Origin of the sequence: Klebsiella sp. P1954 (assembly GCF_018199955.1) — a bacterium.
Classification (GTDB): Bacteria; Pseudomonadota; Gammaproteobacteria; order Enterobacterales; family Enterobacteriaceae; genus Klebsiella; species Klebsiella pneumoniae.
Map to the genome: position 1 here is coordinate 4,452,865 of NZ_CP073373.1, position 55,583 is coordinate 4,508,447.

General features: G+C 56.5%; 55 protein-coding genes and 7 tRNA genes (2 of these 62 only partly in view). 31 read left to right on the forward strand and 31 right to left on the reverse strand.

The features are described 5' to 3' along the window. The 4 genes from cysT to cysM form a co-directional block, all read left to right on the forward strand. Positions 1–809: the 3' portion of a sulfate/thiosulfate ABC transporter permease CysT gene (gene cysT, locus KB890_RS21505; RefSeq protein WP_002913626.1), read on the forward strand. Its footprint begins 25 nt before the window's first position; 809 of the gene's 834 nt are visible here — the last part of the coding sequence; the start codon falls outside the window, past its left edge; it ends in the stop codon at positions 807–809. Then, complete coding sequence (cysW, locus tag KB890_RS21510) at positions 809–1,684, forward strand: sulfate/thiosulfate ABC transporter permease CysW (RefSeq protein ID WP_020325285.1); 876 nt, start codon at positions 809–811, stop codon at positions 1,682–1,684. The genes cysT and cysW overlap by 1 nt, the downstream gene beginning before the upstream one ends. After that, entirely contained in the window at positions 1,674–2,768 is a 1,095-nt protein-coding gene (gene cysA / locus KB890_RS21515) for a sulfate/thiosulfate ABC transporter ATP-binding protein CysA (RefSeq protein WP_002913623.1), read from the forward strand. Before cysW ends, cysA begins: the two co-directional genes overlap by 11 nt. 118 nt (positions 2,769–2,886) lie before the next feature. Then, on the forward strand, positions 2,887–3,798 hold the full coding sequence (gene cysM, locus KB890_RS21520; protein WP_004145610.1) for a cysteine synthase CysM: 912 nt from the start codon (positions 2,887–2,889) through the stop codon (positions 3,796–3,798). Here the strand turns inward: cysM and KB890_RS21525 are convergent. Then, positions 3,795–4,190, reverse strand: a complete 396-nt coding sequence (locus tag KB890_RS21525) for a YybH family protein (RefSeq protein ID WP_004145609.1) — start codon at positions 4,188–4,190, stop codon at positions 3,795–3,797. The two genes, cysM and KB890_RS21525, sit on opposite strands and share 4 nt — an antisense overlap. A gap of 140 nt (positions 4,191–4,330) precedes the next feature. Further along, positions 4,331–5,629 carry a MocR-like B6 salvage transcription factor PtsJ gene (ptsJ, locus tag KB890_RS21530; RefSeq protein ID WP_004174915.1) on the reverse strand — a complete coding sequence of 433 codons (1,299 nt, stop codon included), beginning with the start codon at positions 5,627–5,629 and terminating at the stop codon, positions 4,331–4,333. Positions 5,630–5,711: 82 nt separating this feature from the next. On the opposite strand from ptsJ, the gene pdxK reads away from it, so the two are divergent. After that, positions 5,712–6,578 (forward strand): pyridoxine/pyridoxal/pyridoxamine kinase, encoded by an 867-nt coding sequence (pdxK, locus tag KB890_RS21535; RefSeq protein WP_004174917.1) that lies wholly within the window; start codon positions 5,712–5,714, stop codon positions 6,576–6,578. After that, positions 6,575–6,814, forward strand: a complete 240-nt coding sequence (locus tag KB890_RS21540) for a hypothetical protein (RefSeq protein ID WP_002913605.1) — start codon at positions 6,575–6,577, stop codon at positions 6,812–6,814. Before pdxK ends, KB890_RS21540 begins: the two co-directional genes overlap by 4 nt. Before the next feature lie 41 nt (positions 6,815–6,855). Here the strand turns inward: KB890_RS21540 and crr are convergent, their stop codons facing one another. The 5 genes from crr to cysZ all read right to left on the reverse strand — a co-directional run bounded on the left by crr (position 6,856) and on the right by cysZ (position 11,727). Continuing rightward, on the reverse strand, positions 6,856–7,365 hold the full coding sequence (crr, locus tag KB890_RS21545; RefSeq protein ID WP_000522253.1) for a PTS glucose transporter subunit IIA: 510 nt from the start codon (positions 7,363–7,365) through the stop codon (positions 6,856–6,858). Between the two features lie 42 nt (positions 7,366–7,407). Next, on the reverse strand, positions 7,408–9,135 hold the full coding sequence (ptsI, locus tag KB890_RS21550; RefSeq protein ID WP_002913506.1) for a phosphoenolpyruvate-protein phosphotransferase PtsI: 1,728 nt from the start codon (positions 9,133–9,135) through the stop codon (positions 7,408–7,410). Positions 9,136–9,179: 44 nt separating this feature from the next. Then, positions 9,180–9,437 (reverse strand): phosphocarrier protein Hpr, encoded by a 258-nt coding sequence (gene ptsH / locus KB890_RS21555; protein ID WP_002913505.1) that lies wholly within the window; start codon positions 9,435–9,437, stop codon positions 9,180–9,182. A 380-nt stretch (positions 9,438–9,817) separates the two neighbouring features. Continuing rightward, complete coding sequence (cysK, locus tag KB890_RS21560) at positions 9,818–10,789, reverse strand: cysteine synthase A (RefSeq protein WP_002913498.1); 972 nt, start codon at positions 10,787–10,789, stop codon at positions 9,818–9,820. 176 nt (positions 10,790–10,965) lie between these two features. Continuing rightward, positions 10,966–11,727, reverse strand: coding sequence for a sulfate transporter CysZ (gene cysZ, locus KB890_RS21565; protein WP_004174922.1), 762 nt, complete (start codon positions 11,725–11,727; stop codon positions 10,966–10,968). Between the two features lie 230 nt (positions 11,728–11,957). On the opposite strand from cysZ, the gene zipA reads away from it, so the two are divergent. The 3 genes from zipA to KB890_RS21580 all read left to right on the forward strand — a co-directional run bounded on the left by zipA (position 11,958) and on the right by KB890_RS21580 (position 15,324). Then, positions 11,958–13,019 (forward strand): cell division protein ZipA, encoded by a 1,062-nt coding sequence (gene zipA / locus KB890_RS21570; protein WP_004180822.1) that lies wholly within the window; start codon positions 11,958–11,960, stop codon positions 13,017–13,019. 69 nt (positions 13,020–13,088) lie between these two features. Then, positions 13,089–15,104, forward strand: coding sequence for an NAD-dependent DNA ligase LigA (ligA, locus tag KB890_RS21575; RefSeq protein WP_004180820.1), 2,016 nt, complete (start codon positions 13,089–13,091; stop codon positions 15,102–15,104). A gap of 1 nt (position 15,105) precedes the next feature. Then, complete coding sequence (locus KB890_RS21580) at positions 15,106–15,324, forward strand: DUF3820 family protein (protein ID WP_002913440.1); 219 nt, start codon at positions 15,106–15,108, stop codon at positions 15,322–15,324. Here the strand turns inward: KB890_RS21580 and KB890_RS21585 are convergent. Continuing rightward, entirely contained in the window at positions 15,321–16,319 is a 999-nt protein-coding gene (locus tag KB890_RS21585; protein ID WP_002913439.1) for a bile acid:sodium symporter family protein, read from the reverse strand. The genes KB890_RS21580 and KB890_RS21585 overlap by 4 nt on opposite strands. A gap of 88 nt (positions 16,320–16,407) precedes the next feature. On the opposite strand from KB890_RS21585, the gene KB890_RS21590 reads away from it, so the two are divergent. Then, positions 16,408–17,334 (forward strand): LysR family transcriptional regulator, encoded by a 927-nt coding sequence (locus KB890_RS21590; protein WP_002913438.1) that lies wholly within the window; start codon positions 16,408–16,410, stop codon positions 17,332–17,334. 84 nt (positions 17,335–17,418) lie between these two features. On the opposite strand, the gene KB890_RS21595 is transcribed toward KB890_RS21590, so the two are convergent. The 4 genes from KB890_RS21595 to KB890_RS21610 all read right to left on the reverse strand — a co-directional run bounded on the left by KB890_RS21595 (position 17,419) and on the right by KB890_RS21610 (position 17,817). Next, positions 17,419–17,494: transfer RNA gene (locus KB890_RS21595), tRNA-Lys, on the reverse strand. Positions 17,495–17,498: 4 nt separating this feature from the next. Then, a tRNA-Val gene (locus tag KB890_RS21600) sits at positions 17,499–17,574 on the reverse strand. Between the two features lie 46 nt (positions 17,575–17,620). Next, a tRNA-Val gene (locus KB890_RS21605) sits at positions 17,621–17,696 on the reverse strand. Positions 17,697–17,741: 45 nt separating this feature from the next. Beyond that, positions 17,742–17,817 (reverse strand) — tRNA-Val (locus KB890_RS21610). A 259-nt stretch (positions 17,818–18,076) separates the two neighbouring features. Here KB890_RS21610 and gltX point away from each other — a divergent pair. After that, positions 18,077–19,495: a glutamate--tRNA ligase gene (gltX, locus tag KB890_RS21615; RefSeq protein ID WP_004145598.1), complete on the forward strand. Its 1,419-nt coding sequence runs from the start codon at positions 18,077–18,079 to the stop codon at positions 19,493–19,495. Positions 19,496–19,546: 51 nt separating this feature from the next. On the opposite strand, the gene KB890_RS21620 is transcribed toward gltX, so the two are convergent. After that, positions 19,547–19,939, reverse strand: a complete 393-nt coding sequence (locus KB890_RS21620) for a MerR family transcriptional regulator (protein ID WP_002913435.1) — start codon at positions 19,937–19,939, stop codon at positions 19,547–19,549. A 3-nt stretch (positions 19,940–19,942) separates the two neighbouring features. Continuing rightward, positions 19,943–20,296: a MerR family transcriptional regulator gene (locus KB890_RS21625; RefSeq protein WP_002913434.1), complete on the reverse strand. Its 354-nt coding sequence runs from the start codon at positions 20,294–20,296 to the stop codon at positions 19,943–19,945. A gap of 219 nt (positions 20,297–20,515) precedes the next feature. On the opposite strand from KB890_RS21625, the gene KB890_RS21630 reads away from it, so the two are divergent. From KB890_RS21630 to KB890_RS21640, 3 genes are all read left to right on the forward strand, one after another. Then, a tRNA-Ala gene (locus tag KB890_RS21630) sits at positions 20,516–20,591 on the forward strand. 41 nt (positions 20,592–20,632) lie between these two features. After that, positions 20,633–20,708: transfer RNA gene (locus KB890_RS21635), tRNA-Ala, on the forward strand. Positions 20,709–20,917: 209 nt separating this feature from the next. Then, the gene (locus KB890_RS21640; RefSeq protein WP_020324251.1) at positions 20,918–23,089 is read left to right on the forward strand and encodes an EAL domain-containing protein; all 2,172 of its coding nucleotides are present in this window, start codon (positions 20,918–20,920) and stop codon (positions 23,087–23,089) included. A gap of 48 nt (positions 23,090–23,137) precedes the next feature. On the opposite strand, the gene nupC is transcribed toward KB890_RS21640, so the two are convergent. Then, the gene (gene nupC, locus KB890_RS21645) at positions 23,138–24,340 is read right to left on the reverse strand and encodes a nucleoside permease NupC (protein WP_002913423.1); all 1,203 of its coding nucleotides are present in this window, start codon (positions 24,338–24,340) and stop codon (positions 23,138–23,140) included. A gap of 346 nt (positions 24,341–24,686) precedes the next feature. Here nupC and KB890_RS21650 point away from each other — a divergent pair, with 346 nt between their 5' ends. Continuing rightward, a complete protein-coding gene (locus KB890_RS21650; protein ID WP_002913421.1) occupies positions 24,687–25,928 on the forward strand; it encodes an Nramp family divalent metal transporter in 1,242 nt (413 codons plus the stop codon). A 57-nt stretch (positions 25,929–25,985) separates the two neighbouring features. Here the strand turns inward: KB890_RS21650 and KB890_RS21655 are convergent, their stop codons facing one another. Both KB890_RS21655 and KB890_RS21660 read right to left on the reverse strand, forming a co-directional pair. Next, positions 25,986–26,345, reverse strand: coding sequence for a DUF2502 domain-containing protein (locus tag KB890_RS21655; protein ID WP_002913419.1), 360 nt, complete (start codon positions 26,343–26,345; stop codon positions 25,986–25,988). 130 nt (positions 26,346–26,475) lie between these two features. Beyond that, entirely contained in the window at positions 26,476–27,468 is a 993-nt protein-coding gene (locus KB890_RS21660) for an aldo/keto reductase (RefSeq protein ID WP_004180796.1), read from the reverse strand. Positions 27,469–27,648: 180 nt separating this feature from the next. Between KB890_RS21660 and KB890_RS21665 the strand changes: the two genes are divergently transcribed. Beyond that, positions 27,649–29,310, forward strand: coding sequence for an alpha-keto acid decarboxylase family protein (locus tag KB890_RS21665; protein WP_004174935.1), 1,662 nt, complete (start codon positions 27,649–27,651; stop codon positions 29,308–29,310). Here KB890_RS21665 and KB890_RS21670 read toward each other — a convergent pair. Continuing rightward, positions 29,307–30,542, reverse strand: coding sequence for an ion channel protein (locus KB890_RS21670; RefSeq protein WP_004180794.1), 1,236 nt, complete (start codon positions 30,540–30,542; stop codon positions 29,307–29,309). The two genes, KB890_RS21665 and KB890_RS21670, sit on opposite strands and share 4 nt — an antisense overlap. Before the next feature lie 263 nt (positions 30,543–30,805). Here KB890_RS21670 and glk point away from each other — a divergent pair, with 263 nt between their 5' ends. Beyond that, positions 30,806–31,771 carry a glucokinase gene (glk, locus tag KB890_RS21675; protein ID WP_002913377.1) on the forward strand — a complete coding sequence of 322 codons (966 nt, stop codon included), beginning with the start codon at positions 30,806–30,808 and terminating at the stop codon, positions 31,769–31,771. Positions 31,772–31,824: 53 nt separating this feature from the next. On the opposite strand, the gene KB890_RS21680 is transcribed toward glk, so the two are convergent. Next, positions 31,825–32,562: a LytR/AlgR family response regulator transcription factor gene (locus KB890_RS21680; RefSeq protein ID WP_002913374.1), complete on the reverse strand. Its 738-nt coding sequence runs from the start codon at positions 32,560–32,562 to the stop codon at positions 31,825–31,827. Between the two features lie 11 nt (positions 32,563–32,573). Next, positions 32,574–34,271, reverse strand: a complete 1,698-nt coding sequence (locus tag KB890_RS21685; RefSeq protein WP_020324238.1) for a sensor histidine kinase — start codon at positions 34,269–34,271, stop codon at positions 32,574–32,576. On the opposite strand from KB890_RS21685, the gene KB890_RS21690 reads away from it, so the two are divergent. After that, entirely contained in the window at positions 34,270–34,383 is a 114-nt protein-coding gene (locus KB890_RS21690; protein WP_020324249.1) for a hypothetical protein, read from the forward strand. The genes KB890_RS21685 and KB890_RS21690 overlap by 2 nt on opposite strands. On the opposite strand, the gene KB890_RS21695 is transcribed toward KB890_RS21690, so the two are convergent. Next, the gene (locus tag KB890_RS21695) at positions 34,380–34,565 is read right to left on the reverse strand and encodes a phytanoyl-CoA dioxygenase (protein ID WP_004188912.1); all 186 of its coding nucleotides are present in this window, start codon (positions 34,563–34,565) and stop codon (positions 34,380–34,382) included. The genes KB890_RS21690 and KB890_RS21695 overlap by 4 nt on opposite strands. A gap of 88 nt (positions 34,566–34,653) precedes the next feature. Here KB890_RS21695 and alaC point away from each other — a divergent pair, with 88 nt between their 5' ends. Continuing rightward, positions 34,654–35,868 (forward strand): alanine transaminase, encoded by a 1,215-nt coding sequence (gene alaC / locus KB890_RS21700; RefSeq protein ID WP_002913372.1) that lies wholly within the window; start codon positions 34,654–34,656, stop codon positions 35,866–35,868. Between the two features lie 70 nt (positions 35,869–35,938). Here the strand turns inward: alaC and ypdK are convergent, their stop codons facing one another. The 3 genes from ypdK to KB890_RS21715 form a co-directional block, all read right to left on the reverse strand. Continuing rightward, the gene (gene ypdK / locus KB890_RS21705) at positions 35,939–36,010 is read right to left on the reverse strand and encodes a membrane protein YpdK (RefSeq protein WP_099119320.1); all 72 of its coding nucleotides are present in this window, start codon (positions 36,008–36,010) and stop codon (positions 35,939–35,941) included. Positions 36,011–36,348: 338 nt separating this feature from the next. Then, positions 36,349–37,545, reverse strand: a complete 1,197-nt coding sequence (locus tag KB890_RS21710) for a CynX/NimT family MFS transporter (RefSeq protein ID WP_004180792.1) — start codon at positions 37,543–37,545, stop codon at positions 36,349–36,351. Next, on the reverse strand, positions 37,542–38,000 hold the full coding sequence (locus tag KB890_RS21715) for a nucleoside deaminase (protein ID WP_004180790.1): 459 nt from the start codon (positions 37,998–38,000) through the stop codon (positions 37,542–37,544). Before KB890_RS21715 ends, KB890_RS21710 begins: the two co-directional genes overlap by 4 nt. Positions 38,001–38,132: 132 nt before the next feature. On the opposite strand from KB890_RS21715, the gene cynR reads away from it, so the two are divergent. Beyond that, entirely contained in the window at positions 38,133–39,041 is a 909-nt protein-coding gene (cynR, locus tag KB890_RS21720) for a transcriptional regulator CynR (protein WP_004180788.1), read from the forward strand. Between the two features lie 9 nt (positions 39,042–39,050). Here cynR and KB890_RS21725 read toward each other — a convergent pair whose 3' ends face one another. The 4 genes from KB890_RS21725 to KB890_RS21740 form a co-directional block, all read right to left on the reverse strand. Next, positions 39,051–39,932, reverse strand: a complete 882-nt coding sequence (locus KB890_RS21725) for a hypothetical protein (RefSeq protein WP_004180785.1) — start codon at positions 39,930–39,932, stop codon at positions 39,051–39,053. Between the two features lie 368 nt (positions 39,933–40,300). Further along, the gene (locus KB890_RS21730) at positions 40,301–40,783 is read right to left on the reverse strand and encodes a WbuC family cupin fold metalloprotein (RefSeq protein WP_004174945.1); all 483 of its coding nucleotides are present in this window, start codon (positions 40,781–40,783) and stop codon (positions 40,301–40,303) included. Between the two features lie 248 nt (positions 40,784–41,031). After that, positions 41,032–41,106: transfer RNA gene (locus KB890_RS21735), tRNA-Arg, on the reverse strand. An 89-nt stretch (positions 41,107–41,195) separates the two neighbouring features. After that, entirely contained in the window at positions 41,196–42,125 is a 930-nt protein-coding gene (locus tag KB890_RS21740) for a formate/nitrite transporter family protein (RefSeq protein ID WP_004149224.1), read from the reverse strand. 289 nt (positions 42,126–42,414) lie between these two features. Between KB890_RS21740 and mlaA the strand changes: the two genes are divergently transcribed. Then, entirely contained in the window at positions 42,415–43,176 is a 762-nt protein-coding gene (mlaA, locus tag KB890_RS21745; protein WP_002913362.1) for a phospholipid-binding lipoprotein MlaA, read from the forward strand. 61 nt (positions 43,177–43,237) lie between these two features. Here mlaA and fadL read toward each other — a convergent pair whose 3' ends face one another. After that, positions 43,238–44,560, reverse strand: a complete 1,323-nt coding sequence (gene fadL / locus KB890_RS21750) for a long-chain fatty acid transporter FadL (protein WP_002913360.1) — start codon at positions 44,558–44,560, stop codon at positions 43,238–43,240. 373 nt (positions 44,561–44,933) lie between these two features. Here fadL and KB890_RS21755 point away from each other — a divergent pair, with 373 nt between their 5' ends. The 4 genes from KB890_RS21755 (at position 44,934) to sixA (ending at position 49,527) form a co-directional block, all read left to right on the forward strand. Beyond that, complete coding sequence (locus tag KB890_RS21755; protein WP_004180782.1) at positions 44,934–45,218, forward strand: YfcZ/YiiS family protein; 285 nt, start codon at positions 44,934–44,936, stop codon at positions 45,216–45,218. Positions 45,219–45,377: 159 nt separating this feature from the next. Then, positions 45,378–46,688, forward strand: coding sequence for an acetyl-CoA C-acyltransferase FadI (fadI, locus tag KB890_RS21760; protein WP_002913358.1), 1,311 nt, complete (start codon positions 45,378–45,380; stop codon positions 46,686–46,688). Beyond that, positions 46,688–48,832: a fatty acid oxidation complex subunit alpha FadJ gene (gene fadJ, locus KB890_RS21765; RefSeq protein ID WP_004180780.1), complete on the forward strand. Its 2,145-nt coding sequence runs from the start codon at positions 46,688–46,690 to the stop codon at positions 48,830–48,832. The genes fadI and fadJ overlap by 1 nt, the downstream gene beginning before the upstream one ends. A 209-nt stretch (positions 48,833–49,041) precedes the next feature. Beyond that, a complete protein-coding gene (gene sixA, locus KB890_RS21770; RefSeq protein ID WP_002913355.1) occupies positions 49,042–49,527 on the forward strand; it encodes a phosphohistidine phosphatase SixA in 486 nt (161 codons plus the stop codon). Positions 49,528–49,547: 20 nt separating this feature from the next. Here sixA and smrB read toward each other — a convergent pair whose 3' ends face one another. Further along, positions 49,548–50,099 (reverse strand): endonuclease SmrB, encoded by a 552-nt coding sequence (gene smrB / locus KB890_RS21775; protein WP_002913348.1) that lies wholly within the window; start codon positions 50,097–50,099, stop codon positions 49,548–49,550. Positions 50,100–50,266: 167 nt separating this feature from the next. Here smrB and prmB point away from each other — a divergent pair, with 167 nt between their 5' ends. The 6 genes from prmB to KB890_RS21805 are packed head-to-tail and all read left to right on the forward strand — an operon-like array spanning position 50,267 to position 54,823. Further along, entirely contained in the window at positions 50,267–51,199 is a 933-nt protein-coding gene (prmB, locus tag KB890_RS21780; protein ID WP_002913346.1) for a 50S ribosomal protein L3 N(5)-glutamine methyltransferase, read from the forward strand. 41 nt (positions 51,200–51,240) lie between these two features. After that, positions 51,241–52,326 carry a chorismate synthase gene (gene aroC / locus KB890_RS21785; protein WP_004180777.1) on the forward strand — a complete coding sequence of 362 codons (1,086 nt, stop codon included), beginning with the start codon at positions 51,241–51,243 and terminating at the stop codon, positions 52,324–52,326. Positions 52,327–52,328: 2 nt separating this feature from the next. Beyond that, positions 52,329–53,153, forward strand: a complete 825-nt coding sequence (gene mepA, locus KB890_RS21790) for a penicillin-insensitive murein endopeptidase (RefSeq protein ID WP_004174960.1) — start codon at positions 52,329–52,331, stop codon at positions 53,151–53,153. Further along, positions 53,153–53,962, forward strand: coding sequence for a sulfite exporter TauE/SafE family protein (locus KB890_RS21795; protein ID WP_002913340.1), 810 nt, complete (start codon positions 53,153–53,155; stop codon positions 53,960–53,962). Before mepA ends, KB890_RS21795 begins: the two co-directional genes overlap by 1 nt. Beyond that, positions 53,962–54,510: an elongation factor P hydroxylase gene (locus KB890_RS21800; RefSeq protein ID WP_002913339.1), complete on the forward strand. Its 549-nt coding sequence runs from the start codon at positions 53,962–53,964 to the stop codon at positions 54,508–54,510. The genes KB890_RS21795 and KB890_RS21800 overlap by 1 nt, the downstream gene beginning before the upstream one ends. Before the next feature lie 31 nt (positions 54,511–54,541). Then, the gene (locus tag KB890_RS21805; RefSeq protein WP_002913338.1) at positions 54,542–54,823 is read left to right on the forward strand and encodes a YfcL family protein; all 282 of its coding nucleotides are present in this window, start codon (positions 54,542–54,544) and stop codon (positions 54,821–54,823) included. 61 nt (positions 54,824–54,884) lie between these two features. On the opposite strand, the gene mnmC is transcribed toward KB890_RS21805, so the two are convergent. After that, positions 54,885–55,583, reverse strand: partial view of a bifunctional tRNA (5-methylaminomethyl-2-thiouridine)(34)-methyltransferase MnmC2/FAD-dependent 5-carboxymethylaminomethyl-2-thiouridine(34) oxidoreductase MnmC1 gene (mnmC, locus tag KB890_RS21810; RefSeq protein WP_004180775.1) — the end only. It continues 1,290 nt past the right edge of the window; 699 of the gene's 1,989 nt are visible here — the last part of the coding sequence; the start codon falls outside the window, past its right edge; its stop codon occupies positions 54,885–54,887.

The following is a 55,583-nucleotide window of genomic DNA, read 5'->3' on the forward strand; positions in this document are numbered from 1 at the left end:
TGCTGCCGGGTTTTACCCTGAGCCTTGGCACCAGCCTGCTGTTTGTCTGTCTGATTTTGTTATTACCGCTCAGCGCGCTGGTGATGCAGCTGGCGCAGATGAGTTGGGCGCAGTACTGGGATGTGATCACCAACCCGCAGGTGGTGGCTGCCTATAAGGTGACGCTGCTGTCGGCGTTTGTGGCCTCGATTTTTAACGGCGTCTTTGGTCTGCTGATGGCCTGGATCCTGACCCGCTATCGTTTTCCGGGCCGCACGCTGCTGGATGCCTTAATGGACCTGCCGTTTGCGCTGCCGACGGCGGTAGCCGGTCTGACCCTGGCCTCGCTGTTTTCGGTGAACGGTATTTACGGGGAATGGCTGGCGAAGTTCGATATTAAAGTCACCTATACCTGGCTCGGCATCGCCGTGGCGATGGCCTTCACCAGCATCCCGTTTGTGGTACGCACCGTGCAGCCGGTGCTGGAAGAGTTGGGGCCCGAGTATGAGGAAGCGGCGGAAACGCTGGGCGCCACGCGCTGGCAGAGTTTCCGCAAGGTGGTGCTGCCGGAGCTGTCGCCGGCGCTGCTGGCGGGCATTGCTCTGTCGTTTACCCGCAGCCTCGGCGAATTCGGCGCGGTGATTTTTATCGCCGGCAACATCGCGTGGAAGACGGAAGTGACGTCGCTGATGATCTTTATTCGTCTGCAGGAGTTTGACTATCCGGCGGCGAGCGCCATCGCCTCGGTGATCCTGGCCGCCTCACTGCTGCTGCTGTTTTCCATCAATACCCTGCAGAGTCGCTTTGGTCGACGCGTGGTAGGTCACTAATGGCGGAAGTTACTCAATTGAAACGCTACGACGCGCCCCGTATCAACTGGGGAAAATGGTTTCTGATTGGCGTCGGGATGCTGGTCTCCGCCTTCATCCTTGTGGTGCCGATGCTCTACATCTTTATCCAGGCCTTCAGCAAAGGATTGATGCCGGTGCTGGAAAACCTGGCGAACCCGGACATGCTGCATGCCATCTGGCTGACGGTGATGATTGCGTTGATTACCGTACCGGTGAACCTGGTGTTCGGTACCTTGCTGGCCTGGCTGGTGACACGTTTTACCTTTCCGGGGCGCCAGCTGCTGCTGACGTTGCTGGATATCCCGTTCGCCGTCTCGCCGGTGGTGGCCGGTCTGGTGTATCTGCTGTTTTACGGCTCTAACGGTCCGCTGGGCGGCTGGCTTGACGCGCATAATCTGCAAATCATGTTCGCCTGGCCGGGCATGGTGCTGGCGACCATCTTTGTTACCTGTCCGTTTGTGGTGCGTGAGCTGGTGCCGGTGATGATGAGTCAGGGCAGTCATGAAGATGAGGCCGCGGTGCTGCTGGGCGCGTCCGGTTGGCAGATGTTCCGCCGGGTGACGTTGCCCAATATTCGCTGGGCGCTGCTGTACGGCGTGGTGCTGACCAACGCCCGCGCCATCGGCGAATTTGGCGCGGTGTCGGTGGTTTCCGGCTCGATCCGCGGCGAAACGCTGTCGCTGCCGCTGCAAATTGAACTACTGGAGCAGGATTACAACACCGTCGGCTCGTTTACCGCCGCTGCCATGCTGACGTTAATGGCTATTCTGACCCTGTTTTTAAAGAGTATGTTGCAATGGCGTCTGGCCAATCAGAAAGAACGCGCGCAACAGGAGGGAAATCATGAGCATTGAGATTGCCAATATTAAGAAATCGTTTGGTCGCACCCAGGTGCTGAATGATATCTCGTTGGATATCCCTTCCGGACAAATGGTTGCGCTGCTGGGGCCCTCGGGCTCCGGAAAAACCACCCTGCTGCGAATTATCGCCGGTCTGGAGCATCAGACCAGCGGTCATATCCGCTTCCACGGTACCGACGTCAGCCGGATGCACGCCCGCGACCGTAAAGTGGGCTTCGTTTTCCAGCACTATGCGCTGTTCCGCCATATGACGGTGTTCGATAACATCGCCTTTGGCCTGACCGTGCTGCCGCGCCGCGAACGCCCCAATGCGGCGGCGATTAAAGCCAAGGTGACCAAACTGCTGGAGATGGTGCAGCTGGCCCATCTGGCGGATCGCTATCCGGCGCAGCTGTCCGGAGGCCAGAAGCAGCGCGTGGCGCTGGCGCGCGCCCTGGCGGTGGAGCCGCAAATTTTGCTGCTGGATGAACCTTTCGGTGCGCTGGATGCGCAGGTGCGTAAAGAGCTGCGCCGCTGGCTGCGTCAGCTGCATGAAGAGCTGAAATTCACCAGCGTGTTCGTCACCCACGATCAGGAAGAGGCGATGGAAGTTGCCGACCGGGTGGTGGTCATGAGCCAGGGCAACATCGAACAGGCCGATGCCCCGGAGCGCGTATGGCGTGAGCCGTCTACCCGTTTCGTGCTGGAGTTTATGGGGGAAGTGAACCGCCTGCAGGGGGTCATCCGCGGTGGACAGTTCCACGTCGGCGCCCACCGCTGGCCGTTAGGCTATACCCCGGCATACCAGGGGCCAGTGGACCTGTTCCTGCGCCCGTGGGAAGTGGACATCAGCCGGCGGACCAGCCTGGATTCGCCGCTGCCGGTGCAGGTCCTGGAGGCCAGTCCGAAAGGGCACTACACCCAATTAGTCGTCCAGCCTCTGGGGTGGTATGACGAACCGCTGAGCGTGGTGTTAACGGGCGACGAGGCGCCGTCCCGCGGCGAACGGCTGTTCGTCGGGCTGCAAAACGCGCGTTTGTACAACGGTACCGAGCGTATCGAGCCGCGCGGCGAGCTTGCTCTGGCAGAGTCGGCCTGATAGCTTAAATCCATGTGCTTTTGCCGGGTGAGGCTCTGCTTACCCGGTCTGGAATTATCACGCGTCTGCCAGGCCGGGTAAGCGAAGCGCCGCCCGGCTTTTTTATTGAGTAAAAATCGTGAATACACTCGAACAAACCATCGGCAATACCCCTCTGGTCAAACTTCAGCGTCTGGGACCGGACAACGGCAGCGAAGTCTGGGTCAAACTCGAAGGCAATAATCCGGCCGGCTCGGTGAAAGATCGCGCCGCGCTGTCGATGATCGTCGAAGCGGAAAAGCGCGGCGAAATTCAGCCCGGCGACGTGCTGATCGAAGCGACCAGCGGCAACACCGGTATTGCGCTGGCGATGATCGCCGCGCTGAAAGGCTACCGGATGAAGCTGCTGATGCCCGACAACATGAGCCAGGAGCGTCGGGCCGCGATGCGCGCTTACGGCGCCGAGCTGATCCTGGTCAGCAAAGAGCAAGGGATGGAGGGGGCCCGCGACCTGGCTCTGGAAATGGCCCAGCGCGGAGAAGGCAAACTGCTCGATCAGTTTAACAACCCGGATAACCCCTACGCCCACTACACCACCACCGGCCCGGAAATCTGGCAGCAGACCGCGGGGCGTATCACCCACTTTGTCTCCAGTATGGGGACCACCGGCACCATTACCGGCGTGTCACGTTTTCTGCGTGAACAGAGTAAACCGGTGACCATTGTTGGCCTGCAGCCGGAGGAGGGGAGCAGTATTCCCGGGATCCGCCGCTGGCCGGCAGAGTATATGCCGGGGATCTTTAACGCTTCGCTGGTGGATACGGTGCTGGATATTCATCAGCAGGATGCCGAGAATACCATGCGTCAGCTGGCGGTGCGGGAAGGCATTTTCTGCGGCGTCAGTTCGGGCGGTGCGGTAGCGGGCGCGTTACGCATAGCCCGCGAAAATCCTGGCGCGGTGGTGGTGGCGATTGTCTGCGATCGCGGCGATCGTTACCTTTCCACCGGCGTGTTCGGCGAAGAACACTTTAGCCAGGGGGCGGGCATTTAATCATCAAGCAGGTCGGTGCCGTAGGAGTTATCGACGGTGCACAGCCAGCGTTCGCCCTGCTTCTGAAAGACATAGGTGGCGCGTCGCGTGACCTGGGATATCCCGTCCGCCGTCGGGATATCCAGCCTGGTCTCCATAATCACCAGCGCATTGCCGCCGCCTTCAATAACCTCCATTTTCCCCTGAGTCACCACCAGTCGGTGCTGGAAATAGTCGGCAATGGCGATAAAGGCTTTGCGGATATTCTCTTTTCCTCTGACCACCATGCCCGGTTTGACGACCAGCGCGGCGTCTTCTGCGTAATAACTCATCAGGGTATCGTAATCTTCCTGCGAGATAGCGCGATCGCAGGCTTCAATGACCGCTTTCAGTGCCAGGTCAGGGTGATGCATCTCTGGTGCTCCTTGTTGTGAGCGATTTGTCCGCCTCGGCGATCAGGGCATGCAGGTAAGACTAGCCTGCTGTCGTTTATTTTTCATTAATTTGTCGGCATCTGCCATCACTCCCCGATACGTTCGGTGGACTGCCTGCGTCAGGGGGCGTCTAAGGCCTGCGCAATATCGGCCGCCAGGCGGGAAATCTCAGCGTCACTCAGACGGCCCAGCGACAGGCGTAGCCCGTGGGAGGGCGTACGGATGCCAAACACCTCTCCCTCCCGGACCAGCCAGCCGGCGCGGGCCAGGCGTAAGGCGTAGGGCTGGCTCGCCGCTGGCAGCGGCAGCCAGAAATTGAGGCCATCCCCTGGCGTAGCATGGCTGTAGCCGTACCGGGCCAGCGCCGCCGCCAGTTTCTCATTCTGCTGGCGATAGTGACGACGGGTCTCCGTCATCGAGGCGATAAACGCCTCGTCGGTCAGGCAGGCCAGCGTCAGGTCCTGCAGCAGATGGCTGACCCACTGGCTGCCGGCGTTAAGCCGCAGGCGCAGCGCCGCTGAAGTAGCGGCATCGCTGGCGATAAAGGCCAGCCGTAGATCTGGTCCGAGGGTTTTTGACATCGAGCGCACCAGCGCCCAGCGTTGGGTGCTTGCAGGAAGAGGGGAGTGCCATGGCGTGGCCGACAGCAGGGCAAAATGGTCATCAACAATCGCCAGTACCTGCGGATAGCGGGCTAGCACCTCCCGCAGGGCATGCGCCCGGGTTTCCGTCAGGCTACAGCCGGTAGGATTATGCGCGCGCGGGGTTAAGATCACCGCCCGTGCGCCGTTGCGTAACGCCTCCTCCAGGCCGTCAGGATCCATCCCTTCGGCATCCACCGCCACCGGGCAGGGGGTAAAACCGGCGTAACGCACCATATTGATGCTGCTGAGAAAACAGGGATCTTCCACCACAACGCCGTCGCCGGGGAGCAGCAGAGCGCACAGCAGGCGCTCCAGGGCGTCTATCGCCCCGCTGGCGAGATTCACCGCAAAGGGAACGGCTATCTCTCTGGCAAACCACGCCTCGGCCCATTGGCCAAGCCGCGGCTCGATGGGCGCATCGCCATACAGGCGGGGCGTGCGGGCAATCTGGCCCAGATAGCGGGGTAAATCAGGCAGTCTGGCCGGATCCGGATTGCCGCTGGAGATATCGTTCAGCGGGGTCGTTGGGTCACCTCCCTCCAGCGCCGGCAGTGTGTCCCGCGCTTTAATGGCTGTACCGTTGCGTCCCTGACTGACGGCCAGCCCGGAGGTCACCAGCCGTTTATAGGCGGCGGCGACAGTGTTGCGATTCACTGCAAGCTGGCTGGCGAGTTCACGTACCGGCGGCAGAACCTCTCCGGGCTGCAACCCGCCGCTCTGCACCAGATGGCGGATGTTATCGAAGATTTCGCTGGCGGTTTTTCCGGCTAACATTATTGACCTATGACAAAATGGAATTTAGCATAGGACGAATCATAATCAGTGCGTGACCCGCTGTCCAGCGGGGGGAGAAAAGATGGGCCAGCAGGATGATATACAATCAGTGCTCTTTCACGACAAAAGCCGGGCGTCGGAAGTGGATATCGTCGCCGTGCAGTCGCAGGTAGTCTATGGCAGCGTCGGCAACAGCATCGCGGTTCCGGCGATTAAACAGCATGGTCTGCGCGTGCTGGCGGTGCCGACGGTGCTGTTCAGCAATACGCCCCATTATGAGACGTTCTATGGCGGCATTATTCCGGAAGAGTGGTTTGTCGGGTATCTGCAGGCGCTGGAGGAGCGCGACGCGCTGCGCGAACTGCGTGCGGTCACCACCGGCTATATGGGCAGCGCTGTGCAAATCGAACGCCTGGCGCAGTGGCTGACGCGCGTACGGGCCCGCCATCCCGGGTTGTGCATTCTGGTGGATCCGGTCATCGGCGATGTCGACAGCGGCATCTATGTCAAGGCTGAGATCCCGGACGCCTATCGTCAGCACCTGCTGCCGCTGGCGCAAGGGATCACCCCCAATCTGTTCGAACTGGAGACGCTGAGCGGCCAGCGCTGTCGCGATCGGCAGGAGGCGGTCGCCGCGGCGCGAAGCCTGCTGTCGGACACCCTCAAATGGGTGGTGATCACCAGCGCGCCGGGAGAGGCCGATTCGACGATCAATGTGCTGGTGGTGACGGCCGATGCAGTGGAAGTGGTGGTTCACCCGCGGGTGGAGACAGACTTAAAAGGAACCGGCGATCTGTTCTGCGCGGAGCTGGTGAGCGGGTTGCTTTCCGGCCTGGCGCTGGGGGCAGCGACGCAGGCTGCTGCCCAGCGCGTGCTGGAGGTGATGAACTGGACTGCCGCCCAGGGTTGTGACGAATTGATCCTACCGCCGCTGGAGCAAAGCAGATGAAAAGCTATCGGTTAGTGATCCGCCAGCAGGGACGCATTGTTGGTCATTTTGATACGACAGGTGAGGCGGCGCTGGAGGATGCCTGCGTGGCGCGGTCGCTGTTCGGCCTGGCCGGTGGATATCAGTGCGAACTGCTGGTCGCTGACAGCGAGCGGCGAATTCTGGAGAGCACCCCGGAGGGATTGCGCGTCTTGTCTCGCGAGAAGTGCTATCGACCGGTAACCTGCGCGGTATAAAAAAAATGGCGCCTTTCGGCGCCATTTTTATGCAGCAAGCATTACTTCTTGATGCGGATTACCGGGGTTTCACCCACGGTCACGCTACCGGACAGTTTGATCAGCTCTTTGATCTCGTCCATGTTGGAGATAACCACCGGCGTCAGAGTCGACTTGGCTTTCTCTTCCAGCAGCGGCAGATCAAATTCGATAACCGGATCGCCGACTTTCACGCGCTGACCTTCTTCAGCGATGCGCTTGAAGCCTTCGCCTTTCAGTTCAACGGTATCAATACCGAAGTGAACGAACAGCTCGATGCCGCTATCAGATTCAATAGAGAACGCGTGGTTGGTTTCGAAAATTTTACCAATGGTACCGTCTACCGGCGCGACCATTTTGTTGCCAGTCGGTTTGATGGCAATCCCATCGCCCACAATTTTTTCCGCAAAAACCACATCCGGCACGTCTTCAATGTTGACGATCTCACCGGAGAGGGGAGCAACAATCTCAATAGTTCCGGTGTCTTTCTTGTCATCAGAAACCAGAGATTTCAATTTATCAAACAAACCCATGATCTTCTCCTAAGCAGTAATTTGGGCCGCGCATCTCGTGGATTAGCAGATTGTTTTTTCTTCAATGAACTTGTTAACCAGCGTCATTAACTCGTCCGTTGTCGGTTGAGCAAGAGCCTGCTCTGCTAATACTTTCGCATCTTCGAAGTTCGTATTACGAATAATCTTCTTGATGCGCGGGATGGAAATGGCGCTCATAGAGAATTCGTCCAGCCCCATACCCAGCAACAGAAGTGTAGCACGTTCATCGCCCGCAAGCTCACCGCACATGCCAGTCCATTTACCTTCAGCGTGAGAAGCATCAATAACTTGCTTAATCAGATTCAGTACAGACGGTGACATCGGCTGGTAAAGATGTGAAATCATATCATTACCACGGTCAACTGCCAGAGTATATTGCGTTAAATCATTGGTGCCGATACTAAAGAAATCAACTTCTTTGGCCAGATGACGAGCAATAGTCGCCGCAGCCGGTGTTTCCACCATCACGCCGATCTCAATGGATTCGTCAAATGCTTTACCTTCGTCACGCAGTTCCTGTTTGTAGATTTCGATCTCTTTCTTCAGCGCACGCACTTCTTCAACAGAGATGATCATCGGGAACATAATGCGCAGCTTACCGAAAGCGGAGGCACGCAGGATGGCGCGAACCTGGTCGCGCAGGATCTCTTTACGATCCATCGCAATACGCACGGCACGCCAGCCGAGGAACGGGTTCTCTTCTTTCGGGAAGTTCATGTACGGCAGCTCTTTGTCGCCGCCGATATCCATGGTACGGACGATAACGGCCTGAGAGCCACAGGCCTCAGCCACCGCTTTATAAGCCGCAAACTGTTCTTCTTCAGTTGGCAGCGCGTCACGGTCCATGAACAGGAATTCGGTACGATACAGGCCTACGCCTTCGGCGCCGTTGCGCTCAGCACCTTCGACATCGCGAACGGTACCAATGTTGGCGCAGACTTCAACCTGATGGCCGTCGAGGGTAATCGCCGGCAGATCTTTCAGTTTCGCCAGTTCGGCTTTTTCTTCCGCAACCTGAGCCTGCAGACTACGCAGCGCTTCAATTTGCTCGTTAGACGGGTTGATCAGAACCTGGTTGTTCACCGCGTCGAGAATCAGATAGTCGCCGTTTTTCACCTGCGCCGTGATGCTGCCGGTGCCCACGATGGCCGGCAATTCCAGGGAACGCGCCATGATAGAGGTGTGGGAGGTACGACCGCCCGCATCGGTGATGAAACCCAGCACTTTTTTCAGATTCAGCTGTGCGGTTTCAGACGGGGTCAGATCGGCGGCGACGAGGATGACTTCATCCTGAATCGCACTCAGATCGATGATTGCCAGACCAAGGATGTTGCGCAGCAGGCGCTTACCGATATCACGTACGTCAGCCGCACGTTCTTTCAGGTATTCATCATCCAGCTCTTCCAGGGCAGTGGCCTGACCGTCGATAACTTCATTGGCTGCCGCGTCGGCAGTCATGTGCTTATCTTTAATCAGGGCTATGATTTCCTGCTCAAGCTCCTCATCTTCCAGCAGCATAATATGCCCTTCGAAGATGGCTTCTTTTTCTTCACCGAAAGTTTCACCAGCTTTGGTTTTGATGACCTCCAGCTGGGCGGAGGCCTTGGCGCGGCCGCTCAGGAAACGTTCGACTTCCTGATCAACCTTATCGGCAGAAATTTTCTTCCGGTCGATGACAATTTCATCTTCCTTCAGCAGCAATGCTTTGCCGAAGGCGATACCCGGGGATGCTAAAATGCCTGAAATCATAACCCTACCTTACTTGTGACTGATATGAAAAAGAACCCGTGAACTTACTCGAGTTCAGCCATCAGTTTAACCAGATGCTCAACAGCTTTCTGCTCATCTTCGCCTTCAGCGGAGAGGGTCACTACGGTGCCCTGGGTCAGGCCCAGAGTCTGCAGTTTGAACAGGCTTTTGGCGCTGGCGCTTTTGCCGTTGGAGGTTACAGTGATCTCAGAAGTGAAGCCTTTAGCTTCTTTAACAAACTGAGCAGCAGGGCGGGTGTGCAGACCGTTCGGAGCGGTAATGGTAACTTCTTGCTGGAACATTATATTTCCCCAACTTATAGGTTTAGTGTTGTGGACCTAAAGTCTAGTCTAACGACTCGACTTTAGCCTGTATTGTTAGCGCCGGCGTTACGTTTCCGGCCTTGGCGTCGGCAGCGCCTGGCGCTGCGAAGACCTGCGGGCCATTGACGTCTAGCACGTCATTAAACATTATGCCGCGAAAGGAAGACTTGAACCAAATCATAAAATCGATTCAGCTGGCGGAAATCCTCTTCTGAATAATTTCGCGCATCAAAATAAATGTGCTGGTTAAATACCAGACCCTACGAGGTGAATCAATGCCAGGAGGGGTAAAACTTTGACGTGTGCCACAAAAAAGCACCCGAAAAGGTGCTTTTTTACACATTATTTACAAGCTGGCACTACTGTTGCAGCTCTTTCTCAGTGAAGAGATCGGCGAACAGCGCGGTGCTTAAATAACGCTCACCTGAGGAAGGCAGGATAACCACAATATTCTTATTGGTAAAGGCCTCATCTTCCTGCAGCTTCAGCGCGGCGGCAACGGCGGCCCCGGAAGAGATACCCGCCAGGATGCCTTCTTCTTCCATCAGGCGGCGCGCCGTGGAGATAGCTTCCTCGTTGGTAATGCCGATCACTTTGTCGACCAGCTTCAGATCCAGGTTGCCAGGAATGAAGCCGGCGCCGATACCCTGAATTTTGTGCGGACCCGGCTTGAGCTCTTCCCCCGCCAGCGCCTGGGCGATCACCGGGGAATCGGTCGGTTCAACGGCGACGGTGATCAGATCTTTTTTACCTTTGGTGTTTTTGATATAGCGGCTGACGCCGGTCAGCGTTCCGCCGGTACCTACGCCGGAGATAAACACATCCACCTGACCATCGGTATCTTCCCAGATTTCCGGGCCGGTAGTCTTCTCGTGGATTTCCGGGTTAGCCGGGTTGCTGAACTGCTGCAGCAGCAGGAATTGTTCCGGGTTGCTGGCGACAATCTCTTCCGCTTTCTGGATAGCGCCTTTCATGCCTTTGGCGCCTTCGGTCAGCACCAGGTTGGCGCCCAGGGCTTTCAGCAGCTTACGACGCTCGATGCTCATGGTTTCCGGCATGGTTAGCGTCAGTTTGTAGCCGCGGGCCGCCGCCACGTAGGCGAGGGCGATACCGGTGTTGCCGCTGGTCGGCTCGACCAGTTCCACGCCAGGTTTCAGAACGCCGCGCTTTTCAGCATCCCAGATCATATTGGCGCCGATACGGCATTTTACGCTAAAGCTCGGGTTACGAGATTCTACCTTTGCCAGGATACGGCCATTACCGATGCGGTTCAGTCGTACCAGCGGCGTATGACCGATAGTCAGGGAGTTGTCTTCAAAAATCTTACTCATGGCCCGTCCTTAACTGTATGAAATTTGGGGGTACGGCATCAGCATACCCGCTTAAAGAATATGCGGAAGTAAGGATTTAGCATATCTATATGCGGAAGGGAAATAATGATAAGCAAGAAGGAATAAGCGCGATATAAGGGAGCGGCCTTTGCCGCCCCCAAGTGAAGGTGTTACCGCTATTTCCAGCTGGCGTGTCTATCGCGATAGCAATCGACCCACATGGCGGTGGCGCCGCAGATAGCCACCGGGAGGATCACCAGGTTTAACACCGGGATCATTGTGAACAGGCTGGTGAGCGCCCCAAACTGCATATTCATCACTTTGCGACTGCGCAGCGCTTCGCGCATGGTTTTGAAGGGAACCTTGTGATTATCAAAGGGATAATCACAGTATTGAATCGCCAGCATCCATGCGCTGAACAGGAACCAGAGTACCGGGGCTACCGTCTGGCCAACGCCGGGAATAAAGTAGAGCAGCAACAGCACGATGGCGCGCGGCAGATACCAGGCCAGCTTCTGCCACTCACGCTTCATAATCCGCGGAATATCTTTCATGATGCCAAAGACGCCGACGTCCGGCGGGGTAGCGCCGGTCAGGCGCGCTTCCAGCTGTTCCGCCAGCAGGCCGCTGAACGGCGCGGCTATCCAGTTGGCGATCGTCGAAAAGAAGTAGCCAAACACCAGCAGGATTGAGAGCACTACCACCGGCCACAGCAGGTAGTTTAGCCACTGCAGCCAGTCCGGCACATGGCTCATCAGCGAGGGGATCCAGCTGCCGAGACGGGTAAACAGCCACCAGAAGGCAGCGCCCATCAGTAGCACGTTAACCAGTAAAGGCAGGAAGACATAACGCCGTATGCCCGGCAGCCCGATGAGTTTCCAGCCCTGCGAAAAATAATAAACGCCGCTGCGCGGGGTCGGTGCGGATGATGAAACCATAGCCAGGCATTGCTCCTTTTTTAACATCCGGTGTGAATGCTCGCTTATTTTATCGGGTCGTCAGACAATAACCAGTTAGGAAATGTTCGAAAAAACAGCAAAAAGCACGATTTAGTTCATCTTTATGTGGTGAAAGCGACCGACGCACTTGCACTTGAGGTAATCGGCAAATACTCTTAGTGAGTAAATGTTTGCCGTGGTGGCAAGGTGTTAGAACAACAGAGAATATAATGATGCAGGATTTGCGTCTGATATTAATCATTGTTGGCGCGATCGCCATAATCGCTTTACTGGTACATGGTTTCTGGACCAGCCGTAAAGAACGTTCTTCGATGTTTCGCGATCGCCCACTGAAACGTATGAAGTCGCGCGACGATGAGTCGGAAAACGACGACTTTGATGATAATGTTGAAGGCGTAGGAGAAGTCCGCGTTCATCCGGTGACTCACGCCCCGCACGGCGCGCATGGGGAGCATGAAGCCCCTCGTCAGGCGCCGCAGCACCAGTACCAGCCGCCTTACGAGCGCCAGATGCAGCAGCCTGCGCGTCCTGAAGAACCGGTTCGCCAGCCGCCGCAGCCGCCGCGCCAGGCCCCGGTTCCACCGCAGCAACAGCCTGCGCCGCATGCGGCTCCGCAGACTGGCTGGCAACAGCCGCAACCTGCGCAGCCGCCCGTACAACCGCAACACCAGCCGCAGCCTGTTGTGCAGCAGCCTGTCGCGCCGCAACCGGTGACGCCGACCGTCGCTCAGCCGCAGCCAGCCGCCCCGCAGCAGCCTGCGCCACAGCCTGTTGCCGCGTCGCAGCCCGCCGTCGCGGAACCGCAGCCGGTAGAGCCGCAGCAGCCCGCCGCGCCGCAGCCGAAAGAGCGCAAAGAGACGGTCATTGTGATGAACGTCGCCGCGCATCATGGCGCCCAGCTTAACGGTGAAGTGCTGATCAACAGTATCCAGCAGGCCGGCTTTAAGTTTGGTGAAATGAATATTTTCCACCGCCACCTAAGTCCGGACGGCAGCGGTCCGGTGTTGTTCAGTCTGGCCAACATGGTGAAACCGGGAACCTTCAATCCGGACAGCATGGCGGATATGATGACCCCTGGGGTGACTATCTTTATGCAGGTCCCTTCCTACGGCGATGAACTGCAGAACTTCAAGCTGATGCTGCAGTCTGCGCAGTATATCGCTGACGAAGTGGGCGGCGTGGTGCTTGACGATCAGCGTCGCATGATGACGCCGCAAAAACTGCGTGAATACCAGGATCGTATTCGCGAAGTGAAAGACGCGAACGCCTGACGTTCCGCGTTAACTCAATCCTTTCTCAACCCCCGCCTGTCGGGGGTTTTTTATCATTGATGGTGTGATATGGAACCAATCGAACAACAACTGACTGAACTGCGAACCACGCTTCGCCATCATGAATATCTGTACCACGTTATGGACGCGCCGGAAGTGCCGGATGCGGAATATGACCGCCTGATGCGCAAGCTGCGCGAGCTGGAGAGCCAGCACCCGGAGCTGATTACCCCGGATTCGCCAACACAGAGGGTGGGGGCGGCGCCACTCACCGCCTTTAGCCAGATCCGCCATGAAGTGCCGATGCTGTCGCTGGATAACGTGTTTGACGAAGAGAGCTTTCTCGCCTTCAACAAGCGGGTACAGGATCGCCTGAAAAGCACAGATCATCTTACCTACTGCTGCGAGCTTAAGCTCGACGGCCTCGCGGTGAGCATTCTCTATGAAAACGGCGTGTTGGTGCAGGCGGCAACCCGCGGCGACGGCACCACCGGCGAAGATATTACCTCTAACGTGCGAACTATTCGCGCCATCCCCCTCAAGCTGCATGGCGAGAATATTCCTGCACGCCTTGAGGTACGTGGGGAAGTGTTCCTCCCGCAGGCCGGGTTTGAAAAAATCAATGAGGAAGCTCGCCGCACCGGCGGGAAAGTGTTTGCTAACCCGCGTAATGCGGCTGCGGGTTCGTTGCGCCAGCTCGATCCGCGCATCACTGCGAAGCGACCGCTTACTTTCTTCTGCTACGGCGTGGGCGTGCTGGAGGGCGGCGAGCTGCCGGCCAGCCACTCGGCTCGGTTGCTGCAGTTCAAAGCATGGGGGCTGCCGGTGAGCGATCGCGTCACCCTGTGCCATACCCCCGAGGAAGTGCTTACTTACTATCGTAAAGTCGAGGAAGAGCGTCCCCACCTGGGCTTTGACATTGATGGCGTGGTGATCAAAGTCGATTCGCTGGCGCTGCAGGAACAGCTGGGTTTCGTCGCCCGCGCGCCGCGCTGGGCCGTGGCCTTTAAGTTCCCGGCACAGGAGCAGATGACCTTCGTCCGGGACGTGGAGTTCCAGGTGGGCCGCACCGGGGCGATTACGCCGGTGGCGCGTCTGGAGCCGGTCCATGTTGCCGGCGTGTTGGTGAGCAATGCCACCCTGCATAATGCCGATGAAATTGAACGCTTAGGCTTGAAAATCGGCGACAAGGTGGTGATTCGCCGGGCAGGCGATGTGATCCCGCAGGTGGTTAACGTGGTGCTTTCCGAGCGTCCGGCGGATGCCCGGGATGTCGTCTTCCCGACCCACTGTCCTGTATGTCAGTCAGACGTTGAACGGGTGGAAGGCGAGGCGGTAGCCCGCTGTACGGGCGGCCTGATCTGCGGCGCGCAGCGCAAAGAGTCGCTCAAGCACTTCGTCTCCCGTCGCGCGCTCGACGTTGACGGCATGGGCGACAAGATCATCGACCAGCTGGTGGAGAAAGAGTACGTCCATACCCCGGCGGATCTGTTCCGGCTGACGGCGGGGAAACTGACCGGGCTGGATCGGATGGGGCCGAAGTCCGCGCAAAACGTAGTCAACGCCCTCGAGAAAGCCAAAGAGACGACCTTCGCACGCTTCCTCTACGCCTTAGGTATTCGCGAGGTAGGAGAAGCGACGGCGGCGGGCCTGGCGGCGCATTTCGGCACTCTCGAAGCCCTGGAGCAGGCTTCCATTGAGGAGCTACAGAAAGTCCCTGATGTCGGCATCGTCGTCGCTACCCATACCTTCAACTTCTTTGCCGAAGAGAGCAACCGCGATGTCATTGCGCAACTGCTGGCGGAGGGGGTTCGCTGGCCAGCGCCGGTGGTGGTGAAGGCGGAAGAGATTGATAGCCCGTTTGCAGGCAAAACCGTGGTCCTGACCGGCAGCCTCAGCCAGCTGTCGCGCGATGACGCCAAAGCGCGTCTGGTGGCGCTGGGGGCGAAGGTGGCAGGCAGCGTGTCGAAGAAAACCGACCTGGTGATTGCCGGCGAAGCGGCGGGGTCTAAGCTGGCGAAAGCGCAGGAGCTGGGCATCGAGGTGATTGACGAAGCCGAAATGATGCGTCTGCTGGGAGAATAACGTGGATAAAGCGCAGCTGGTCGAGATAGCCAATACCGAAATGCCGTTCGGTAAATACAAGGGACGTCGCTTAATCGATGTCCCGGAAGAGTATTTATTGTGGTTCGCGCGTAAGGATCAATTCCCTGCCGGGCATCTTGGCGAGCTGATGGCGTTGACCCTGCTGATTAAAACTGAGGGGCTGAGCGATCTGGTCCAGCCCCTGAAGAAAGCACGTTAGGCTTTGGCCGCGTTGGCCTTTTCCTCAGCGAGACGCGCATCGGTTTGCTGCTTGTAGCGCCGCGCCAGCACCGCGCAGACCATCAGCTGGATTTGGTGGAAGATCATCAACGGCAGCACCATGATGCCGAGGATGGAGGTCGGGAAGAGAATATTGGCCATCGGAATGCCGTTGGCCAGGCTCTTTTTCGAACCGCAGAAGACGATGGTAATCTCATCGGCTTTGTTAAAGCCGCAGCGGCGGGCGACAAAGACGTTGACCGCGATGACGATGGCCAGCAGCACCAGGCTGACCACCACGATAAACAGCAGCGATCCCAGACCGACTTTATGCCAGATGCCATTCACCACCGCCTCGCTAAAGGCGGAGTAAACCACCAGCAGAATCGAGGTCTGGTCGGTCTTACCAATCCACTTCTTATGCTTCGCCACCCAGTCGCCAATCCACGGCCGCGATAAGTGACCGAGCACGAAAGGCAGCAGCAGCTGCAGCATAATTTTACCGACCTGCTCCAGACTGCCGCCTGCGCCGTGAAGGTTCATCAGGACCCCCACCAGTAGCGGGGAAACAAAGATCCCCAGCAGGCTGGAGGCCGAGGCTGAGCAAACCGCAGCCGCGACGTTGCCCCCGGCCAACGAAGTAAAGGCGATAGCGGATTGCACGGTGGCCGGCAGAATGCACAGATAGATAAAGCCGCTGTAGAGCATCGGATCGACATTCACCGGCGCCCACCAGGCAAACAGAACCCCGAGTAGCGGGAAGAGAATAAAGGTGCTGCACATCACCCATAGATGCAAACGCCAGTGGCTGCCGCCGGCGATAATCGCCTCCCGGGAGAGTTTAGCGCCATGCATAAAGAACAGCAGCGCGATGGCGGCGGTGGTCAGATGTTCAAAGAAGGGGACGAAAGCGCCACGGGCCGGGAAGAATGAGGCCAGCAGGACAACGGTGATTAGCGTTGCCGTAAACGGATCGAGAATACGGAAAAGTTTCATAAACGCTCCTGAAAAGAGATGCGCTATTGTGCTTTTTTTCATTTGAGAAATAAAATTGATTTATTGCATCTATTCATGAATAAAAAAGATGAATTACTCTCTGCGTCAGTTAAAAGTATTTGTCACCGTCGCCCGGGCCAGAAGCTTCAGCCGGGCAGGGGAGATGATTGGCTTAAGTCAGTCGGCCGTCAGCCATAGCGTCAAGGAGCTGGAGCATCAGACCGGCGTCCGTCTGCTCGACCGTACTACTCGCGAAGTGGTGCTCACCGAGGCGGGTCAGCAGTTGGCGGGCAGGCTGGAACGTTTGCTCGATGAGTTGACGATTACCCTGCGCGACGCCGGGCGGGTAGGCCAGCAGCTGAGCGGCACCGTCAAGGTCGCCGCCAGTCAGACGATTTCCGCCCACCTTATTCCGCAGTGTATTGCTCACAGCAATCGTCGTTATCCCGATATCGATTTTGTGCTGCACGATCGGCCCCAGCAGTGGGTGCTGGAAAGTATCCGCCAGGGGGAAGTGGATTTTGGCATCGTGATTGATCCGGGCCCGGCGGCAGACCTTCAGTGTGAAGTGGTTCTGGCGGAACCATTTTTGCTGCTCTGCCGGGAGGATCATCCTTTTGCCAGCCTGACAGAAGTGCCGTGGCAGGCGCTGCAGGATGAAAGGCTAATCCTGCAGGATTATGCGTCCGGCAGCCGCCCGCTGATCGATGCGGCCCTCAGCAGGCTGGCTATCCGGGCGAACATCGTCCAGGAGATTGGCCACCCGGCAACGCTGTTTCCGATGGTAGAATCGGGAATTGGCATCAGCGTTCTGCCGGCGCTGGCGCTACCGTTACCGCAGGGGAGCCATCTGACGGTGAAACGGCTGACTCCGGTGATGGAGCGGCAGCTGATGCTGGCATGCAGGAAAAATCGCTCGCTGTCGACCGCCGCTCAGGCGTTATGGGAAATTGTGCGTGAAGAAGGGGAGAATTTAACCGCCGCCAGGGTTGAAGATCCGCTATATCAGCGCTGACAGGGGAGATTGCTGCGGAGGGACTCGTGGCAGGGCCATGTTCCGCGCATAGCAAAAAGGCGCCTTTAGGGCGCCTTTTTACATTGGTGGGTCGTGCAGGATTCGAACCTGCGACCAATTGATTAAAAGTCAACTGCTCTACCAACTGAGCTAACGACCCGAAGTGGTGGGTGATGACGGGATCGAACCGCCGACCCCCTCCTTGTAAGGGAGGTGCTCTCCCAGCTGAGCTAATCACCCACTTCGGTACTTCACATTTTGACAGAAAATCCAGCTGGCGAGAAAGTGGTGGGTGATGACGGGATCGAACCGCCGACCCCCTCCTTGTAAGGGAGGTGCTCTCCCAGCTGAGCTAATCACCCACTTCTCAATTTTCTGTTCTACACGGCGGAGACTACGTTAAGTAGTGGTGGGTGATGACGGGATCGAACCGCCGACCCCCTCCTTGTAAGGGAGGTGCTCTCCCAGCTGAGCTAATCACCCCCGCTGTGTGGAGTCGCATTATAGGGAGAGTTGAAAATGAGTCAACGCCTTTTCTAAAGAATTCGTTCGTTCGTCGTAAAATTAAACAAAGCGATCGCGAAACCGGCGCCATAGCATGATTTATAAACAAAAATGGCAAACCGTGACGTTCCGATGGGAACAACATTGAGGAATCAGCCCACGGTGTTAGAATATTGACCCATAATTTCCACCGGACATTGCCGGCTATCGGCATCTTTATTAAACGTAAGGCCAATTCATGAAAATCAAAACTCGCTTCGCGCCAAGCCCAACCGGCTATCTGCACGTTGGCGGTGCGCGTACTGCTCTCTATTCCTGGCTTTTTGCCCGTAACCACGGCGGTGAGTTTGTGCTGCGTATTGAAGACACCGATCTCGAACGCTCCACCCCGGAAGCAATTGAAGCCATCATGGATGGCATGAACTGGCTGAATCTGCAATGGGACGAAGGCCCCTATTTCCAGACCAAACGTTTCGATCGTTATAACAACGTAATCGATGAGATGCTGGAAGCCGGTACCGCTTACAAATGCTATTGCTCGAAAGAACGTCTGGAAGCGCTGCGCGAAGAGCAGATGGCGAAGGGTGAGAAGCCGCGTTACGATGGCCGCTGCCGCCATAGCCACGAGCACCATGCTGACGATGAGCCGTGCGTCGTGCGTTTCGCCAACCCGCAGGAAGGTTCGGTTATTTTTGACGATCAGATCCGCGGACCTATCGAGTTCAGCAACCAGGAACTGGACGATCTGATCATTCGCCGTACCGATGGTTCCCCGACCTATAACTTCTGCGTGGTGGTAGATGACTGGGATATGGCGATCACTCACGTGATCCGCGGCGAAGATCATATCAACAACACGCCGCGCCAGATCAACATCCTCAAAGCGCTGAATGCGCCGGTGCCGGTTTATGCGCACGTGTCGATGATCAACGGCGATGACGGTAAAAAACTTTCCAAGCGCCACGGCGCAGTGAGCGTGATGCAGTATCGCGACGACGGCTACCTGCCGGAAGCGCTACTCAACTATCTGGTGCGCCTGGGCTGGTCTCATGGCGATCAGGAGATTTTCACTCGCGAAGAGATGATTGAGTTCTTCTCACTGGGCGCGGTGAGCAAATCCGCCAGTGCCTTTAACACCGATAAACTGCTGTGGTTAAACCATCACTATATCAATACCCTGCCGGCGGAATATGTGGCAACGCATCTGCAGTGGCATATCGAGCAGGAAAATATCGACACTCGCAACGGCCCGCAGCTGGCTGAGCTGGTGAAACTGCTGGGCGAGCGTTGCAAGACGCTGAAAGAGATGGCCCAGAGCTGCCGCTACTTCTATGAAGAGTTCGCTGAATTCGATGCCGACGCCGCGAAAAAACATCTGCGTCCAGTGGCGCGTCAGCCGCTGGAAGTGGTTCGCGATAAGCTGGCGGCGATTAGCGACTGGACGGCGGAAAACGTCCATCACGCGATTCAGGCAACTGCTGATGAGCTGGAGGTGGGGATGGGTAAAGTCGGTATGCCGCTGCGCGTGGCGGTTACCGGGGCAGGGCAATCTCCTGCGCTAGACGTTACTGTCCATGCTATCGGTAAATCCCGTAGCGTAGATCGTATCAATAAAGCGCTGGCTTTTATCGCTGAACGCGAAGGCCAGGCGTCCTGACGGCGACGCAGCTGAAACAACGGCAGGTTACCCTGCCGTTTTTTTTGCCTGTTATTCCGGACTGGCGATGCCGAGGCGGGCAAGAAAACCGCTAATCCCTTCCCGGGCCAGCAGATCGCGGAGCTGCAGCTGTTCTGCCGGAGTCATCAGCTGTAGGGTTTCCGTGATTTGCCGCCAGATCGCGTCTGCCTCATTGACCAGGTATGCACCTGGCGATTCCGCGAGATGATTGTCGGTAAGCAGATGGCGTCTGGCAGGGATGTTGGTCAGAAACTCGCGTACCGGTTGGTCGATAACCACCAGTCGCGCTCGCCCCCCTTTAACGCCGGGTATTGCTTCGGTGCGCCATTGTTTCTCGCGAACCCAGCGATTGATCGTTTGTCTGGCCAGCCCCAGGCAGTCGGCAAGCTCTGCGGGCGTCATTTTATCTTTCAGTTTCATCATGGTTTACCGATCGCGGATCCCTAACCGAAGCAGTAACCCGGTGATCCCCTCGCGCAGCAACAAAGACATAAGCTGCTTCTGCTCGCTGGGGGTGAGTTCTTTACTGAGGGTCAGCAGCAGCGATTCCAGATCGCTATCATGGGGAGAATAGATGCCGGGCGTCTCCGCCACGCGCTGGGCGCTGCGGATAAACTCCCTGACTTGCTCATTGACATGGACCAGGCGCGCTTTGCCGCCCTGGACGCCAGGTCGCGGAGAGGTTTGCCAGCCTTCTTTCCGCACCCACTTATTGATAGTTTGCCGACTGTAGCCGGTTAGATGGGCAATTTCTTCAGGTGTCATTCGTTCCTTGAGCATACTATTTCCTGAGTAAATGTATGGGAATTAGCTGCCCATGTTATAGCATCCTTTTACGTGAAAAGGTGACCTGTTTAACTTCTGACTGCGATAAGGCTCGCAATGTCAGCAAGTTGCCTGCTTTTTCAGCGATTGAATCGGGAAGGATAATTTTGCCGTTGACACCTGAGCGAGGAATTCATATTATGCCGCCCGTCAACACGACACGCTTTACGTTACGGGGCTATAGCTCAGCTGGGAGAGCGCTTGCATGGCATGCAAGAGGTCAGCGGTTCGATCCCGCTTAGCTCCACCAAATTCTGCACCCAGCGGATTTGGTTCGTAAAGAAGTCCTGTGGGGCTATAGCTCAGCTGGGAGAGCGCTTGCATGGCATGCAAGAGGTCAGCGGTTCGATCCCGCTTAGCTCCACCAAAATTCAGAACCCTCGCTTCGGCGGGGGTTTTTGTTTTTAGCGGGTTTCATGTAAAGCACTTTCTGGTTACGTCAGTTAATCTCCAGCAATTAAAATCGAAAGTAATTTCAGACTTTTTCCTGATAATTCGCCTTGCCTGCCCTAAATAAGCAACATAACATTTCCCCCATTAAACGTGATGAGGTTTCTGGAGTTTTAATTAACAATAATGCTTGATAAAATTAACATTAATATCAAAAAAACTCTATTGGCCTTTATCATTTGTTTAGTCGCTATTCCGCTGGCTCGTTTTATTTCACCGCAAACGATAATTGACGGCAACCTTATTTATATTGCCTGGCTGCCAATCAGCGTGATGTTTTCTGTTATTTTTATCTTTGGCCGCTATGCAATTGCGCCATTAATTCTCGCGTTTGCCATCACCAATAGTTTTCTCATTAAATTAACGCTGCCGCAGGCGTTTATCTTACTTTTTTGTCAACTGTTCGCCGTGTTTGTCTCCTGCGCTATTCTGCGACTGTTGGTGGGGAAGCGCTGGCGCTGCGGTCCAACGGCAAAACATATGGGGGCGCGGATCTTCTGGGGCGGCTTCTTCGCGCCGGTGCTCCTGAAAATCACCATGTATCTCGCCGGACAATATTTTGCGTTTCCATTAGCTATTACCAGTTACTTTGGTAGTATGCCGTTGATTTATACTGTAATAGATATCCAAAGTTTAATCAGTGCGGCATTAATTTTTACGACGTTTCTTTATTATCCAATGCGGATGATTATCAGTCCGCGCTACGCCCGACGTTTCTGGCAGCAGGAATGTTTACCGTGGCTGGCACCGCAATATCGCTCCTTTACCCTATATTGGTTTATCGCGTTGGCGGTGATATTAACGCTATTGTGTGCGCCGTATCAGTCTGAATTTATTGCCGGTTATTTAGTTCCGGTTATTTTTATTGTCTACTTTATCGGTATCAGTCGAATAGGCCATGCGCTATTGCGTATTTCATGGTCTGTCTCGGCCTTTTTGCTGGTGGTATATAACAAAAACTTTCTCCAGGGGGTGCAAAGCGAGTATTCACTCTCCTTTGTGCTGTCGGTTCTGATCTCCTTTACTATCTGTTTGTTTTATATGGCCGACATCTATGCCCGCAGCGACCGCAACAAACGCCGCTGGCGTAGCCAGGCGGAAGAGGATCCGCTGACCGGCTTGCCTAACCTGCGCGCGCTGGAGAGCCATTTACAGAGCTGTCCTCAGCAGGCTATCTGCAGCCTGCGTATTGATAATCTCGACTTTCTCAGTCGGCATTATGGTCTGATGATGGGGGTGGACTGTAAACGGCAGATTATTCGGGCGCTGCAACCGCTGCTGGGAGCGGCGGATAAAGTCTTCCAGGTACCGGGCAGCGAACTGATCCTCGTGCTTGATGGACCGGAGCCGTCGTCCCGCTTGAACCATATGGTCGCGGTCCTCAACCACAAAAAGTTCAGCTGGCACAATCAGCCGCTGGATTTGGAGTTTGGCGCGGCCTGGGGCCGCGATGACGGCCAGGGTGAGGGACTTTACCAGATGCTGGGCCAGCTAAGCTGGCTTTCCGAACAGGCGGGCAGTGAACGTCGGGTGCTGGCGCTGGACGAGGAGCAGGATCTGGTGGTGGATCAAACTACCGAGCAGGTGCGCCTCCTAATGCGCGTCAAGCAAGTGTTCAAAGATCGCGCGCTGATGCTCTATGCGCAACCGATTCAGAATCCGGAGGGGGAGGGTTATCATGAGATCCTCACGCGCATGCGCTGTGGCGATAGCGTCATTATGCCCGACCGATTCATTCCGCTGATTGTGCAGTTTAACCTCAGCCAACGTTTTGACATGCTGGTGCTGGAGACCTTGTTCAGTATGCTCCATAAGCATCCCGGCCAGCGATTCTCGGTCAACCTGCTGCCTGCAACTCTGATGCAAAAGAACAGCGCAGAGCAGATTATCGCGCTGTTTCAACGCTATAGCGTCTCGCCAGAACTTATAACTATTGAGGTGACCGAAGAGCAGGCCTTCTCTAATGCGGACACCAGTCGGCAAAATCTTGAAGCGTTGCGCGCGTTTGGCTGCGCCATCGCTATTGATGACTTTGGCACCGGCTATGCGAACTATGAACGTCTGAAACATCTACAGGCCGATATCATTAAGATTGACGGCTGCTTCGTCCGCGACATCCTCACGGACCCGCTGGACGCCATCATGGTGAAATCGATTGTCGAGATGGCGCGGGCGAAACAGATGAGCGTGGTGGCGGAATATGTCGAAAGCGAACCGCAAAAAGCGCGCTTGCTGGAGCTGGGCGTGAATTATCTGCAGGGTTATCTGATCGGTAAACCACAGCCGCTGGGTGAATGACGGGCAAAAAAAAGCCGGGCATTGCCCGGCTCAGATGACTGACGTCTGTTACAGAACCAGCGCCGCAATCGAGGCGGACAGCACGCTAACCAGCGTGGAGCCGTACACCAGCTTCAGACCGAAGCGAGAAACTACGTTGCCCTGTTCTTCGTTCAGACCTTTGATCGCCCCGGCAATAATACCGATAGATGAGAAGTTGGCGAAGGAGACCAGGAAGATAGAGATAATGCCTTCCGCGCGCGGGGAGAGCGTCGAGGCAATTTTCTGCAGATCCATCATGGCGACGAATTCATTGGAGACCAGTTTGGTAGCCATAATACTGCCCACCTGCAGCGCTTCGCTTGCCGGCACACCCATCACCCAGGCGACCGGGTAGAAGATATAGCCGAGGATACCCTGGAAGGAAATGCTATAGCCGAACCAACCGGTCACGGTGGCGAACAGGGCATTCAGCGCCGAGATCAGCGCGATGAAGCCGATCAACATCGCCGCCACGATAATCGCGACTTTAAAACCTGCCAGAATATACTCGCCCAGCATCTCGAAGAAGCTCTGACCTTCGTGCAGATTCGACATCTGCAGATTTTCTTCGCTCTCTTCCACGCGGTAAGGGTTAATTAATGACAGAACGATAAAGGTGCTGAACATGTTGAGCACCAGCGCCGCAACGACATACTTTGGCTGCAGCATGGTCATGTAAGCGCCTACGATGGACATGGACACGGTGGACATCGCCGTCGCCGCCATGGTGTACATGCGGTTGCGCGACATTTTGCCGAGAATATCTTTATACGCGATAAAGTTTTCCGACTGGCCGAGGATCAACGAGCTCACGGCGTTGAAGGACTCCAGCTTGCCCATGCCGTTAACTTTCGACAGGACGGTACCGATCGCGCGAATGACAATCGGCAGGATACGAATATGCTGCAAAATGCCGATCAAAGCCGAAATGAAGACTATAGGGCACAAAACTTTGAGGAAGAAGAAGGCCAGGCCTTTATCGTTCATGCCGCCGAACACGAAGTTTGTCCCTTCGTTGGCAAACCCGAGGAGTTTTTCAAACATCTCGGAAAATCCTTTCACAAAACCCAGACCAATATCGGAGTTGAGGAAGAACCAGGCCAGCAGGACTTCAATGACAAGCAGTTGAACAACATAACGAATACGGATCTTTTGGCGGTCATGGCTGACCAACAGGGCCAGTATAGCCACCACAACGATCGCGAGGACAAAATGCAAGACGCGGTCCATAGTTGCTCCAAATATGAGGCAGGTTAAATTTCCGTGCACATTTTATGCAACGGCTTTAAAGAAAACGAGATCAATTGCACACTATTGCAAGGAACTGTGACCAATGGCAAAAATAGTGATCCAACATCCACTTTTGTTATGTTACGTAAAGGTTTTAAAAGTTGCATTCTTGTACTACTCTTAATAGCGGGCTGGATCTCGTTTTCTGACGCCCGTATTTCATTTCCGGCCAGCTATTGTTCCCTTCTATCACAGCAATCATTATCTCCATTCTAAATGAACTTGATAATCATTCGCATTTTGATAGCATGAAACATAGCAAAGGCTATATTTCCAGAGGCAGAAGATGACTAGCAGTCGCGTTGAGAATAGCAGTAGTCGCGCCGCGCGCAAGGTGAAGCTCGCCTTAATGGGCCCGGCTTTCGTCGCTGCCATTGGCTATATCGATCCGGGTAATTTCGCCACTAACATTCAGGCCGGCGCCAGCTTTGGCTACCAGCTGCTGTGGGTCGTGGTGTGGGCTAACCTGATGGCGATGCTGATCCAGGTGCTTTCTGCCAAACTGGGCATTGCCACCGGCAAAAACCTGGCCGAGCAGATCCGCGACCATTACCCGCGTCCTGTTGTCTGGTTTTACTGGGTACAGGCGGAAATTATCGCTATGGCCACCGATCTGGCTGAATTTATCGGCGCCGCAATTGGCTTTAAGCTGGTGCTCGGCGTGTCGCTTCTGCAGGGGGCGGTGCTGACCGGGGTGGCGACTTTTCTGATCCTGATGCTGCAGCGGCGCGGACAAAAACCACTGGAGAAGGTGATCGGTGGATTGTTGCTGTTTGTCGCCGTGGCCTATGTCGTGGAGTTGATCTTTTCCCAGCCCGCGCTGGCTCCTCTGACGAAAGGGCTGGTGATCCCCACGCTGCCCAACGGGGAGGCGGTATTCTTAGCCGCCGGGGTACTGGGGGCGACCATTATGCCGCACGTTATCTACTTACATTCCTCGCTTACCCAGCATCTGCATGGCGGAACGCGAAAAGAACGCTATAACGCGACCCGCTGGGATGTGGCGATCGCCATGACCATTGCCGGGTTCGTCAATCTGGCGATGATGGCGACCGCTGCGGCGGCATTCCACTTTAATGGCCATACCGGCGTCGCCGATCTCGATCAGGCCTACATGACGCTGGAGCCGCTGCTGAGCCACGCGGCGGCGACCATCTTTGGCCTCAGCCTGATTGCCGCCGGTTTATCGTCGACCGTGGTGGGCACTCTGGCAGGTCAGGTCGTTATGCAGGGGTTTATCCGCTTTCATATTCCGCTGTGGTTTCGCCGGGCGATCACCATGCTGCCGTCGTTTGTCGTCATTCTGCTGGGGCTGGATCCTACGCGCATCCTGGTAATGAGTCAGGTGTTGCTCAGCTTTGGCATTGCGCTTGCCCTGGTGCCGCTGCTGATATTTACCAGCAATGCGAAGCTGATGGGGGACCTGGTGAATACCCGTTGGGTGAGAGGCATCGGCTGGGCGATAGTCGCTATTGTGGTGAGCCTGAACGGCTGGTTAATAGTGGGGTCGCTGCTCGGGGTGGATTAATTGATTCCTGATGCTGAATAAAGTAAAGGGGAGCCGATGGGCTCCCCTTTTCGTTTGTTAGTGATGGCCATGTCCATGACCGTGACCGCGCCCACCCGGGCCGCGTCCCCAGCCGCCGCGGTGGTCATCGCGGTCGTTCCAGCCAGCACGATAGCCGCGCTCCCAGGCTTTATCTCTGCCTTTGTACCAGCCTTTGTGCCAGCCGTTGTCATGACGATGCCAACGGTTATCACGCCATTCATAGTGACGACGCCAGTAATCACGGTCGCGCCAGCTGCCACCGTCCCAGTAGTTACCGTAATTGTCACGATCGCCTATTTGTAATTTTACCGATGGCAGCAGGGTGATTTCACCAGCGTTAGCGACCAGTGGCCCTGCGGCCAGCAGTACTGCTGCCAGAATCAGTGACCTGAACATACTCTTCTCCTTCACGATCGGGGCCGTAAGCGGCCTGTTAACCTGATATTACGGGCCGGTAAAGACCCGCCGCATCGGACGAACTCCGAAAGCGCAGGAAAGAGCACTTTTTGCTAAAGTAACATTTGCTTTACAGCGCAAGGATGGCGTCGATGGCCGCGCACTCCTCGGTGGTGAAATGGCGATTCTGCAGCATGCCGACGGCATCATCCAGTTGCGCGGTTTTGCTGGCGCCGATCAGCACCGAGGTGACTTTCTCTTCGCGCAACACCCAGGCCAGCGCCATCTGCGACAGCTTCTGCCCACGCGCTTCCGCCTGCCTGTTAAGCTGACGAATTTTTTCTAATCGGGCAGGAGTCAGTTGCTCCGGCTGCAGAAAACGACTGCTGCTGGCGGCGCGCGAGTCGGCCGGAATGCCGTTGAGATAGCGGTCGGTAAGTTGCCCGCCGGCCAGCGGTGAAAACGCTATGCTTCCAATCCCTTCCGTCTGCAGAAAATACAGCAGTCCTTCTTCCACGCCGCGTTCGAACATCGAGTAGCGAGGCTGGTGGATGATGCAGGGGGTGCCGAGGTCGTTAAGGATCTTCACCGCCTCCCGCGCCTGGGCCAGAGGATAGTTGGAGATCCCGACATATAGCGCTTTACCCTGACGAACCAGATGATCGAGCGCACGCATCGTTTCCATCAGCGGCGTCTGTGGATCAGGCCGGTGATGGTAAAAAATATCGACGTATTCCAGCCCCATGCGTTTAAGACTCTGGTTAAGACTGGCTACCAGATATTTTCGCGATCCCCAGTCGCCGTAAGGGCCGTCCCACATCGTGTAACCTGCTTTAGTGGAGATGATTAACTCATCGCGATAAGGCAGGAGCGACTCTTTCAGAATGCGGCCAAAGTTGCTTTCCGCCGAGCCCGGCGGCGGCCCATAGTTGTTGGCCAAATCGAAATGGGTTATACCGAGGTCAAAAGCGTGCAGGAGCATCTGCCGGCTGGTTTCCACTCGCGTTTCATCGCCAAAGTTATGCCACAGGCCAAGGGAAATGGCCGGTAGTTGCAGACCGCTGCGGCCGCAGCGACGGTACTCCATCGTTTGATATCGCGTGGTGCTTGCCTGGTAAACCATTCTTCCTCCGCCGACAAAACAGGTTGTGTATACGTTTACACTAAACAATGTTCTGCGTGGAGTACACTGCTTTTTCTGCGTAATTATTGCTTTACACTGCCATTATCACCTCCCATCTGGACAGGCGGATCGCTTATTCAATACTCAAATTACACCTGCACCAAAATGAGGATAATGGATATGCAACCGACCTACACTATTGGGGATTATCTGCTGGATCGCCTTGTCGACTGCGGTATTGACCGCTTGTTCGGCGTGCCGGGAGATTACAACTTACAGTTTCTCGATCGCGTCATCGCGCACAGCGCCTTGGGGTGGGTCGGCTGCGCCAACGAGCTGAATGCGGCATATGCCGCTGACGGCTATGCGCGCATCAAAGGGGCCGGTGCGCTGCTGACCACTTACGGCGTCGGCGAATTGAGCGCGCTGAACGGCATTGCGGGTAGCTATGCGGAACATATTCCGGTATTGCATATCGTCGGTGCGCCCTCTACCGGCGCCCAGCAGCGCGGCGAACTGCTGCACCATACCCTCGGCGATGGCGATTTTCGCCATTTCGCCCGTATGAGCGAGCAGATCACCTGTAGCCAGGCGCTGCTGACCGCCGGCAACGCCTGCCATGAAATCGACCGTGTGCTGCGCGATATGTTGACGCATCATCGCCCCGGCTATTTGATGCTGCCAGCCGATGTCGCCAGAGCGGCAGCGATTGCCCCAGCCCAGCGCTTGCTGGTGGAGCCCGCTCCGGCGGATGAAAACCAGCTTGCCGGGTTCTGCGAACATGCCAGCCGCCTGCTGCGGGGCAGCCGACGCATTTCCCTGCTGGCGGACTTCCTGGCGCAACGTTATGGCCTGCAGAAGACGCTCCGGGAGTGGGTGGCGAAAACGCCTGTCGCCCATGCGACGATGCTCATGGGCAAGGGATTGTTCGATGAGCAGCAGAGCGGGTTTGTCGGCACCTACAGCGGGATTGCCAGCGCGCCGCAGACCCGGGAGGCGATTGAAAACGCCGACACCATCATCTGCATTGGCACGCGCTTCACCGACACCATCACCGCAGGATTTACCCAACATCTGGCGCGGGAAAAGACTATTGAGATCCAGCCCTTCGCCGTCAGGGTGGGCGATCACTGGTTCAGCGGGGTGCCGATGGATAAGGCTTTGGCCGCGCTGATGACGCTTTCCGCCCCGCTGGCGGCGGAGTGGGCTACGCCTCAGGTCGTGGCGCCGGAGGCTGAGGAGGGCGCTGAAGGCGAGTTGACCCAGAAAAATTTCTGGGCGACGGTGCAGGGCGCCCTGCGTCCGGGGGATATTATTCTCGCCGATCAGGGGACGGCCGCCTTTGGCATTGCGGCGCTGAAGCTGCCCTCTGAAGCATCGCTGATCGTCCAGCCGCTGTGGGGCTCGATTGGTTTTACTCTCCCGGCCGCCTATGGCGCACAAACCGCGGCGGCGGAGCGGCGGGTGGTGCTAATTGTCGGCGATGGCGCGGCCCAACTGACCATTCAGGAGATGGGCTCCATGCTGCGTGATAAGCAAAAGCCGCTTATTCTGCTGCTGAATAACGAAGGGTATACCGTGGAACGGGCGATTCATGGTCCAGAGCAGCGCTACAATGACATCGCTCTGTGGGACTGGCAGCGGCTGCCGGAAGCCTTCGCCCCTGACGTTGCTTCGCGCTGCCGGCGGGTCACTCAGACGTCTGAACTGCGGGAGGTGATGACGGAGAGCATCACCTCCGATACACTCACCCTGGTAGAAGTGATGCTGCCGAAAATGGATATCCCCGATTTCCTGCGCGCGGTGACGCAGGCCCTTGAGGAGCGAAACAGCCGCGTTTAATCGGTATGCCGTTTGGCAATCATCAACGGTCTCCCGGCCAGCAGCAGCCAGGCCGGGAGCATCACCATACACAACAGCGGCAGCAGAGTCGTATCCGGGACCACCACGGCGGCCATAAACAGGCTCAACCAGCCGTCGCGAGTGACGACCAGCACCATGCCGAGGATCGCGCAGGAAACGGTGATTGCCGCCGGCACCGCGTCAACATGAGCATGCAGCATCAGCCCCAGCGCTACCCCGACGAACACCGCCGGGAAAATTCGCCCGCCGCGAAAGCCGCTGGCTGAGGCAAGAACCAGGGCTGCCAGTTTGACCAGCGCGATAAGCAGAAAATCCGCGGCGGTTAGCGTCTGGCTGAAGGCCAGCTGCTGCATCTCATCCAGCCCTTTAAAGAGCGTTAAGGGCCCGCCTATCGTCCCCACGATCCCCAGCAGCAGCCCGCCGATACCGAGGGTCAGGATTGGATTTTTCAACCGATGCATCAGGGCATGCAGTCGCGGCAGACACCAGACGGCCACCATGCCGACGGCGATAGCGATCAGGGCGACGATAATGCCGCTGAGAATATCAACGAAGCGCATCTGACCATAGTGCGGGATCGGCAGCGAAAAATGGGGATGGAAAAACAGACCCGTCGTCAACGCGCCGGCGGCGGCGGCGAGGAGGGGAGCAAAGAGGCGATCCCACAGTGGCGTATCGTTGCTGCTATTGAGGGTTTGCGAAAAAATCAGCGCGGCGGCAACCGGGGTACCGAAGAGGGCGCCGATGGTGCCTGAGGCCGCGAGGATGGTCCAGTCCAGCGAGCTGACGCGCGGAAACAGTCGGGAGCCGACAGCGACAGCCAGCGCGATATTCACCACCATAATCGGATGCTCCGGGCCGAGGCTGACGCCGCCGGCGAGGCCGAGGATCAGCGCGGCCAGGAGTCCGGGCAGCGCGCCGGTGGCAATGGGAGCGCCGATTAACGACTCGGTCGCTGGATCCGGCCCGGCGTGCCCGGGGCTGTAACGAATGACCAGACCCACCGCGATGCCTGTCGCCGTCAGCATGGCGATGACCCACAGCGGGCTGTCGGCGCTCACCCCCAACTGCGCGGGCAGATTGCTCCACAGCACGCGCTGCAGCAGCGCGGCAACCTTCATCGCCACGATCAGGATCAGGCTGCAGGCGATACCTATCAGGATGGCCGGCACCGACAGGATCAGCATTGTTCTGGCGCGAGGATGGAGCATGGAAATGTCCTTGTAAAAGTGCTGGAGCACTACTTTGCCTTCGTCAGCGGAGACCGTCGATGCAAATGGTGCTGAAACGATAAAGTTAAGGTGACATCTGATATCCGGCGCGTCCTTTACAGGCTACCTTGCATAGATTACAAACTAAATGTGACCTGTGTCGCTAAACAAGGGGCGTCTGCGCGTTGGACGTTGTTGTTAAGCCGCCATGAATTTACAGTGTGCCAAAAGATTTATTTTGACTTTAGCGGAGCCGTAACGGAATGACAAAATTTGCTTTAGTAGGAGATGTCGGGGGGACCAACGCCCGCCTGGCGCTATGTGATCTGGCGAGTGGAGAGATCTCTCGTGCAAAGACCTATTCCGGGCTCGATTACCCCAGTCTGGAGGCAGTGGTGCGCGTCTACCTCGAGGAGCACCAGGTAACGGTCAACGAAGGTTGTATTGCCATCGCATGCCCGATTACCGGCGACTGGGTGGCGATGACCAACCATACCTGGGCTTTCTCTATCGCCGAAATGAAGCGCAACCTCGGCTTTGCCCATCTGGAGATAATTAACGATTTTACCGCTGTTTCAATGGCCATTCCGATGCTGAAAGCTGAGCACCTTATTCAGTTTGGCGGCAGTGCGCCGGTAGCGGGCAAACCGATCGCCGTTTATGGCGCCGGGACCGGGCTCGGCGTGGCGCATCTGGTCCACGTTGATAAGCGTTGGGTCAGCCTGCCGGGCGAAGGCGGTCATGTTGATTTTGCCCCGAACAGCGAAGAAGAAGGGATCATTCTGGAAGAGCTACGCGCCGAGCTGGGGCATGTTTCCGCAGAACGCGTGCTCTCAGGTCCCGGGCTGGTCAACCTGTATCGCGCGATTGTCAAATCGGACGGCCGACTGCCGGAGAACCTGCAGCCGCGTGAGGTGACCGAGCGAGCGCTGGCGGACAGCTGCACCGACTGTCGTCGGGCGCTGTCGCTGTTCTGCGTCATTATGGGACGCTTCGGCGGTAACCTGGCGCTGACCCTCGGGACGTTTGGCGGGGTGTATATCGCCGGCGGCATCGTGCCGCGCTTCCTGGAGTTCTTTAAAGCCTCTGGTTTCCGCGGCGGTTTTGAAGACAAAGGCCGTTTTAAAGCTTATGTTCAGGATATCCCGGTTTACCTGATCGTGCATGATAACCCAGGCCTGCTGGGCTCCGGCGCGCATCTGCGTCAGACGCTGGGCCAGGTGCTTTAAGTATTCTTCTCCCGGGCTACCGTCGTAGCCCGGATGGCGGTGCTTTCCGCTCTCTACAGATTCATCAGCTGGCGAAACTCTTTCACTTTACTGCGACTGACCGGAACCTGAAACTCCAGGTCACGCAGGCGCAGCACATAGGTGTTGTTGAACCACGGCTCAATTTCCCGAATTTTGCTGAGATTTACGCAATACGAGCGGTGGCAGCGGAAGAAATGCGCGGTGGGCAGTTTGCTGCAGAATTCAGTAATGTTCATCGGCATGACGAATGACTCCCGGCGGGTATAGACGAATGTCATCTTTTCATGCGCCTCGGCATAATAAATATCATGAATACTGGTGACGATGATCCGCTCATCTTTGATCAGATTGATGGTGTCGTTTTCCCGTGGCGCCGCGCTGGCTAATCCTGAAGCAGCGTTATTTTGCTGCTGCCAGGCGGTGGTCAGCTTTTGCAGCATATTGATGATGCGCGATTCCTGGTAGGGTTTCAGGATGTAGTCAAAGGCTTCCAGCTCAAAGGCTTCCACCGCATGTTCTTTCCACGCGGTGATAAAGACGATAAAAGGTTTATGGGCAAACTGGCTGATGTTTTGCGCCAGCAGAACCCCGTCGAGCGACGGAATATTGATATCGAGAAAGATGGCGTCGACCTTGTTGTGCTGGAGAAATTTCAGCACGTCCAGGCCGTCGTCAAAGCTGCCGACGATCTCCATCTGGCTATGGGTGTTAATAAGCCAGGAGAGCTCCTGCTGGGCCAGAAACTCATCCTCCACAATGATAACTTTCATCTTTTCTCCGCTCATGACAACAGCGACTCCGTCAGCGCCTGCGGCGTAGAGTTATTGGGGACATAAAAGGCAATTTCGGTTCCCGGCGTCAGATTGCGGATATGCAAACCCTCGCCGTAGAGAAGTTTCACCCGATGATGCACATTGAGCAGGCCGATTTTGTTACCCGGCATCTCATCGGCTTCCACGCGGGCGACCACGGCGGGATCGATACCGTTGCCCGTATCGCGAACGCTGATGCGTACCCGATTGCCGCACTCGTTAATGCCGATCGTCACCACGCCTTTGCCTTTACAGGGTTGAATACCGTGAACAATGGCATTTTCCACCAGCGGCTGGATAAGCAGGCTCGGGATCACGCAGCTGACGTCGTCGTCAATATCGTAGATGACCGTCAGCTTGTCGCCGAATCGCGCCTGTTCAATAGCGATATAATCTTTGATCTGATAAAGCTCTCGTTTGATATCAATCTGCTCATCGTCTTTTAATTCGATGTTATAGCGCAGGTAGCGCGACAGATTAAAAATGAGCTGGCGCGCGGTGTCCGGATTAAGGCGAATCGAGGAGGAGATCGCGTTCAGCGCATTAAATAAAAAATGCGGGTTAATTTTGCTTTGCAGGGCGCGCAGCTCCGCTTTGTTGGCCATCTCCCGCAGCTGTTCGGCGCGGGAGACTTCCAGCTGGGTGGAGATTATTTGCGACAGGCCAATCGCCATCTCCTGCAGCGTCGAAGTGATGCGATGGGCGTGGCAGTAATAGATTTTTAGCGTGCCGGTCACCACCCCTTTTTCCCACAGCGGGATCACCATCAAGGAGTGGATCTCCGGGGTGCGGTGGGCTTCGTCATTGTTTTTTATGATGATTTTCCCATAACGAATCGCCTGCCGGGTGGTGGGGCTAATCATATCGTCGTGGCGTTGATAGTTGGCTTCACCGAAGCCCACGTAGGCCAGCACGTGCTCGGTATTGGTGATCGCCACCGCGTCGGCGGTAATGTCGCGGCGGATAATCTCGCAAACCTGGCGCAGAGAATCGCTGTTAACGTGTCGAAACAGCGGCAGGGTTTTGTTGGCGATATCGAGCGCCAGTTTCGCCTGCCGCGCCGCGCTGGCCTCCTTTTCCCCTTCAACGCTCTGCACCAGCAGCACGATAAAGCCGATGCAGACGCTGCCGAGGATCATCGGGATACCAATTTTCGAAACAATATCTACGCCGAGACTCAGGGAAGGCGCCCAGACCACCACCAGGATCATGGTCAGAGTTTCACACATCATCCCCGCCAGAATGCCGATTTTCCACCGTTGTTCGCGGGCCACTTTACGATTAATCAACCCCGACAGCAGGCCGGCGACAATGCTGGTGATAAAGCAGGGCACTGCGGTCACGCCGTCGATATCAATCAAATAGCGGTGCACGCCGGCAATCGCCCCGACAATCGCGCCCACCCAGGGACCAAACAGGATCCCACCGGACATCACGGCGATAATGCGGACGTTCACCAGGGACCCCTCAACCGGGACGCCGGACCAGGTACTAAATAGCGCGAACAGCGAGAAAATGGCTGTCACCGCCAGCAGCTCTTTCGGAGTATGGGCCGACTTATGCAACAGTTCGCGGAACAGGCGCAGGCGAATAAGGAAAAAGAGGCAAATAAGCATCAGGGCCGCACGATCATAGACCGCCAGCATCATAGTAAAGATTTCGTGCATGGGTGCGCCGCGTCAGTGGCCAGAAAGGAACATGATAAAAAACCTGACGGCAGAAGACCAGCCGTGGAACCATAAAGCGGAAAAGACGTACTTTTTAAAGGGGATTAATTAAAAAGCATCGCGATAGCGGCGGTCTTCGCCATTAACGATAATATTCTGTGTTAAGAAAGATATCAGTGTGTTACCACTTTTATACAACCCGGGATTATTCCGCCAATGAACTGCCGCATTTAGCGCAGTCGATACCCGTTTTATATGCCAGGGAATATTTTTTAACGGGCCTCTCGACAACATGAATTTTTTCAGGTTATTTTCTAAACGAGCCGCAACAGCGGCAGCGTCGCTCGGACGGTCCGGGCGCTAACGTTAATTAGAGGAACCTATGGCTGAATCCAGTCCTGAACGCCGTTTTACGCGTATCGATCGTCTCCCTCCGTACGTTTTTAACATTACTGCTGAACTGAAAATGGCTGCGCGTCGGCGCGGCGAAGATATTATCGATTTCAGTATGGGTAATCCCGATGGCGCGACGCCGCCGCATATCGTGGAAAAACTCTGCACCGTTGCTCAACGGCCTGACACCCATGGTTACTCTACCTCGCGGGGGATCCCGCGCCTGCGTCGCGCCATTTCACGCTGGTATGAAGAACGCTATAACGTCGATATCGATCCGGAATCGGAAGCGATCGTCACCATTGGTTCGAAAGAGGGGCTGGCGCACCTGATGCTGGCGACGCTGGATCATGGCGACACCGTACTGGTGCCGAACCCCAGCTATCCGATTCATATCTATGGCGCGGTGATTGCCGGGGCGCAGGTGCGCTCAGTGCCGCTGGTGGAAGGGGTGGATTTCTTTAACGAGCTGGAACGCGCCATCCGCGAGAGCTATCCGAAGCCGAAGATGATGATCCTTGGCTTTCCCTCAAATCCGACCGCGCAGTGCGTCGAACTGGATTTCTTTGAAAAGGTTGTCGCTCTGGCGAAGCAGTATGACATTCTGGTCGTCCACGATCTGGCCTATGCCGATATCGTGTATGACGGCTGGAAAGCGCCCTCCATCATGCAGGTGCCCGGCGCGCGGGATGTCGCCGTCGAGTTCTTTACCCTGTCGAAAAGCTATAACATGGCCGGCTGGCGCATTGGCTTTATGGTGGGTAATAAGACTTTGGTGAATGCCCTCGCTCGTATCAAAAGCTATCATGACTACGGGACTTTTACTCCGCTGCAGGTGGCGGCGATAGCTGCGCTGGAGGGCGATCAGCAGTGCGTGCGCGATATTGCCGAACAGTATAAGCGCCGTCGCGATGTGCTGGTCAAAGGGCTTCATGAGGCCGGCTGGATGGTGGAGTGTCCGAAAGCGTCTATGTACGTGTGGGCGAAAATACCGGAACCTTACGCCGCCATGGGGTCGCTGGAGTTTGCGAAAAAGCTGCTTAATGAAGCGAAGGTTTGCGTCTCGCCGGGGATTGGCTTTGGCGACTATGGTGATACCCACGTCCGCTTCGCGCTGATCGAGAACCGGGACCGTACGCGCCAGGCGATCCGCGGTATCAAGGCGATGTTCCGCGCGGATGGTCTGCTGGCCTCCGCGAGCTAGCGCTGCGGGCAGCACGGCAAAATAAAAACGGGAGCATGAAGGCTCCCGTTTTTTTTGACACCGCTGCAGTCTAGATCATCAGGGCAAAAGTACCGGCCCAAACGATGACCATAAAAGAGAGGCCCATAAAGAAGTATTTCACGACTCATCACTCCACGCGCTTGTGCGACGTTCAAATGAATTAATTGTTCTGTTTTTCAAGGGCTGTCGCCAGTGTAACTTAACCCTGCAGCAGCCCGTAATTCTGTGCGTTTAGTGCTCCAGATGGCGCTAATGTACGCCTAAAAAATCAGGGAAACAAGAGGCATTTTTTTATTAATTTTTAGTTACTTACGAGTGTCGTGATTCGGCGACACATTAATTTCACAGGGTAATAAATTTAGCGCCAGCGACGCGAAGGAAACGGGTTTTAGCGATGGGGCGGGCGGAGAAGGCCAACGAGAGCGCGCGGCATTATCTTTGCCACGCGCCGCCGTCGGTTCAGGGCAGGTCTGAGGCGCGCTGTCGCCACTCGGCCGGGTAGTGTGCCGGGATAAAGCGCAGCGTCAGCGCCATGAGTAGCAGGACGCAGATCGCATGCCAGGACCAGTCAAGCGTGTAGTTCCCGCTCAGGCTACGCAGCAGGCCTGAAAGCCAGGGCGACAGACCGGCGATGATAAATCCGATCCCCTGCATAAAGGCTACCAGCCTGCCGGCCACCGCCGGATGTCCGGCGTGATCCAGCGCCAGCACCAGGCACAGAGGAAACGCGCCGCCCAATCCCACGCCGCAGGCAATGGCCCAGAGCGCAGAGAAATGCTCTGGCAGCCAGATAAAGCCGCAGAAGCCAATCAGCTGTAGCGCCAGCGCTAGCAGAAGAAGCTGGCGCCGATCCTCCTGGCGAGCCAGCGCCGGGAGCAGCAGCGCGCCGGCGGTTTGCCCGACGGTCAGCAGCGCCAGCAGCGAACCGCTGTACTGGGCGCTATCGCCTAGCTGGATGTAGTAAGGAGGCAGCCAGGCGATCAGGCTGGCGTAACCGGCATTGATCAGTCCGAAATAGAGTCCCAGCGTCCAGGCGCGGCGCTGGCCAATAATCGCGACCCGGGGGGAAGCGCTGGTCTGATGCGGTGCACGAGGCAATTGCCGACAAATCGCCAGCCAGCTGAGCAGAGCCAGGAGCGCAGGGAACGCCCACCAGGCTAGCGCATCATGCCAGGCCGCGCTATGTGACGCCAGCCATGGGGTGAACGCGGCGCCTAACCCGCCGCCGCCCATCAGCGCCGCTGACCATAGTCCCATCACCAGCGGCGTCCGTCGGGGAAAGAGGTGCTTAATTACCGCCGGAATGGCGGCCTGAATAATGCCGATGCCAATTCCTCCGGCCAGAGCGCTGGTGAGCAGTAAGCCACTATTCGGGGCGATTTCCCGCAGCAGGGCGCCTGCCGCGATAATCAGCAGGCTCAGCGCAATACTGCGCTTTTGACCGATATAGCGATCGACCCAGCCAGCGGCCAGCGCCAGCACCCCCATCGCGATCACCGGCAGGGCGGTCAGGAGTGCGGCCAGGGTATAGCTCATGCCGCTGGCTGCGCGGATGTCCGGCAGCAAAGGACCAATGGAGGTAAGCAGCGGCCGCATATTGATCCCAGTCAGTACCAGGACTGCCAGCGTCAGGTTCTGTCGCAGCGCTGGTGTCATGACTGCCGTTCCGCCCAGCGCTGATAAAGTTCAGTTCCCTCCGGCTGCGGGCGATGATGGATCGGCAGCGTTTGCTGGTCCAGCGGCTGCTGCAGCTGCTGATAAATCGCGGCGGTCGAGAGCTGAAAAGGCTCCCCGTCCTGATTGCTATTGGCGAAAAACACTTCCCGCACGCCGGTTAAATAGAGCGCGCTCAGGCACATAGGGCAAGGTTGTCCGCTGGCATAGATGACGCATTCACGCAACACCGCGCTTCCCAGTCTGGCGGCAAGATCGCGAACGGCGTTCAGTTCGGCATGCGCCGTTGGGTCACCGCTCAGATGAAAGGTATTGACGCTTTCAGCGACAATCTCATCATTCCGCACCAGCACGGCGCCGAAGGGGCGCCCACCGTCAGCAATGTTTTGTTTTGCCAGCACTAATGCGCGCTGAAGATAACGATCGTGAGCGGACATAGTCACTCCTGCATAAAACGATGTTAAAGGTGAAATATGTTGAGGGTCGTGCGAAGAGGGTACGTCTCTTGTTTCATAAGTTAAAAGACTTATTTATGATAATGCCTATTGGAATTTCTTATAGGTGGGCCGATGCTTCTGCGCCAACTTTCCTACTTTATCGCTGTGGCTGAACATTGTGGCTTTTCCCACGCCGCCGCGGCGCTGCATGTCTCCCAGCCTGCGCTGTCACAGCAGATACGCCAGCTGGAAGCGATGCTGGAGGTTCAGCTTTTCGACCGCTCTGGCCGACGTATTCGCCTGACCGATGCCGGTGAGATCTGGCTGGAGTATGCCCGTCGCGCGTTACGCGACCTTGAGGAAGGTCGGCGCGCCTTGCATGACGCAGAAGATCTCCAGCACGGTAAACTCCGCATTGCTATGACGCCAACTTTCACTACCTATATGCTGGGCCCGCTGATGGAGGCGTACTACCGACGCTATCCTGGAGTAAAAGTGCTTATCCAGGAGATGAACCAGGAGCGGATGGAGGCGATGCTGCTGGAGGATGAACTGGATGTGGGGATTGCCTTTGACGACAGCCGGTCACAGGAAATTGTGGTTCAGCCGCTGCTGACGGAAACGCTTGCGCTGGTGGTGAGCCGTGCGCATCCGCTGGCAGGAGAGCGCGACTTGCAACTGCAGGCTCTCGACGCACAGCCGCTAATTTTACTGAGCAGCGAGTTTGCTACCCGCGAGCAGATTGATCGTTATTGCCGCCTTCATCGGCTCGAACCAGACGTGCGGATGGAGGCCAACTCCATCGGGGCCGTTCTGTCGGTTATTCGAAGCACAACGTTAGCAACGCTGCTGCCGGCGGCGATCGCCGGGCAGTTTGATGATGTGGTGGCGATTGAGCTAAGACCTGCGCTGCTGCAGCGCACGGCCTGTTTATTGCAGCGGCAGGGCGCCTGGCAGAGCGCCGCAGCGCGCGCATTCATCACCCTGGCCCGAGAGAACGCGATAACGATTGAGCAGGAAAACCGCCAGTCCCTTGCCTGAAGGACTACGTTACTCGCCGGCGAACTGCGACTCACGGCTGGCTTCGCTGCCGATATCGCCTTCATCGGGCTGGGCATTCTCTATAAGCATGCCTTCTTCCTTAAGCCTTTCCAGCACGTGATGAAAGAGCTGAGTCTTGTCTGGCTCAGCCATACTCTGCAACTTCTCATTAAATACAGTATGGGACTGAATAAGATAATGGATAAATTCCAGCAATACCTCACTTTGCGGCAGGACGGTTAATTCCTGCTGGATGTAACGGGTTTGATCCAGTAGCGGATTTTTCGTCACGTCCATAGGCCGGGCGCTAATACTGTGGGCGTATATTTTCTCAATGGCCTGGCTGGTGATATAGATGCGGTTCAATGATATCGAGGGGCATTCGTCTTCCTCTGGAATGAAATGACAATAAACAAATGGTTTATCCGGCAGCATCATGCTGAGGCGGTTTTCGTAAAGAATATCATCTGGCGCCTCCAGCAGCGCCATTAGGTTCCGACAGTGTGGATGCCAGAGCCCTGAAGCAAATACCTTTACGTTGAACTGGGTTACCGTATTTCCGCGCAGGGTTTCCATCGTCGGAATATCGCCTTCAAGCCGCAGAATGCTGCGGATATGGGAGTGATGCGACCAGACTGTTTCTCCTGCCTCGACTGAGGTAAATGGATTAAACGCGCTGGTTACCTCTTTTTCCTGATGGGAGAGGACGGCGATTTTTAATATTCCCGGCGTTGGGTTAAGCTTAAGACATAGATTGATTGCGCCTATATCATGCCAGTGAAGAATGTCTTCCAGTTCGCAGTTTAATAATTTTTGCGCCCGCGCCAGAGAGCAATACTCCATTGGCGGTAAATTATTTAGCTTCCAGATATTCCGTTCTGTAATATTCATAAGAATTGTATGTCGATGAAAAAATAAATCGCCATGGTGAGCAAAAGCATCAATGACAATGATTTATTTTTTTCTGCTGACTTCCTTTACCTGATTAACAAAATCCATTCACATTGAGAATAATATATCGATAAATTGGCTGTTTTTATTGTTTTGCTGCCGCATATTTACTCTTTCCCGTTATCTTATCATCTCTTATTCGTAGAGAAAAATAGTTTGCTGAATATAAGCGTTTCTTCCTGTTTAGCAGCAATATTTAAGGTGAGTATGAGCGGAGCACGAAAAAAGGGACGGTCAATTTGGCAAACTTTGTGGTCGGCAGGAAGTATCAAACAGACGCCTGCGGCGCCTGTCGAACCTACCTGTAGTTATTGCGGCATAGACAGGAAGCGGTCACCCGGTTGCGCGATGGCATACCAGGCCATCATTTCGGCAGTGCCTGGCTGGCCTTCAGCAGGCGCCCAGGCCATAGTGTCCATTTCGGCAAGCGGTTGATAAGCGCCTTGTTTGACTTCAAATACCATGCCGCCTGCGTCGAGCGAGAGCACCGTATGCCAGGTGCCAGCCTCCATTTCCAGCGCCGTACAGGTTTCACCCAGCACCACCCGGTTGGTGACCACGCCGTGGTCATCAAAATTCAGCACCACAAAACGGCCTTTCAGCGGCAGCAAAAGTTCGAAAGTATGCCTGTGCCGGTGGGGGCGGATATAGGTGCCGGGTTCCATGGCGATGGCCAGACGCTGTATCGGGTCGCTCAGTTCAGGATGAAAATTGCGATGGGCACGCAGGCGCGGAGCACTGGCTGCCGCTTCGCTCTGCTGCTGCATATCGCTGAGGGTGATCTGTTTCATATCAACGCCTGGCTCCTGTATCGTCCAGAGAAGGTTGTAAAAGGTCGCGGCTAGTGACTGAAAAATTCAGAAGGTATTGTACGCAGAAATGCGCGTTGCTGTCGGTTTATTGTGTGCGTGATTGACAAAGACACGTTCCTTTCTGGCAGGACTAACCATACTGAAATCGTTGGCTAATTATGATTACGAGAAGAATACGTTCTGGCTGGCGTTTAGGTCATCGTGGTGAATGGCGGGCAACGTTTATATGGTGTCCCCTGCAGGAATCGAACCTGCAACTAGCCCTTAGGAGGGGCTCGTTATATCCATTTAACTAAGGGGACAAGGCGGCACGAGTATAGCGTTTTTTGCCCGCCTGAGTAAGAGCCATACCGTCTGACTGCTTAAACCCTCGCCACTCAGGGCGCTTTTTTTATGCCCGGTCGGCCTTTTTCCCTTTCTCCGCCGCCTGGGCGCGGGCTTCCGCTTTTCGCTTGCTGCTCATATCGTTACGGATCTGCGCATGGCTCAGCAGTGCGAAGATGAAGGTCCCGCCACAGATATTTCCCGCCAGGGTCGGCAGGGCGAACGGCCAGATAAAGTCGCTCCAGGGCAGATTTCCATTAAACACCAGATAAAGGATCTCGACCGAGCCCACCACAATATGGGTGGTATCCGCCAGGGCGATAAGCCAGGTCATGAGAATAATCACCACGATTTTGGCGGCGCCGGCGACAGGAAACATCCAGACCATGGTGGCGACCAGCCAGCCGGAAATAATCGCATTAGCGAACATCTCTGTCGGACTGTTTTTCATTACGTCTTCGGCGATGCTGACAAAGGCCTGACGGGTTGGCTCATCAAAAATAGGCATATAATTGAAGGCCCATGCGGCCACCGCGGTACCGATGAGATTGCCCGCCAGCACCACCGACCATAGCCGCATCAGCAAACCGACGTTACCGAGGGTGGGATTATGCATCACCGGCAGAACGGCGGTGACCGTATTTTCAGTGAACAGCTGCTGGCGGGCCATAATTACGATAATAAAGCCGAAGGTGTAGCCGAGGTTTTCCAGCAAAAAACCGCCCGGGATCCCCTCCAGTTTGACGTGAAAAATTCCCTTCGCCAGCAGGGAGGCCCCCATCGACAGGCCGGCCGCAATCGCTGACCATAGCAGGGCCAGCGCATCGCGCTCCATCTCTTTTTCCCCTTCCTGGCGAATATGTTCATGGATCGCCATCGCCCGCGAGGGAAGGCGATCTTCATTTACTTCGATCTCTTCACCACGCTGATTTTCCTCACTTTCCACTTCTCTTTCGTCATCCTCTGCCTTTAATTTGTTATTGTCTAGTTCATCCATTTCGTGGCCCTCGCTATCAATCTGTATAGTTATAGCGTAGCGGCTTTCCCTGCCGTCTGGCTGGGCATACTCTGAAATCGCAAAAATGGTAACGTCAGATTTTTGTCGCTCCGGTAGAATAGGAGCCCCGCGATTTCGTTATTCCCAGGCTAAGATCAAATCAACAACTTGGGTGATATAGACATCGTTCAACGTGCTGTTACAATCGCTCACATCTTTACGGGCGGAAGCGTTGTCTTTCCGTCATGGATGGCAACTCGCGATAGCCATAAAAACCAGGGAGACATCTATGAATTATCGCCTGTCGGCGCTTGCGCTTGGCGCCACATTGCTGGTGGGATGTGCCAGTTCCAGCTCTGGCGATCGGCCGCAGGGGCGCTCAGACCCGTTAGAAGGGTTTAACCGCACGATGTTTAACTTCAACTTTAACGTGGTTGATCCTTACGTGCTTCGCCCCGTCGCGGTGGCATGGCGCGACTACGTCCCACAGCCGGCGCGCAACGGGTTAAGCAATTTTACCAGTAACCTGGAAGAGCCGGCAGTGATGGTGAACTACTTCCTGCAGGGCGACCCCTATAAAGGTATGGTGCATTTTACCCGCTTCTTCCTGAACACCATTCTCGGTATGGGTGGGCTTATCGATGTGGCCGGGATGGCGAATCCGCAGCTACAGCGGGTTGAGCCACATCGTTTCGGCAGTACGCTTGGGCATTATGGCGTTGGCTATGGCCCGTATGTTCAGTTGCCGTTCTATGGAAGCTTTACCCTGCGCGACGAAGGCGGCGATATGGCCGATGGCTTGTATCCGGTGCTCTCCTGGCTGACCTGGCCGATGTCGATCGGTAAATGGGCGGTGGAAGGGATTGAGACACGTGCTCAGCTGCTGGATTCCGACGGCCTGCTGCGCCAGTCTTCCGACCCTTACATTCTGATGCGTGAAGCCTACTTCCAGCGTCATGACTTTATCGCCAACGGCGGTAAGCTGACCCCGGCGGACAACCCGAATGCTCAGGCTATTCAGGATGAGCTGAAGGATATCGATTCACAGTGATCGGCGAATGATAAAAAAAGGGTGAACATAATGTTCACCCTTTTTTGTGGCGCGCTGCTTATCAGAAGCGGTAGTTGAAGTTAGCGCCGTACAGCCAGGCGGTTCCTTCGGAACGGAAGGTATACGGGCCTTCCTTAATTTCAACATGCTGCCCGTGCATGTATGAAACGCCGACGTCAACCGAGGCATCTTTATTGAACGCGTAGGTGGTACCCGCGCTCAGCCACAGGCGATCCTGGTCCGGAATAGAGATAGAGCGGTTATTAGCCGGCACCGGGCTGTCATCGAAGGCGATACCGGTACGGAAGGTCCAGTTATCGTCATAATAATAGGTGGTCCCCAGCGCAAGACGATAGGCGTCCTTGAAGCCTTCCTCTTTATAGAACAGCGTCTGGCCGTTGCTGCCGGTGGCTTTCAGCTCCTGGAACTGACTCCAGCTGGTGTAGGTCAGGCTATAGTGGACCGCCCACTGCGGCGCCACGCGGTTATAGCCGGACAGCTCCCACATTTCCGGCAGGTTAAGGGTTAGCGAACCATTTGTCGTCTGGCCGCTGGTGCCCGCCGGCAGGCCGAAGTTGCCGAGGATCTGGTTATAGGCCGCCGGCAGGCTGCTGCGGTAGTTACCGTCGAAGTCGATCTTGACCTCAGAACGGTAGGTTAAACCGTAGCGGTTATTCTTATCCAGCTCATAGAGGATCCCGGCGTTCCAGCCGAAGCCCCACGCGTTGCCATTAAGATGGGCGATCTGCGTGTCGGCCGGGATCTTCGCTACCTGGCCCGCCAGCGCCGGCGGCAGCGCGCCAGAGCCTGCGACAATCTGCCCCAGATCGCCTGCATAGCGCTCGATCTTCGCCTTGGCGTAGACCGCGTCAAAGCCTAAGCCGAAGCTCCAGTTGCTGTCGAGGCGGTAGGCGCCGCTCAGGTTGAAGTTCGCGGTGGTCAGGTCGGTTTTACCGCCCATGCTGCCGGCCGCATAATCATCGTTATACTCTGTTGCCAGACCATAGTTAGAGGTGATAGACGCCCCCCAACCAAATTGGTCGTTAATCGGCGCGACAAAGTGGAAGTTGGGTACCCACGCCGTCGGGGCGATATTGTCTGCTTTCAGGCTCTTGCCGGTGGGAGAGGTGCCCGAAACATTAACGCCCGGGTCGACAAACACGGCGCCCGCCGACATGGTCGGGCGGTCAAACATCATAATTAATGCCGGGTTACGACTGGCATTACCAGCATCGTCAGCGATCGCCCCTTCACCGGAATAGGCACGACCCAGCCCCGATGCAGAGAATTCGTTGAGCTGGAAGCCTGCTGACCAGGCCTGGGTGGAAACAAGTGCGACAGCCACTGCAAGGGCAGATTGGGTAAAGCGGGTTTTCTGGCTCATGCCCATAACCTCATTGAGTTATTTTTTTTTAAACTATGTTACATGCCGTAACAGAAGCGCGGGAGTGTAGGGTCTGCGGTACAACCAAGAAATCAGACCAGTGCGCTGAGTATAGGTCTGACCAGATGATTTGTTGCAAGTATGTTTATGAAGTTTTTCAATTGTGATAACAGAAACGCGATCCAGCTGGCAAAAATCTCGGAGAGAGCAAGGGGGACAGAAGGGGATTTTTGTTTTAGATCATTTTTAAGTGTGATTTCTGTCACTTAACGCCGGCAGAGCGATTCTCGGCTGGAGGCTCACCGGGGACAGGGCGTAAAATAGGCACATAATTTTTCTGGCACCGAAGGTGCATCTCCAGAGGAAATCTACGATGAGTAAATGTAGCGCTGATGAAACCCCGGTTTGCTGCTGTATGGATGTTGGCACGATTGTTGACAACACCGACTGCACCGCCTCCTACAGCCGCGTATTTGCCAACCGCGCTGAAGCCGAGCAAACGTTCGCCGCGTTAAGCGAAAAAGCCCGCAATGTCGAATCTGAGCCGTGCCAAATTAACCCAACCTTCACTGACGTTGACGGCGGTGTGCAGCTGGATATCGATTTTGTTTTCAGCTGCGAAGCAGAATCCCTGATCTTCCAGCTGGGCTTACGTTAATCCTTCCCCCTCGACGCCCCTGATAAGGGGCGTTTCCTTTTCTTTTCACTGTGTTTTGGCTCGCAATTTTGCGCTTCTCCGATTGGCTTAATGTAAAAAATTAGTTAAGAATGTTATCAGGTCAGACCACTTGGTTGTCTTGGTTAACAGGGGAGTGTTATGAGTCAGGCATTACCGCTTATCACCCGTCAGGGCGATCGCATTGCCATTGTCACGGGGCTACGCACGCCATTTGCTCGTCAGGCTACGGCTTTTCATGGCGTTCCGGCCATTGATTTAGGAAAAATGGTGGTTGGCGAGATGCTGGCGCGCAGCGACATTCCTGCCGAAGTCATCGAGCAACTAGTCTTTGGCCAGGTGGTGCAGATGCCGGAAGCGCCGAACATCGCCCGGGAAATTGTGCTGGGTACCGGCATGAGCGTACATACCGACGCCTATAGCGTCAGCCGCGCCTGCGCCACCAGTTTCCAGGCCGTGGCGAACGTCGCTGAAAGCCTGATGGCCGGCACCATCCGCGCCGGTATTGCCGGCGGCGCCGACTCCTCCTCTGTCCTGCCCATTGGGGTCAGTAAAACGCTGGCCCGCACGCTAGTGGATGCCAATAAGGCACGCACGCTAAGCCAAAAGCTGAAGCTGTTTTCCCGTCTGCGGCCACGCGACCTGCTGCCGGTCCCCCCGGCGGTGGCTGAATATTCAACCGGATTGCGGATGGGCGATACCGCCGAGCAGATGGCGAAAAGCTGGGGGATCTCTCGCGAGCAACAGGATGCCCTGGCGCATCGTTCGCACCAGCTGGCAGCGAAAGCCTGGGAAGAGGGTAAACTGTCCGCAGAGGTGATGACCGCCTATGCTCCCCCTTTCCGCGAACCGCTCGAGCAGGACAACAATATTCGTAAAAATTCAACGCTCGCAGATTATCAGAAGTTACGCCCGGCCTTTGACCGCAAACATGGCACCGTCACCGCCGCCAACAGTACGCCGCTGACGGACGGCGCGGCAGCGGTGATCCTGATGACCGAGTCGCGGGCTAAAGAGCTGGGGCTGAGGCCGCTGGGCTATCTGCGCAGCTACGCCTTTACCGCCATCGACGTCTGGCAGGATATGCTGCTGGGGCCCGCGTGGTCCACGCCGCTGGCGCTGGAGCGCGCTGGCCTGACGCTGGCGGATCTCACGCTTATCGATATGCACGAAGCTTTCGCCGCGCAGACGCTGGCCAATCTCCAGTGTCTGGCAAGCGACCGCTTTGCCCGCGAGGTGCTGGGCCGCTCGCAGGCCACCGGTGAGGTAGATGAAAGCAAGTTTAACGTCCTCGGCGGCTCTATCGCCTACGGTCACCCCTTCGCCGCCACCGGCGCGCGGATGATCACCCAGACGCTGCATGAGCTGCGGCGACGGGGCGGGGGATTTGGTTTGGTAACGGCCTGCGCGGCTGGTGGTCTGGGTGCGGCGATGATCGTGGAGGCTGAATAATGGATACTGTTTCCGCTTTTAAGCTTGAGGTCCGTGCGGACAAAATCGCGGTGATCACCATTGATGCCCCGGGTGAAAAAATGAATACCCTGAAAGCCGAATTTGGCAGTCAGGTACGGGGATTGATACGCCAGTTACGTGACGATAAGTCAGTGCGCGGCGTAGTATTTATCTCCGCCAAAGCGGATAACTTTATCGCCGGCGCTGATATCAACATGATTGCCCGCTGCCGCAGCGCGCAGGAGGCGGAAGCGCTGGCGCGCCAGGGACAGCAGATTATGGCTGAGATCCATGGCCTGCCGATCCCGGTGATTGCCGCTATCCACGGCGCCTGCCTTGGCGGCGGTCTGGAGCTGGCGCTGGCCTGTCATGGCCGTATCTGTAGCGATGACGAAAAAACCCGACTCGGCTTGCCGGAGGTACAGCTTGGCCTGCTGCCGGGTTCCGGCGGGACGCAGCGTTTACCGCGGCTGATCGGGGTAAGCACCGCGCTGGATATGATGCTCACCGGCAAGCAGCTGCGGCCGCGGCAGGCGCTGAAGGCCGGTCTGGTGGACGAGGTGGTGCCACAGGCGATTTTACTGCAGGCAGCGGTGGAGTTGGCGCTGAAGGGACGACCGACCAGCCGGGAGGTGTCTGTTCGTGAACGCGTACTGGCAGGGCCCCTGGGGCGCCATCTGTTATTCCAGTTTGTCGGTAAACAAACGCAGCGCAAAACGCAGGGAAATTACCCGGCGGTGAAGCGAATCTTGCAGGTCGTCGAGAATGGTCTGGCCCATGGCTGCAGCAGCGGATACGCTGAAGAGGCGCGCGCATTTGGCGAACTGGCGATGAGCCCGCAGTCGCAGGCGCTGCGATCGATCTTCTTTGCCAGTACCGATCTGAAAAAAGACCCTGGCGCCGAGGCGGGCCCCGGTCCGCTGAGAAGCGTTGCAGTACTGGGCGGTGGCTTGATGGGCGGGGGGATCGCCTATGTGACCGCCTGTAAGGGTGGGCTGCCGGTGCGGATTAAAGATATCCAGCCGCGTGGCATCAACCACGCCTTAAAGTACAGCTGGGATCTGCTGAATAAACAGGTTCGTCAGCGTCGACTGCGCCCAGTGGAGCGCGATCGTCAGATGGCGCTGATCTCCGGCACTACCGACTATCAGGGCTTTGCTCATCGCGATGTGGTGATCGAGGCGGTATTTGAAGACCTGGCTCTCAAACAGCGGATGGTCAGCGAAGTGGAACAATACGGCGGGCCGCAGACCATCTTTGCGTCGAATACCTCATCGTTGCCAATCGGCGATATTGCCGCTCACGCCAGCCGCCCGGGGCAGGTAATTGGCCTGCATTTTTTCAGTCCGGTGGAAAAAATGCCGCTGGTTGAGGTGATCCCGCACAAGGGAACCGACCCGCAGACTATCGCCACCGTGGTACAGCTGGCTAAACGGCAGGGGAAAACGCCGATTGTTGTCGCAGATAAAGCGGGGTTCTATGTGAACCGTATCCTCGCGCCGTATATCAATGAAGCGATGCGCCTGCTGGTGGAAGGCGAACCGATTGAAGTCATTGATAACGCGTTGGTTAAATTCGGTTTCCCGGTGGGGCCAATTCAACTGCTGGATGAGGTGGGTATCGATACCGGCACCAAAATTATCCCCGTGCTGGAGGGCGCGTTTGGAGAACGTTTTAGCCCGCCTGCAAACATCATTGACGCGATTTTGAAGGACGATCGCAAAGGCAGAAAAAATAATCGTGGTTTCTATCTTTATGAGACAAAAGGGCGTAAAAGCAAAAAACGGCCCGACCCGGCAGTCTATCCGCTGCTCGGCATCGGCCGCCCGCAGTCGCGGCTTTCCGCGCAGCAGGTGGCGGAGCGCTGTGTGATGATGATGCTTAACGAAGCGGCGCGCTGCTTTGATGAGCAGATTATCCGGAGCGCGCGCGATGGCGATATCGGCGCCGTCTTTGGTATAGGGTTTCCGCCATTTCTTGGCGGCCCGTTCCGGTATATGGATACTATCGGCGCGGGTGAAGTTGCCGCGATCCTGCAGCGCCTGGCCGCCCAGTTCGGCCCACGTTTTACACCCTGTGACACTTTATTACGCATGGCCGAACAGGGGACCACCTTTTGGCCAGCGGATGAACGGCTGACCTAAGTTGTGGTCAAAGAAGGTAAATCCGGCTGCGGACGACGCTGTTGATTGGCTGTTTTGTAAACAATGATTGACTATACTTACGCCATTGAGGTAAAAAACAGCGTTTCATTCGTGGAATGGATCAGGCACAATGCCCGGCCACCGGGTCACCTGCGTATTGTCTTCGCAGGCCAAACTACGGTGCTTCTGGTTAACAAAAGCGGTGCAATATGCAAGTTTTTATTATGCGTCACGGCGACGCTGCCCTCGATGCAGCCAGTGACTCGGTTCGTCCATTAACCGTATGCGGTTGTGATGAGTCTCGTCAGATGGCAACCTGGCTGAAAGGTCAAAAAGTGGATATTGAGCGCGTTCTTGTCAGTCCCTATCTGCGTGCGGAACAGACGCTGGATATTGTTGGGGAGTGCATGAACCTGCCGAAACATGTCGACGTGATGCCGGAGCTCACGCCGTGCGGTGATGTGGGAATGGTGAGCGCCTATCTGCAGGCGCTGGCGAATGAAGGCGTGGCGACGGCGCTGGTTGTCTCCCACCTGCCGCTGGTGGGGTATCTGGTCTCAGAGCTGTGTCCGGGGGAAACGCCCCCGATGTTCACCACCTCGGCTATCGCCTGCGTGACGCTGGATGCCGACGGCAAAGGTGAGTTCCTCTGGCAAAAAAGCCCCTGCAACCTCAAGATGGCCAACGCCATCTGACGGCCCCCCGGAGCCCGCCGTTACGGCAGCTCCGGCGGTTGCCACTCCTCGACCTCAATCAATATCAGCAGTGCGGCGTCACCGCCGTACTCTTTTGGTGCCTGGTGAAACGCCATAATATGCGGATGTTGCGCCAGCCACAGCGGGGTTTGCTGTTTGAGGATGTGTTTCCCATGTCCGTGCATCACGCAGGCGCAAAACACATGCTCGCGGCGGCAGGCGGCAATTAGCGCGCCCAGTTCCTGTTTGGCCTGCTGCTGGGTAAGCCCATGCAGATCGAGGAACAGCTCCGGCGAATAATCTCCACGGCGCAGCTTTTTCAGCTCGAAATGGCTGACGTCGGGGCGGACATATTTCGTCGAGCCTTCGGTATTCAGTAGCGGTTGAAACTCATCGGAAAAATAGTGGCTGTTATCGACCTGTTCCTGCAGCAAACGCTTAGGAGCAACCTCGGTAATTTTCTTGCGCTGCGGGCGGTGAACAATAGTGTCCTGTTTGATCTTCCGCGTGCCGGTCATCAGCTGACGGAACAGCGCCTGATCCTCCTCGCTAAGCGATGTCTTCTTTTTCATTGTCCGCTCTCATTCATACTTTGCGCTAGTTTACCCGACTCAATATCCCTTCGGGCAAGGAAAACCTGTTTTTTCCCCCGCCCCTTATCGCAAGAATGCTGATTTATCGCCGTCTTCATGGCACACTAGCCGCCGAATTTATAGCAGAGTGTGCCCTGGAGGATGTCGTGGATAAAATTTTTGTTGATGAGGCAGTCAATGAGCTGCATACCATTCAGGACATGCTGCGCTGGGCGGTAAGCCGTTTCAGCGCTGCTAATATCTGGTACGGTCACGGGACTGATAACCCGTGGGACGAGGCGGTACAGCTGGTGCTGCCTTCACTGTATCTGCCGCTGGATATCCCGGAAGACATGCGCACTGCGCGCCTGACCTCCAGCGAGAAACACCGCATTGTAGAGCGGGTGATTCGCCGCGTGAACGAGCGTATTCCCGTCGCCTATCTGACCAACAAAGCATGGTTCTGCGGGCATGAGTTTTACGTTGATGAGCGGGTGCTGGTGCCGCGCTCCCCGATTGGCGAACTGATCAATAACCAGTTTGCCGGACTGATTAACCATAAGCCGCAGCACATCCTTGATATGTGCACCGGTAGCGGCTGCATCGCCATCGCCTGCGCCTATGCCTTCCCGGAAGCGGAAGTCGATGCGGTAGATATCTCCCCGGACGCGCTGGCCGTCGCCGAGCACAACGTTGAGTCCCACGGACTGATCCATCACGTGACGCCGATCCGTTCCGACCTGTTCCGCGATCTGCCGAAGCTGCAGTACGATCTGATCGTCACCAATCCGCCGTATGTCGATGAAGAGGACATGGCCGATCTGCCGGAAGAGTATGAGCATGAGCCGGTGCTGGGGCTGGCCTCCGGAAGCGACGGCCTGAAGCTAACGCGCCGTATCCTCGGCAACGCGCCGGATTATCTCAGCGACGACGGGATTCTGATTTGTGAAGTCGGTAACAGCATGGTACATCTGATGGAGCAGTATCCGGACGTGCCGTTTACCTGGCTTGAGTTTGATAACGGCGGCGACGGGGTCTTTATGCTGACCAAACAGCAGCTGATTGACGCCCGTGCGCACTTCGGTATTTATAAAGACTAAAAAAACAACACGCCAACATAACGAAAAAGATTGGAGCCGTGATGGCAGGAAATACAATTGGACAACTCTTTCGCGTCACTACCTTCGGCGAATCGCACGGTCTGGCGCTGGGCTGCATCGTTGACGGCGTGCCGCCGGGCATCCCGCTGACCGAAGCCGACCTGCAGCACGACCTCGATCGTCGTCGCCCGGGTACCTCGCGTTACACCACGCAGCGTCGCGAGCCGGATCAGGTCAAAATCCTCTCCGGCGTCTTCGAAGGCGTTACTACCGGGACCAGTATCGGTCTGCTGATTGAGAACACCGATCAGCGTTCGCAGGATTACGGCGCGATCAAAGATCTGTTCCGTCCGGGCCACGCCGATTACACCTACGAGCAAAAGTATGGTCTGCGCGACTATCGCGGCGGCGGTCGTTCTTCTGCGCGCGAAACCGCGATGCGCGTAGCGGCCGGGGCGATTGCCAAAAAATACCTTGCCGTGAAGTTCGGCATCGTCATTCGCGGCTGCCTGACGCAGATGGGCGATATTCCGCTGGCCATCAAAGACTGGGATCAGGTTGAGCAGAACCCCTTCTTCTGCCCGGACCCGGATAAAATCGACGCCCTGGATGAACTGATGCGCGGCCTGAAAAAAGAGGGCGACTCCATTGGCGCGAAAGTGACGGTAGTGGCTGACGGCGTACCGCCAGGCCTCGGCGAGCCGGTCTTCGACCGCCTGGATGCCGATATCGCCCACGCGCTGATGAGCATCAACGCCGTGAAAGGGGTGGAAATTGGCGACGGCTTCGAGGTGGTGAAGCTGCGCGGCAGCGAAAACCGCGATGAAATCACCAAAGCCGGGTTCCAGAGCAACCACGCCGGCGGCATTCTTGGCGGCATCAGCAGCGGCCAGCAGATCGTTGCCAACATCGCGCTGAAGCCTACCTCCAGTATTACCGTTCCCGGTCATACGATTAACCGCTTTGGCGAAGAAGTGGAGATGATCACCAAAGGGCGTCACGATCCGTGCGTCGGCATCCGCGCCGTACCGATCGCTGAGGCGATGCTGGCGATCGTTCTGATGGATCACTTTATGCGTCAGCGCGCGCAGAATGGCGACGTGACGACGACAATTCCACGCTGGTAACCATGAAAAACACCGTTATCGCACTGCTTGCGCTGTTGGCTAGCGCCGGTAGCCTGGCCGCCACGCCATGGCAGAAAATAACCCAACCGATCGGCGGCAGCGCCCAGTCAATCGGCGCGTTTTCCAATGGCTGTATCGTTGGCGCCGAGGCGCTCCCCCTGAGTGCCCCCGGCTATCAGGTGATGCGTACCGATCAGCGTCGCTACTTCGGTCATCCGGATCTGGTTCAGTTTATTCAGCGCCTGAGTAATCAGGTGCACAATAAAGGTATGGGAACCGTGCTGATTGGCGACATGGGGATGCCGGCGGGCGGGCGCTTTAACGGCGGGCACGCCAGCCACCAGACGGGCCTCGATGTCGATATCTTCCTTCAGCTGCCGCAAACGCGCTGGACATCGTCCCAGCTGTTGAAGCCGCAGGCGCTGGACCTGGTCGCCAGCGATGGCAAGCATGTGGTGCCGTCGCTATGGAGCCCGCAAATCAGCCAGCTTATCAAGCTGGCGGCGGAAGATAGCGAAGTTACCCGCATCTTCGTCAACCCGGCGATTAAACAGCAGCTGTGCCTGGACGCGGGCAGCGACCGCCAGTGGCTGCGTAAAGTCCGTCCCTGGTTCCAGCATCGCGCTCATATGCACGTCCGACTGCGTTGCCCGGCGGGAAGTCTGGAGTGCGAGGATCAGGCGCCGCCGCCGCCCGGCGATGGCTGCGGAGCGGAGCTGCAGAGCTGGTTCGAACCACCTAAACCCGGGTCTACCCCCCCTGTGAAGAAGACGCCGCCGCCGCTGCCGCCTTCCTGCCAGGCGCTACTGGATGAGCATGTGCTGTAATGGATAGTTTTATCGAGTTGTTTGCCGTATCGCCGCTGGTGCTGGTGGTACTCTTCTTTGTCGCCATCCTGGCCGGTTTTATTGACTCACTGGCGGGGGGCGGGGGCTTATTGACTGTCCCTGCGCTGATGGCGGCCGGCATGCCGCCAGCCCAGGCGCTGGCGACCAATAAGCTGCAGGCCTGCGGCGGGTCGCTATCGGCGACCCTCTATTTTGTCCGCCGCAAGGTGGTTAATCTGGCCGATCAGAAGCTGAATATTCTGATGACCTTTATCGGCTCAACCGCCGGAGCGCTGCTGGTGCAGCACGTGCAATCCGATATTCTGAAGCAGATCCTGCCGTTGCTGGTGATTGGCATCGGCCTTTATTTCCTGCTGATGCCGAAACTGGGCGAAGCCGACCGGCAGCGTCGGCTTTACGGTCTGCCGTTTGCGCTGGTCGCCGGCGGTAGCGTAGGGTTTTACGATGGCTTTTTCGGCCCCGGCGCCGGTTCGTTTTACGCCCTGGCTTTTGTCACCCTGGCCGGATTTAACCTTGCCAAGTCGACGGCCCATGCCAAGCTGCTGAACGCCACCTCAAACGTCGGCGGCCTGCTGCTGTTTATCATCGGTGGAAAGGTTATCTGGGCCACCGGCTTTGTGATGATGGCCGGCCAGTTTATTGGCGCCCGAGCCGGGTCCCGGCTGGTGCTGAGTAAAGGGCAGTCGCTGATCCGGCCGATGATCGTTATCGTCTCGGCGGTGATGAGCGCGAAACTTCTTTATGACAGCCACGGGGCTGAGATTTTGCAGTGGTTGGGAATTCATTAATGCAACAGCAACACCATTATCAGCAGCTGATAGACCTTTTCGACAGCTGCTTTGCCGAAGAATTTAATACCCGCCTGATTAAAGGCGACGATGAGCCGATCTACCTTCCGGCTGACGATGAAACGCCCTATCACCGTATCGTGTTTGCGCACGGATTTTTTGCCAGCGCCCTGCACGAGATCTCTCACTGGTGTGTCGCCGGCAAGGCGCGTCGCGAACAAGTAGATTTTGGCTACTGGTACTGCCCGGACGGCCGCGATGCGATGACCCAAAGCCAGTTTGAGGATGTCGAGGTGAAACCGCAGGCCTTTGAGTGGCTGTTCTGCGTGGCGGCGGGATTTCCGTTTAACGTCAGCTGTGACAATCTGGAAGGGGACGTTGAGCCCGATCGCATCGCCTTCCAGCGCCGGGTGCATGCTCGGGTGATGACTTTACTTGAACAAGGGATCCCCGAACGTCCGGCGCGCTTTATTCGCGCGTTACAACACTATTATCAAACGCCGCCATTGACGGCGAAACACTTTCCGTGGCCGGAAGACCTGCACTAAGGCCGCACATTACATGACAAGAGGTAAGATGATGATCGCGGAGTTTGAATCACGCATTCTGGCGCTGATTGACAACATGGTAGACCACGCCAGTGATGATGAACTGTTTGCCGGCGGTTATCTGCGCGGCCACCTGACGCTGGCGGTGGCTGAGCTGGAAGGTGAGGGCGAGCATTCTGCTGACGCGGTACACAGCAGAGTTAGCCAAAGCCTGGAGAAAGCCATCAGCGCTGGCGAACTGTCGCCGCCGGACCAAATTCTGGTGCAGGGGATGTGGCATAACCTGTATCAACAGGCGAAAAATCAGGCCTGAGCCATGTTGTAGCCCGGGTCAGGCGTCAGCCGTACCCGGGAAATTGCCTGCCCTCATGGTTTTATTTCACCGCTTTTCCCTTCAGCAGTTTTCTCACCCACAGCCGATTCGGATTCAGCGCCGCCAGGGTGTCGCTATCCAGCGGCAGCGGTTCCGCGCTCATTTGCGCCGCCAGCAGCTCAGCGCTTAACGGCGCGGTGCAAAGCCCGCGCGACCCGAGCGCGCCAAGCATAAACAGGTTGCGACAGACCGGCGCGCTATCGGCGACATCCGGCTGTTCGTGGAGGCTGGCGTATTGCGTCAATGTTGCCGCGTAGTCCGGCACGTTGCCGACCATCGGTAGATGATCGCGGGTGGCGCAGCGCACGCCGCAGCGAGCGTCGTTGGCGCTGATATCCACGTCCTGCGGCCACTCCGCGCCCGGGAAGCAGTCGATCAGCCGTTGCCGGTTGTGCTGCTGATCTTCTTCGCTGAAGGTGGTGTCGGTTTTCCCGCGGTGGTAGCTGGCGCCAATGCAGTGCTGCTGATTTTGCGGATTCTGTGGCGTCAGGTAGCCGTCGTAGCACAGCACCTGGCGCAGGGCGGAAAGCCGCGGGGTGGTGGGAATATGGCTGACCTGGCCGCCAACCGGGTAGACCGGCAGTTGGGCGGTTTGCGCAAAACCAGTGATGCGGTGGCCGTTCGCCAGAACCACCGCCTGATGATAGCGCTGCTGATTGAGCAGCCAGCCATCGCCCTCCGCGCTGAGCGTTTCGACGGG

Excerpts from the sequence above, each read along its gene's own strand:
- gltX (WP_004145598.1), top strand. The coding sequence starts at position 18,077 with ATGAAAATCAAAACTCGCTTCGCGCCAAGCCCAACCGGCTATCTGCAC.
- KB890_RS21660 (WP_004180796.1), bottom strand. The coding sequence starts at position 27,468 with ATGGTTTACCAGGCAAGCACCACGCGATATCAAACGATGGAGTACCGT.
- KB890_RS21650 (WP_002913421.1), top strand. The coding sequence starts at position 24,687 with ATGACTAGCAGTCGCGTTGAGAATAGCAGTAGTCGCGCCGCGCGCAAG.
- KB890_RS21795 (WP_002913340.1), top strand. The coding sequence starts at position 53,153 with ATGGATAGTTTTATCGAGTTGTTTGCCGTATCGCCGCTGGTGCTGGTG.
- aroC (WP_004180777.1), top strand. The coding sequence starts at position 51,241 with ATGGCAGGAAATACAATTGGACAACTCTTTCGCGTCACTACCTTCGGC.
- KB890_RS21525 (WP_004145609.1), bottom strand. The coding sequence starts at position 4,190 with ATGCATCACCCTGACCTGGCACTGAAAGCGGTCATTGAAGCCTGCGAT.
- KB890_RS21690 (WP_020324249.1), top strand. The coding sequence starts at position 34,270 with ATGGGTGCGCCGCGTCAGTGGCCAGAAAGGAACATGATAAAAAACCTG.
- ligA (WP_004180820.1), top strand. The coding sequence starts at position 13,089 with ATGGAACCAATCGAACAACAACTGACTGAACTGCGAACCACGCTTCGC.
- KB890_RS21625 (WP_002913434.1), bottom strand. The coding sequence starts at position 20,296 with ATGCTCAAGGAACGAATGACACCTGAAGAAATTGCCCATCTAACCGGC.
- KB890_RS21730 (WP_004174945.1), bottom strand. The coding sequence starts at position 40,783 with ATGAAACAGATCACCCTCAGCGATATGCAGCAGCAGAGCGAAGCGGCA.
- zipA (WP_004180822.1), top strand. The coding sequence starts at position 11,958 with ATGATGCAGGATTTGCGTCTGATATTAATCATTGTTGGCGCGATCGCC.
- KB890_RS21655 (WP_002913419.1), bottom strand. The coding sequence starts at position 26,345 with ATGTTCAGGTCACTGATTCTGGCAGCAGTACTGCTGGCCGCAGGGCCA.
- cysA (WP_002913623.1), top strand. The coding sequence starts at position 1,674 with ATGAGCATTGAGATTGCCAATATTAAGAAATCGTTTGGTCGCACCCAG.
- mepA (WP_004174960.1), top strand. The coding sequence starts at position 52,329 with ATGAAAAACACCGTTATCGCACTGCTTGCGCTGTTGGCTAGCGCCGGT.
- ptsJ (WP_004174915.1), bottom strand. The coding sequence starts at position 5,629 with ATGTTAGCCGGAAAAACCGCCAGCGAAATCTTCGATAACATCCGCCAT.
- KB890_RS21685 (WP_020324238.1), bottom strand. The coding sequence starts at position 34,271 with ATGCACGAAATCTTTACTATGATGCTGGCGGTCTATGATCGTGCGGCC.
- ptsI (WP_002913506.1), bottom strand. The coding sequence starts at position 9,135 with ATGATTTCAGGCATTTTAGCATCCCCGGGTATCGCCTTCGGCAAAGCA.
- cynR (WP_004180788.1), top strand. The coding sequence starts at position 38,133 with ATGCTTCTGCGCCAACTTTCCTACTTTATCGCTGTGGCTGAACATTGT.
- KB890_RS21540 (WP_002913605.1), top strand. The coding sequence starts at position 6,575 with ATGAAAAGCTATCGGTTAGTGATCCGCCAGCAGGGACGCATTGTTGGT.
- KB890_RS21640 (WP_020324251.1), top strand. The coding sequence starts at position 20,918 with ATGCTTGATAAAATTAACATTAATATCAAAAAAACTCTATTGGCCTTT.
- cysZ (WP_004174922.1), bottom strand. The coding sequence starts at position 11,727 with ATGGTTTCATCATCCGCACCGACCCCGCGCAGCGGCGTTTATTATTTT.
- KB890_RS21620 (WP_002913435.1), bottom strand. The coding sequence starts at position 19,939 with ATGATGAAACTGAAAGATAAAATGACGCCCGCAGAGCTTGCCGACTGC.
- KB890_RS21725 (WP_004180785.1), bottom strand. The coding sequence starts at position 39,932 with ATGAATATTACAGAACGGAATATCTGGAAGCTAAATAATTTACCGCCA.
- fadL (WP_002913360.1), bottom strand. The coding sequence starts at position 44,560 with ATGAGCCAGAAAACCCGCTTTACCCAATCTGCCCTTGCAGTGGCTGTC.
- nupC (WP_002913423.1), bottom strand. The coding sequence starts at position 24,340 with ATGGACCGCGTCTTGCATTTTGTCCTCGCGATCGTTGTGGTGGCTATA.
- fadI (WP_002913358.1), top strand. The coding sequence starts at position 45,378 with ATGAGTCAGGCATTACCGCTTATCACCCGTCAGGGCGATCGCATTGCC.
- KB890_RS21805 (WP_002913338.1), top strand. The coding sequence starts at position 54,542 with ATGATCGCGGAGTTTGAATCACGCATTCTGGCGCTGATTGACAACATG.
- crr (WP_000522253.1), bottom strand. The coding sequence starts at position 7,365 with ATGGGTTTGTTTGATAAATTGAAATCTCTGGTTTCTGATGACAAGAAA.
- KB890_RS21715 (WP_004180790.1), bottom strand. The coding sequence starts at position 38,000 with ATGTCCGCTCACGATCGTTATCTTCAGCGCGCATTAGTGCTGGCAAAA.
- sixA (WP_002913355.1), top strand. The coding sequence starts at position 49,042 with ATGCAAGTTTTTATTATGCGTCACGGCGACGCTGCCCTCGATGCAGCC.
- KB890_RS21755 (WP_004180782.1), top strand. The coding sequence starts at position 44,934 with ATGAGTAAATGTAGCGCTGATGAAACCCCGGTTTGCTGCTGTATGGAT.
- cysW (WP_020325285.1), top strand. The coding sequence starts at position 809 with ATGGCGGAAGTTACTCAATTGAAACGCTACGACGCGCCCCGTATCAAC.
- glk (WP_002913377.1), top strand. The coding sequence starts at position 30,806 with ATGACAAAATTTGCTTTAGTAGGAGATGTCGGGGGGACCAACGCCCGC.
- KB890_RS21800 (WP_002913339.1), top strand. The coding sequence starts at position 53,962 with ATGCAACAGCAACACCATTATCAGCAGCTGATAGACCTTTTCGACAGC.
- KB890_RS21740 (WP_004149224.1), bottom strand. The coding sequence starts at position 42,125 with ATGGATGAACTAGACAATAACAAATTAAAGGCAGAGGATGACGAAAGA.
- mlaA (WP_002913362.1), top strand. The coding sequence starts at position 42,415 with ATGAATTATCGCCTGTCGGCGCTTGCGCTTGGCGCCACATTGCTGGTG.
- pdxK (WP_004174917.1), top strand. The coding sequence starts at position 5,712 with ATGGGCCAGCAGGATGATATACAATCAGTGCTCTTTCACGACAAAAGC.
- cysK (WP_002913498.1), bottom strand. The coding sequence starts at position 10,789 with ATGAGTAAGATTTTTGAAGACAACTCCCTGACTATCGGTCATACGCCG.
- KB890_RS21585 (WP_002913439.1), bottom strand. The coding sequence starts at position 16,319 with ATGAAACTTTTCCGTATTCTCGATCCGTTTACGGCAACGCTAATCACC.
- KB890_RS21680 (WP_002913374.1), bottom strand. The coding sequence starts at position 32,562 with ATGAAAGTTATCATTGTGGAGGATGAGTTTCTGGCCCAGCAGGAGCTC.
- KB890_RS21665 (WP_004174935.1), top strand. The coding sequence starts at position 27,649 with ATGCAACCGACCTACACTATTGGGGATTATCTGCTGGATCGCCTTGTC.
- KB890_RS21670 (WP_004180794.1), bottom strand. The coding sequence starts at position 30,542 with ATGCTCCATCCTCGCGCCAGAACAATGCTGATCCTGTCGGTGCCGGCC.
- ptsH (WP_002913505.1), bottom strand. The coding sequence starts at position 9,437 with ATGTTCCAGCAAGAAGTTACCATTACCGCTCCGAACGGTCTGCACACC.
- alaC (WP_002913372.1), top strand. The coding sequence starts at position 34,654 with ATGGCTGAATCCAGTCCTGAACGCCGTTTTACGCGTATCGATCGTCTC.
- KB890_RS21710 (WP_004180792.1), bottom strand. The coding sequence starts at position 37,545 with ATGACACCAGCGCTGCGACAGAACCTGACGCTGGCAGTCCTGGTACTG.
- smrB (WP_002913348.1), bottom strand. The coding sequence starts at position 50,099 with ATGAAAAAGAAGACATCGCTTAGCGAGGAGGATCAGGCGCTGTTCCGT.
- fadJ (WP_004180780.1), top strand. The coding sequence starts at position 46,688 with ATGGATACTGTTTCCGCTTTTAAGCTTGAGGTCCGTGCGGACAAAATC.
- KB890_RS21590 (WP_002913438.1), top strand. The coding sequence starts at position 16,408 with ATGAATTACTCTCTGCGTCAGTTAAAAGTATTTGTCACCGTCGCCCGG.
- KB890_RS21695 (WP_004188912.1), bottom strand. The coding sequence starts at position 34,565 with ATGTTGTCGAGAGGCCCGTTAAAAAATATTCCCTGGCATATAAAACGG.